The sequence below is a fragment of the Streptomyces sp. CBMA291 genome, from assembly GCF_014596525.1.
Classification (GTDB): Bacteria; Actinomycetota; Actinomycetes; order Streptomycetales; family Streptomycetaceae; genus Streptomyces.
The window spans coordinates 1-50,825 of record NZ_MSJP01000030.1; the positions used below are offsets into that span (position 1 = coordinate 1).

Genomic DNA, 50,825 nt, shown 5'->3' on the forward strand with positions numbered 1-50,825 from the left:
GTCGCCGCGCTCGCCCCGGTCACGGCGGCCGCGGCCCTCGGCGCCGTCCGCGGCGGCCTCGGCCTTGGCGTCGGTGCCCGTCTCGGCCTTGGCCTCGGTGCGGGACTCGGTCTTCACGGTCTGCGGGGCCTCGGCCTTGCCCTCGGCCTCCGGCGAACCGGCGGGGGCGGTGGCGCGGCGGCGACGGCGCTCGCCCGCGGGCTGCTCGTCGCCCGAGGACTCGCGAGAGGCACCGCCGGCAGGCTGGCCCGGGATGTCGATCTGCTGCTGGGCGGGGGCCTTCTCGGCCTTCTCCTGCTGGGGCGCGGCGCTCTCGGCCGCGGCCTCGGCCGTACGGGTCTTGGCGGTGGTGCGGCGCTTCGGCTTGGTCTCGGCCGCGTCGGCGGTCTTGGCGGGCGCGGCGGCACCGCCACCGGCCTGGGCCTCCTTGATGACCTCGATCAGCTGGCTCTTGCGCATCCGCGCGGTGCCCCTGATGCCGAGGCCGGACGCGACCTGCTGCAACTCGGCCAGGACCATGCCGTCGAGGCCGGTGCCGGAGCGGCGGCGCCGTGCGGTGCCGCCGGTGGCAGCACCTGCGGCGGGCGCGGGGGTGTCGACACTGCTGTCGGCAGTCACGCCCATCAGATCGGTGGTGTCGCTCACGAAGGGTCCTTCCCTGGAGCGGGCGTCGGCCATCTGGCTCGGCGACCGGTTGTGCTGTCCGGCAGCGGTCCCGTGTTCGGTGGACCGTGTCCGGGGCGGTGCTTCCGCCGGGTACGGCGGAAGAGAGAACGTGCTGTGGGTCCGGCCCGAGCGCCCCCTGCTCGGCCCTCACTCGAAAAGAAGAGAGCGAGGGGTGTCGTGCCGGTTCCGGAGCGTGCTCAAAACTGCTCAGGCAGGCTGCTCAGGCAGTTGAGGAGGCTTCCGGAAGAAAGGGTGGTCCCTGATGGGGACACTCCGCACCGCTCCACAAGGAGGTCGGGTGCGGACTTGAGGTTAACACTACCGGCTCCAACAAATATTCCCCCTCTCCGTCACCGGCAATCTCCCGGCCGGACGCCGCACGTGCGCCCGGCCGTCAAGACAGGACCTAGGGCGCCAGCGGCAGGACGCTCGCGCCGGGGGCGTCGAGGTCGAGCCGGTTCGCGGCCCAGCCCTCGCCCGCCAGCCGGGCGACCTTGTCGGCCGTGCCGTGCTCGGCCAGCGCGAGGACCGTGGGGCCCGCGCCGGAGATGACCGCGGGGACGCCGTCCGCGCGCAGCCGGTTGACCAGGGCGACGCTCTCGGGCATCGCGGGGGCCCGGTACTCCTGATGCAGCCGGTCCTCGGTGGCCGCGAGCAGCAGCTCCGGGCGGCGGGTCAGGGCCTCGACGAGGAGGGCGGCGCGTCCGGCGTTGGCGGCGGCGTCGACGTGCGGGACGGTGCGGGGCAGCAGGCCGCGGGCGGTCTCGGTCAGGACCGGCTTCCCGGGGACGAAGACCACCGGAACGATGGAATCCGAGGGGTCCATCCTGATGGCGCGGGCGGCGCCGGACTCGGTCCAGGCCAGGGTGAAGCCGCCGAGCAGACAGGCGGCGACGTTGTCGGGGTGGCCCTCTATCTCGGTGGCCAGCTCCAGGAGGGCGGCGTCGTCGAGCCGGGTGTCCCCGCCTATGGTCACGGCGCGGGCGGCGACGATTCCGGCGCAGATGGCGGCGGAGGAGGAGCCGAGGCCGCGGCCGTGCGGGATGCGGTTGGCGCAGACGACCTCCAGGCCGCGCGGCTGTCCGCCGAGCAGGTCGAAGGCGGTGCGCAGGGAGCGTACGAGCAGGTGGCTCTCGTCGCGCGGGAGCGTCTCCGCGCCCTCGCCCGCGATGTCGATGTGCAGCCCGGAGTCGGCGACACGGACGACGACGTCGTCGTAGAGGCCAAGCGACAGTCCGAAGGCGTCGAAGCCCGGACCGAGATTGGCGCTGGTGGCGGGGACGCGCACCCGGACGGGGGCTGCGCGGAACGCGGGACCGGCCATCTCTCGATGACTCTCCTTGATTGCGACAACGGGTTGTTCTGGCACAGCGGGTACGTCGGTGGAAGTACTCGGGGAACCCGGGGGCCGTTTCGGCCACGAAGGCGACAACGGCAACGACACCGCGCATATGCGTCGGGGCGGGTTCGGTACAGCCTATCGAAGGAAGGTTCCGCCGCGACATAGGGCGCACAGGAGGCGCACGATGCGTGTCGCGCGCCAACCTGTGCGCCAATGTACGTTCCTGATCGGGTTTCGATCAGGCGTTTCCCTCCCGTGGGAGGGACGGGATCAGGCCAGGCCGAGGCGTTCGGCGGCGGCGGCCGCGTCCACCGGGACGGTGACCGGCTGCGGCGCTCCGGCGACGGCCCAGTCGGGGTCCTTCAGGCCGTTGCCCGTGACGGTGCAGACGATCCGCTGACCAGGGTCGACCTTGCCCTGCTCGGCGGCCTTCAGCAGACCGGCGACCGAGGCGGCCGAGGCGGGCTCGACGAAGACGCCCTCCTGAGCGGCCAACAGGCGGTAGGCGCGCAGGATCTCACGGTCCGTCACCTCGTCGATGAAGCCGCCCGACTCGTCGCGCGCGGCGATCGCGTAGTCCCACGAGGCCGGGTTGCCGATGCGGATCGCGGTGGCGATCGTCGAGGGGTCCTTGACGACCTCGCCGCGGACCAGCGGGGCGGAGCCGGAGGCCTGGAAGCCCCACATGCGCGGGAGGCGGGTGGAGAGGCCGTCCGCGGCGTACTCGCGGTACCCCTTCCAGTACGCCGTGATGTTGCCGGCGTTGCCCACGGGCAGGACGTGGATGTCGGGGGCGTCGCCGAGCATGTCCACGATCTCGAAGGCGGCGGTCTTCTGGCCCTCGATCCGGACCGGGTTGACCGAATTGACCAGCGCCACCGGGTAGTTCTCGGACAGGTTGCGGGCCAGCGTCAGGCAGTCGTCGAAGTTGCCGTCGACCTGGAGGATCTTCGCGCCGTGCACGAGGGCCTGGCCCATCTTGCCCAGCGCGATCTTGCCCTGCGGGACCAGGACGGCCGAGACCATCCCGGCCCGTACCGCGTAGGCGGCGGCGGAGGCGGAGGTGTTGCCGGTGGAGGCGCAGATGACGGCCTGCGCGCCCTCCTCCTTGGCCTTGGTGATGGCCATGGTCATGCCCCGGTCCTTGAAGGAGCCGGTGGGGTTGGCGCCCTCGACCTTGAGGTGCACCTCGCAGCCCGTGCGCTCGGAGAGGACCTGAGCGGGGACGAGCGGCGTACCGCCCTCACGGAGCGTGACGACCGGCGTCGCGTCCGTGACCGGAAGGCGGTCCCGGTACTCCTCGATGATGCCGCGCCACTGGTGGGTGCCCTTGTGGGTCATGGGTCCTTACTCCCCTTCAACACGCATGATGCTGGCGACACCGCGTACGGTGTCGAGCTTGCGCAGCGCCTCGACGGTCCCGGAGAGGGCGGCGTCGGGCGCGCGGTGGGTGACGACGACGAGCGAGGCGTCGCCGCCGCCGTCCTGGCGTCCTTGCTGGCGGACCGTGTCGATCGACACGCCGTGCTCGGCGAAGACCGTCGCGACCTGGGCGAGGACGCCCGGCTTGTCGGCCACGTCGAGGCTGATGTGGTACCGCGTCACGACCTCGCCCATGGAGCTCACGGGCAGCTGGGTGTACGCGGACTCTCCGGGGCCTGTGGCCTCGTTGAGCTTGTTGCGGCACACGGCGACGAGGTCGCCGAGGACGGCCGAGGCCGTCGGGGCGCCACCGGCGCCGGGGCCGTAGAACATGAGCCGCCCGGCGGCCTCCGCCTCGACGAAGACCGCGTTGTATGCCTCGCGGACGGAGGCGAGCGGGTGACTGAGCGGGATCATCGCGGGGTGCACGCGCGCGGTGACGGAGCCGCCGTCGGACGCCCGCTCGCAGATGGCGAGCAGCTTGATGGTGCAGCCCATCCGCTTGGCGGAGGCGAAGTCGGCGGAGGTGACCTCGGTCATGCCCTCGCGGTAGACGTCGTCGAGGCGGACCCGGGTGTGGAAGGCGATCCCGGCGAGGATGGCGGCCTTGGCGGCGGCGTCGAAGCCCTCGACGTCGGCGGTCGGGTCGGCTTCGGCGTACCCGAGGGCGGTGGCCTCGTCGAGCGCCTCGGAGTAGCCGGCGCCGGAGGTGTCCATCTTGTCGAGGATGAAGTTGGTGGTGCCGTTGACGATGCCCATCACCCGGTTGATCTTGTCGCCCGCGAGGGACTCGCGCAGCGGGCGGATCAGCGGGATGGCTCCGGCGACGGCCGCCTCGTAGTAGAGGTCCTGGCCGTGCTTCTGGGCGGCGGCGTAGAGCGTCGCGCCGTCCTGGGCGAGCAGCGCCTTGTTCGCCGAGACGACGGAGGCGCCGTGCTCGAAGGCGGTGGTGATGAGGGTGCGGGCGGGCTCGATCCCGCCGATGACCTCGATGACGACGTCGATGTCGCCGCGTTTCACCAGGGCCGTGGCGTCGGTGGTGATCAGCTCGGCGGGGACGCCGCCGCGGACCTTGTCGGGCCGGCGGACGGCCACGCCGGCGAGCTCGACCGGCGCGCCGATGCGCGCGGCGAGGTCGTCGGCGTGCGTCGTCATGATGCGCGCCACCTCTGAGCCGACCACTCCACAGCCCAGCAGCGCCACCTTCAGCGGACGCGTACGCATCATCCGACCTCTTTCTCGTCCTGCTTCGTATTTCTCGACCGTAGGTCCATGTCCGCCTTGGCGGGCGATTCGCTACGGTTCTCCACGGTGGAACCAGTCTCACTCACCGGACGAGGGTTTCCGCCCTCGGTCCGGATCCTGAGACATCTATTTCATCACCTGATCATTTCATCATCCGACGTCGAGACGCAGGAGATCTTCCTCCGTCTCACGCCGTACGACGACCCTCGCTTCACCGTCCTTCACGGCGACCACGGGGGGCCGGAGCGCGTGGTTGTAGTTGCTGGCCATGGAGCGGCAGTACGCCCCGGTGGCCGGGACCGCGAGCAGATCGCCGGGCGCCAGGTCGACGGGGAGGAAGGCGTCCCGTACGACGATGTCACCGCTCTCGCAGTGCTTGCCGACCACCCGGGAGAGCATCGGCTCCGCCGCGCTGGCCCGCGAGACGAGCGCCACGCTGTACTCGGCGTCGTACAGGGCCGTACGAATATTGTCCGACATTCCGCCGTCGACGCTCACATACGTCCGCAGCCCTTCGAGGGGCTTGATCGTGCCGACCCGGTAGAGGGTGAAGGCGGTCGGGCCGACGATCGCCCGGCCGGGCTCGACGGAGATCCGGGGGGCGCGCAGCCCCGCCGCCTCGCACTCCCGCGTGACGATCTCGCCGAGCGCCTTCGCGATCTCGTGCGGCTCGCGCGGGTCGTCCTCGGAGGTGTACGCGATGCCGAGGCCACCGCCCAGGTCGATCTCGGGCAGTTCCACGCCGTGCTCGTCGCGGACCTCGGCGAGCAGCTGTACGACCCGGCGGGCGGAGACCTCGAAACCGGCCATGTCGAAGATCTGCGAACCGATGTGCGAGTGGATACCGGTCAGTTCGAGCCCGTCGAGCTTCAGGGCCCGGCGCACCGCCTCGGCCGCCTGTCCCCCGGCCAGCGCGATGCCGAACTTCTGGTCCTCGTGCGCGGTCGCGATGAACTCGTGCGTGTGCGCCTCGACGCCCACGGTGACCCGGATCTGCACCCGCTGGCGCTTGCCGAGGGACTGCGCGACATGGGCGACGCGCACGATCTCCTGGAAGGAGTCGAGGACGATGCGCCCCACCCCGGCCTCGACGGCCGTGCGGATCTCCGCCTCGCTCTTGTTGTTGCCGTGGAAGGCGATCCGCTCGGCCGGCATCCCGGCGGAGAGGGCGGTGGACAGCTCCCCGCCCGAGCACACGTCGAGGTTGAGCCCCTCCTCGTGCAGCCAGCGGACGACCGCCCGGGAGAGGAACGCCTTCCCGGCGTAGTACACGTCGGCTTCCGTGCCGAAGGCCTCGGCCCAGGCGCGGCAGCGGGCCCGGAAGTCGGTCTCGTCGAGGAAGTAGGCGGGGGTCCCGAACTCCTCGGCGAGGTCGGTCACGCGCAGACCGCCGACGGTGACGACCCCGTGCTCGTCCCGGGCGACCGTCCGGGACCACACCTTGGGGTCGAGGGCGTTGAGGTCGGCGGGCGGCGCCGCGTAGTGGCCCTCGGGGAGGACGTCGGCGTGACGGGGGCCTGCGGGGTGGGCGGAACGGCTCATGTCTGCTCTTTCAGATCCGGTCGGGTGCGCTGATGCCGAGCACGGAGAGGCCACCGGCGAGCACCGTCCCGGCGGCTTCGGCGAGCGCGAGCCGGGAGCGGTGGGCGGCCGAGGGTTTCTCGTCGCCGAGCGGCAGGACGGTGTGCTGGAACCCGAGCAGCGCGTCGGCGACGGCTTCCAGCTGCCGGGCGACCCGGTCGGGGGCGCGGTGCCGGGCGGCGGCGGCGAGCACGAGGGGATGGTCGCCGAGGAGCCGGAGGAGCGGGACGGCGTCCGGGAGGGCGTCCCGGAGGGGCTCCTCGTACAGAGGGGTGAAGCCGAGCTGCCCGCCGTTGACGAGCAGCCGCCGGGTCCTGGAGTACGCGTACTGGACCCGGAAGAGGCCGTTGCGCTCGTGCCGGGCGAGGAGCGGGGGCCCGTCGAGCGGCCGGTCCTGGGGCGCGGCGCGGAGCAGGGCCCAGCGGGCGGCGTCGCTCCCGAGGGCGCCTTCCGCGTACGCGCCGGGCATCACATGGATCCGTTCGGTGCCGCCGTACCCGGCGTCGGCCCCCTGCCCGGCGAGCAGCCGGACGACGGTCCCGGTGACGAGCGCGGCACGCGGCTCGACGGGCTCGGCGAAGCGGACGGCGGTCCCGGCGAGGGCGGTGCCGGTGCCGTACGCGGTCCCGGCGTCCCGGATCGCACGGACGAGGTCGGCGGCGGTGTCGGTGTCGCGCCGAAGGCTGAAGTTCAGAAAGCCGGGCCCGGTGATCTCGACGCCCCGGACGCCGGGTGCCCGGAGAAGGCGCTCCTTGAGGATTCCGGCGACGTCGAGGGCGGTGCGCCCGGCGGGCCTGGCGAGGGCGAGGGCGACATTGCTCGCGTACTCCCCCACGCCTCCGGGCCGGGCCCGCTCGACCTTGACCCGAGGGGGTACGTCGACCCGCAGCGCACCGTCGTCGACCGCGCTGCGCACGGCGTGCAGCACGGTGAGGGAGAGGTCCGCGGGGGTCACGGGTCAAGCCTAGGGGAGGAGGGGGGTCGGAACGCGAACCGGTTTCGCCATGCGGGCACTACGGGGAGGGAAGGACACCCCGGGAGCATGGATTGTGCGGTTTTCGGGGATGCCGGGCGTTACGTCCCTGGGGGCTCCGGACGGAGCGCTCCACCCGTTCGTCGACCGCGACGGGGTCCTCTCCGCCGTCGGCCCCACCTGCACCGGCGCCCCCGGGCCGGTCGCGCCGCTCGCGGTGCATCAACTGCCGGACGACCCGGACGAGCTCCACGGGCTCGAAGGGCTTGGCGAGAAAGGCATCGCCCCCGGAAGCCTCGCGCTCCCCGCAGGCGCTGATGATCGCGACGGGCAGATGACGCGTACGGGGATCGGCACGAAGCCGCTCGACGGTCGCGGGCCCGTCGAGACGGGGCATGACGACATCGAGGGTGACGACGTCGGGACGGACCTGGTGCACGACGTCCAGGCACTCGGCACCATCGGCCGCGGTCACGACCTCGAACCCCTCAAGTTCGAGATTGACCCTGATCAACTGCCGGATCACCTTGTTGTCATCGACAACGAGCACCCGACCGAACACGCCTGACACACGACGAGAGTAGGCCGCTCCGGGCGACCGCGTCCGGGTTTTGCCCACTTCCGCCCCGTGCGGGGGACCCGCCCCCTGGTGACGCCCCGGAAATACCTGTTCACAGCCACTCCTCAGGAGCTGGTAGGGTTCTATCCGTCGCCGAGAAACACGGCGAACGCCCCCGTAGCTCAGGGGATAGAGCAACGGCCTCCGGAGCCGTGTGCGCAGGTTCGAATCCTGCCGGGGGCACTTCGCAGGAAGTGCCACACAGACCCCGTGATCAGCGGAAACGCTGAACGCGGGGTCTTGTTGTATGTGCGGGTATCCCCTTCGCCGCCAGCTCCGCGCGAACCCAGACGCCGCCCCCGGTGGGGCATCAAGGCGGCCTCTTCGAGTGACGGCCGCCGTTCGCGATCCCAGGGCGAGCGCGGCGCACGAAACGATCTTCCACAGCGGTTCGGCATCCGCGTCGAAGGCGGCGGTCAGCACGTATCCCACGAACGTGCCCCACGGCTCGGAGAGGGCACCACGTCGCAGCCACCTCGATGGAGAGGTCGACCAAATGCTCACAAGCATGGACATTTAAGGGTGGATTCACTTCCGGCGCCTCCAACTCCACAGCCACATCTACCCGAACAGGTATTCCCATTCCATAATTACTACGATATGATCTTCGGCACCCAACTTCGGTTGGGCCCGACCCTCTTCCAGTCACACAGACTCGCTGAGGGGCGGCCCACTGCACCCTCCCTCAAGGGAGGCCGAGTGAAAGAAGAGTCGTGCCGCAGACCGGATACATCTACGTTCCCGCCCCGTCGGGGAAGCACCTCGAGATCGGGCTCGACGCCGGCCTGTGGGGCTGGCGCACCAGCGCGCTCGACCGGGCCGACTCCAGGCAGATCATCCGGAACCTCGTTCAAGGCGACTTCCTCGTCTTTGGGCACCGAGGCCCCAACAGCAGGGTGGCTCCGGGCGGATGGGCCGACGCCGCACTCCAGCGCGTGATCGTCGCGCAGATCACCCGTCCGCTGTTCGAGGCGACGAACTACGTGTGGCCGGGTGACACCTACCCCGAGCGCATTGGATTCGACGTCCTCAGCGAGGAGGAGAACGTCACCGGTCCGAGCCTCGGCGCCGACGCCATGGAGGCCTTGCGCCTCTCCGCGAACAAGCAGGGCACCGCTGTCGTCTTCCAGGGCTCCGGAACACTCGTCAACCTCGCGGCCGAACCCCTCTCCACGCAGGACGGTTCGGGACTCGGCGACGTGAGTCACGACGGCGACACGAGCGCGGTGGCTCAGGTGCTCGTACGCCGCGAGCAGCAGAAGCTCCGCAGAGCCCTCATCGGGGCCCGCGCGACCCTCACGTGCGCCTTCTGCGGCCGTACGCTGCCCAGTCGACTCATCCGCGCGGCGCATATAAAGCGTCGCAGCGAGGCGAGTCGGCAGGAGCGTCTCAACCTGAACAACGTCCTGCCTGCCTGCCTGATGGGCTGCGACGAGTTGTTCGAGCATGGGTACATATACGTGGGAGCCGACGGCACTGTCGCCGCGAGTCCTCACAGCTCAGCGACCAGCGACCTCCGGCGAATAGCCGACGGCATAGCCGGCCGGACAGTCTCCGACTTCGCACACCGCGCGGACTTCTTCCGTTGGCACCGAGAACGAACCGCCGGTATCAGCGCATAACGGTCGCTCGCACGAGCAGCACGCCCCGCACCCCGGCTCGACGTTGACACCCCACGCCTATCCCGGTGCAGCGCCATGCGTTCATACGTATCCGGTGCCGACGGGGCGGTCCCCATGACTTACAGAACGCCTGGCCGTCCCACGACGGCCGGGGCGAGACCGAAGGAGTCCACACTCCAGTGGCGCCCTCCAAACCGACCCCTACCGAGCCCGCGCCGACGAGTGCCGACGCGGAGCACCGCATGGCGTTGCCCGCCGCCCACTACGGCCGGCTCCCCAAGCTTCACGTCTACATCGACGAGACCGGTGATCGCGGGTTCAGCACCGCGAGCCGCGCCCGGTCGCCCTTCTTCGCCATGACCGCCCTGATCGTCCCGCAGGAAGACGAGTGGAACGTCAAGATCACCGCTGGGGGGCTCAGGGCCTACGTGCACGGCGCTCAGCCACAGCAGGCCGTCAAACCCATCCACTGGGTTGATCATTTCAGGCCGAAGCGGCCCGAGCGCCGGGAGCACGCGGCACGAACCCTCGCGATGATGCCGAACGCGAAGGTCGTTCATGTCATCGCCCACAAGGACACCGTCAACAGCGACGACGGCATGCGGAAGGACCAGGGCCTCTTCTACAACTACACGGCGCGCCTCCTTCTGGAGCGGGTGGCCTACACCGCGAAGCACTGGCCTGGCGGCGAGCGGCTCGCTCTCGTCCGTCTCGGCCTGGTCAAGCACATGGACCACGCGGCGGCCGAGGCGGCTCTGAATGGCATGCGCCAGGACAGCGACTCATCGCTGTGGGGCGTCCCCTGGCAGCACATCTCGTGGCCACCCACATGGGAGGGAACGCAGCGCGACGGAATCCAGCTCGCGGACCTTCACGCCGGACTCCTCAACACGGCGCTCAGTGGAGACCCTGCCGACTCCCGGTGTGCACAGAACCTGCTGCTCTGCAGCCACCAGCTTCGTAGAAGCGCCACAGGCAAGCTGCTCGGCTACGGAGTGAAAATCATCGGAAACGCCGATTTCGTGACCACTCGATGCTGGTGGGGTGAGTGGCAGGGGCAGTAGAGCCCGTAAACGCGAAGAACCCCAAGGGGACTCCCGGGGGCTACAACCACCTCAAGGGTGGAAGGATCCAGTTCCCTGGTTCAAGCCCTGCTCCCGGCAGCCCCTGAGGGGTTCTTGCTTGCCATCCAAGACTAACCGAGATGCAACCTCGCATCCAGCGGTAGGCGTATAACGCTCGCTCTTCCACCCAAGCGGTCTCATGTCAGGCTGTGCTCATTGAATCGCTGACGGGGATGCCGTCCACCTCGCCGAACGTGCCTGGCTGGTGATGGCACAGAGTCGTCCGCTATCGAGCTTGGTCATCGCGTGTACGGCATTCGTCGATGGGGTCGACAGTCCGGGGCCGCGGGAGAAGCTGGTGGCCGACCTATACGGGCTCACCTGAGAGATCTTCCGGGGTGAGGCGGTCATGGGCTCGTGTCGTAAGACGAGTTCCACACGGTGGCCGTCGTGTTCCTCCGCTTCCTCCGCGCGCTTCTCGCCGATCCGAGCGCGCCGCCCGAAGTTCGGCCGGCGTCCCGAGATCGTCAGGGGCGGTCGTCGTCCGCGGGAGGTTTGAGGGTTACGCCGAGCGGGACTACGTGCCGTACGTATTCCTCGAAGTCGTGCGCGTCGTCCCTTCGCGTGAGGTCCGTCAAGGGGGCCGAGCGGCCATACCAGCCGGTCGTCGACGAAGGGGAACGCCCAGGGGGTCCCGGGGGGGGGCGCGCAGTCGCGCCGTGCCGTGCGGGGGAAGGCGGAGGGCGCTGGGGGGATGGCCAGCACGGCGGTCGGGCGGTCTTCGCCCGGGGGGGGCAGCACCAGTCTGGTCGGCTCCTCCACCGGCCACTCGCTGCCCGGCAGGATCAGATGCAGTCCGCGGGTGAGACCCGGGTCGCTGGGGACCCTCGCGGCCGACGGCGAGCCCGTCGCGTACTCGATGTCCACGGTGCCGCCCTCCACCGGGGCGGATTCCGGGAGGATCACATCCGTTTCGACCGGCCACCTCTTCTTCCGGGCACGCGCCCGCGCCGTCCTGCGCGCCGAAGAGGCTCAGGCCGAGCGCGGCCGTCAGAAGGAGAGCGGCGCTCGCGGGGACCCGTATCCGCCGCCGGAGGGGGACGCGCGGGATCTCGTCCTCGCGCGGGATCCCGTCCCCCGACGCCCTGCCCGTCGGCCTCCCCGTATCCGGAAGGGGCGTTGACCAGCAGGTTTCCCGGCAGGACCGGGGGCAGGGAAACTGCTTGGACCTGGCAGGGCCCGTCATCCTCGGCGTGGCAGGAAGGGCTCTAGTCGCTCGGCCCCTCTCCTCCCGTGTGTTTCCGGTCAGGTTCACTCGACAGCGGGGTGGATCGTTCGTTTCCGGGACTCTTGAGGGCGGCGGCCGACACAATGCGCGCATGGACGAGGACTGGAAGCAACGGCTGGACGCCGCACGGGCGGGGCTTGTGCAGAGGGAGGACCCGGTCGCCTGGGTGACGGAGGTCGATGCCGCCGAGGCCGCGGTGAAGTACCCGGGGCTCAGTGTGCGCGGCGCGCTGTTCGGAGTGGCGGCGCAGGAGCCGGGCGAGCCGTGGCGGATCGTCCTGCCGGTCCGGACAGGGATGCCGCAGGAGACGCGGGACAGCCTCCAGTCGCACTTCTTCTTCCGGGCCAAGGACGAGACGGACGTTCCCGCCGAGCGGCGCGCGCTGATGGCCGCAGTGGACGTCCTGACCCGGGAGCGCGTCAACGACCTCGACGTCCTCGGCGTGCGGTACCGGGTGATCCGGGGCGACGAGTTCGCGCGCTCCAACGACAGCGGGCTCGAACCGCCCCGCCCCACCGACCCCGAGCCGGTCTTCCGCGTGTGGGAACGGCAGCCCGTGTCCCGCCGCTGTCCGGACACGGGGCTGGTGCTCGATCCGGATCAGACGCGGGGACCGATGGCCGAGGCGCTGCGGTTCGGGATGCGGGACTTCCACTACACGGGGAAGCGGTACCCGTCCGGGGTCCGGGACGATTCGCGGAAGGCGATCCAGACCCATCCGGACATCGCGCTGCTGCCGGTCACCTACGGCATCGTCGAGCGCGAGGACGACGTGTGGCTGCCGCGCAGCGGGCTCGAACCGACCCCGCACGACGCGCGCCGGGGGCTGTACGACGATCTGACCGACCTCTGGGGCCGTATCTACGAGTGGGACGACGACAAGCGGGAGCGGTACCGGCGGGCCGGTGAGCTGTTCCGGGCCGCCGGCAGCTCCGACGAGGCCACGGTCGACGGGCGGGTGTTCCGCATCTGCCGGGTCGAGCGGATGGTCCGGTTCGGTCCCGACGGGCCGGAAGGGCCCCGTCATTCGGACGTCGACGAGTACGACCCGACGACGATGCATCCCCGTATGGACGACGACGGAACCCTGCACTACGACTGAGCCGGGCCGACGGGCCGACAGGGCGGGGTCGTTCGGGGCGGGGCGGGGTGGGGCGGGAATCGACGGGGCGCCCTTGCGGCGACCGCCGGGGAATGCCGGGTGTCCGGTGTTCCCCGGCGGTTTCTTCGTCTCAGGCCAGCGCCATGGCTGCGCGTCCAGACCCCGTGCGGCCTGCACCTCTCAAGCCGTACGGCTGCGCGGCGGCGCCTTCTTCGGCGCGGATTTCTTCGTCGTGGCTCGCTTCGTCGTGGCCTTCTTCGGCGTGGCCTTCTTCGGCGTGGCTTTCGCCGTGGACCTCTTCGTCGTCGCCTTCGCCGCCGGTTTCGTGCCCGGTTTCGTGCCCGGCTTCGTGCCCGGCTTCGTGCCCGGCTTCGCCGCCGTCGGCTGCTTCTTCGCCGCGTCCGGCTCCTCCGGCGTCCCGCGTGGCTTCAGTTCCGTCACCACCGCGTCCTCGCCGCGCGCCTCCTTCGCCGCCCGTACGCTCCTTTCGAGCGCCGCCATCAGGTCGATGACCTGACCGCCCTTCTCCTCCCCCGCCTCCGGCGCCGCGACCTCCTCGCCGCCCTCCGCCTTCGCCGCGATCATCTCCTCCACGGCCGCCCGGTAGTCGTCGTGCAGGCTGTGGATGTCGACCTCCCCCAGGGTGTCCATCAGGGCGTCCGCCAAGTCGAGTTCGGTGTCCCGCACACGGACCGGGGTCTCCGGGGCCACTCCCTCGGGGGCGCGGATCTCGTCCGGCCAGAGCAGTCCGTGCATGGCGATGACGTCGCCGACCACCCGGAGCATCCCCAGCCGCTCCCGTCCCCTGAGCGCGAACTTCGCCACGGCCACCTTGTCGCTTCGTTTGAGCGCCTCACGGAGCAGGGTGTACGGCTTGGCGGCGGGGACCCCGTTCGCCGAGAGGTAGTACGCCGCGTCCATCTGGAGCGGATCGATCTCCCCGGCGGGGACGAACGACACGATCTCGATCGTCCTCGCCGTGGGCAGCGGCAGCGCGGCCAGGTCCTCCTCGGTGACCGGGATCATGCTCCCGTCGGCCTCCTCGTACGCCCGGCCGATCTCCGCCGCGCCGACCTCCTCGCCGTCCAGCTCGCACACCTTCCGGTAGCGGATGCGTCCGCCGTCCTCCTTGTGGATCTGGCGGAAGGAGACGGAGTGGTTCTCGGTGGCGTTCACCAGCTTGATCGGGATGCTGACCAGGCCGAAGGATATGGCGCCGTTCCAGATCGATCGCACGGTTCTTCCTCCCGGTCCTGCCCACCCGCACTCCGGACAAAAGATATGAATGGTGTGAATCGTGGGATTCTCATCGTATGACGCCGATCACGGAGGTGGCGGGGCGGCGACTGGCGCTCAGCAACCTGGACAAGGTGATCCACCCGGCCACCGGCACCACCAAGGGCGAGCTGCTCCACTACTACGCCACCGCCGGAGCCGTACTCCTGCCGCATCTGCGCGATCGTCCGGTCTCGTTCCTGCGCTATCCGGACGGTCCCGACGGGCAGCTGTTCTTCAGCAAGAATCCGCCGCCGGGCACACCCTCCTGGGTGAGGACCGCCCCCGTGCCCCGCTCCGAGGACCCCGGGGCCCGGCAGGTGGTGGTCGAGGATCTGGCCTCGTTGATGTGGGCGGCGAACCTGGTCGTCGAGTTCCACACCCCCCAGTGGCGAGCCGCCTCCCCCGCCGTCGCCGACCGGCTCGTCCTCGATCTGGACCCGGGGCCGCCCGCGACGGTCGTCGAGTGCTGCCGGGTCGCGCTCCACCTGCGGGAACGGCTCGCCCAGGACGGTCTTGAGGCCTTCCCGAAGACCTCGGGCTCCAAGGGGCTGCACCTGCTGGTGCCCGTGGTGCCGACGCCCTCGGCGCGGGTCTCCGCCTACGCCCGGCGGCTGGCCGTCGAGGCGGAGGCGGCGCTGCCGGGGCTCGTCGTGCACCGGATGGCGCGGGCGCTGCGGGCGGGGAAGGTCTTCGTCGACCACAGCCAGAACGCCGCCGCCAAGACCACCGCCACCCCCTACACCCTGCGGGCCAGAGCCCTGCCCACCGTCTCGGCCCCCGTCACCTGGGAGGAGGTCGAGAGCTGCGCCGACCCCACCGCCCTCACCCTCCTCATGGGTGACATCACCCCTCGCCTGGAGCGGTACGGGGAACTGCTGGCCCCACTCTTCACACCCGAGCGGGCGGGGAGCGTGCCATGAGGGGACGGGGCGGGGTGACCGTGAGGGAGCGGGGCGGGGTGACCGTGAGCGGGCGGAGTGGAGTGGCCGTGCGCGGACGGTCTGGAGTGGCCGTGCGCGGGCGGAGTGGAGTGGCCGTGCGGCAGCGGATCCGGGTGGCCGTGAGGGGTGGGGCCGGGTGGGCCGCCCGCGAGGAGGGGCCTTCCCTCGCCGGTGGCCTCCCGTGAAGGGGGCCGTCGAGCCCGGTGGGCCCGTGCCGACCCCGCCCGTCGACGTCATGCGTCCCCGGCCCGCCGACGCACTCCCCGCGCAGTCCGAGCCGCCCCATGACCTCCAGTACTCGCTCAAGCTCGACGGGTTCCGCGCGCTGGCCTTCGTCCTCGGGGACGGGAAGACCGTCCTTCAGTCGCGTTCCCGCCGGAACCTCGCCCCCGAGTTCCCCGGCATCGCCGCGTATCTGGGGTCGCGGCTGCCGCCCGGCATCGTCCTCGACGGCGAACTTTGCGCGTACCGGGAAGGTCGGCTGAGCTTCACCGATCTGCTGCGGTCGCCCGCCGAGCGGGAGAGGGAGGGCGTGCCCGTCTCGTACATCGCCTTCGATCTGCTGGCCGTGCCCGGCCGGGACATCCGGGGGCTGCCGCTGCGCGACCGCTGGGAGCTGCTCGGCGCCGCCCTGCGCGAGACCGGACCGCCGCTCCAGCGGGTCCTGGCCACGCGCGACGAGCCGACCGCCCGCGACTGGTTCCGCGACCTACGGGGAACCGGCGTCGAGGGGATCGTCGCGAAGCGGCTCGACTCCGTCTACCGGGCGGGGCCCACCTGGGCCTGGCGCAAGATCCGGTACGCCGACACCTCCGACGGGGCGCTGCTCGCCCTCATCGGCCCGCCCGACCGGCCCAAGGCCCTGGTCGTACGGCTCTCCGACGGGCATACGGTGACCACCTCGCCCCGGCTGACCCCGGCCCAGGCCCACGAGGTGGGCGCGCTGGTGGCCGACCGCGCGGGTCCGCCCACGGTGGACCCCGAACACGGCCCCGTCCACCGGATCGACCCACCGGTCCGGGTCGAAGTCCGCCGCCGGGAGGGGCGCCGCCGGGAGGACGTCGCGGCGTTCGTGCGGGTTCGGGGGGAGGAGTGAGGGGGGGAGGGCGGGATGGGTGAGGGGGGGATGGGTGAGGGGGGGGATGGGTGAGGGCCCAGGTATCCCGAAAGCCCCCGCCGCAAGCCCCCGCCCGCACCGTAAGAGCCGGCGGGCAGAGGGGCGCCCGGGGTTCCAGGGGCCCGGATGCCCCTTCAGCCTCTCCTTCGGCGCAAACCGGCCCGGATATCGTTCCAGCCACTCCGTGGTCACTCGCGCGGGAAAGAACGGCGCGCCGCCTGGCCTGAGCGGCGCTCCCATGCCAGGGAAACCCGCGTCTTCGCGCGCAGGTCCTGACGCCGCAGGCCCCTCCGCCCGCTGCCGCTCCCTCCCCGCCCCGGTGGTCCGCAAGCCGGACCCCGTCGAAGGCACCCCCCGGCGGCCGACTGACGGTCCCCCATCTCCGCGCGTGGTCCAGTGGGGGCGCGTACGGCCGACGGACGGCGCGGGAAGGCGCTCCCCGCGCCCCGGCGCGTACCCCGGGGGCATGACCGCCCGGGTGGGGGCCGGACGTCGTTCCCGCACATCATCGCGACGGTCCCTCGCGCCTCGCGCCCCCGGAGCGACCCTCGGAGGAGCGGGTGCCGTCCCGCTCCGCGGGCTCCGGGGCCCTCCGGCTGTCCCGTACGGGACACCCCCGACCGGGCCCGGACGGCGGCGGGGCCGTACGGCCGGAAAACGGGACGGCCGGCCTCCGATCCGGCCCCTCGCGGCCCTGTCACCCCCCTTGACCAGCCCTCGCCCGACGCCCGAAGGGCGGCCACGGAGCGCGACGGCCGCACTTCGGAACGTACATGGCGCAAAGAGAGCGCAACTCGGGCGCCCGGCGGAGAGGGTGCCGTTTGTAAGGCCTTGCTGTCGGTCACTTGGTGCACACTTGCTGCCTGGTACAGCGCTCATGGGGAAGGCGGCCTGGCAATGCTGACGGGGATCGAGGAGGTCGACTGGGCCTCGTTGGGGCACGCGTACGGCCCCGCGGACGATGTGCCGGAGCTGCTCCGCGGACTCGCGTCCGCCGATCCCGCCGAGCGCGAGACCGCCCTCGACGGCATGTACGGCTCCGTGCACCACCAGGGCGACGTGTACGACTCCACCCTCGCCTGCATCCCCTTCCTCCTCGAACTCGTCGCGGACGCCGGGGTCCAGGACCGGGGCTGCATCGTCGAGTTGCTGACCAGCATCGGCGGGATCGAACTCGACGACGACGAGGAGCTGGACGAACTCGACCCGGACGACGAGGAGTTCATCCCCGCCGCCAACTATGCGATGGCCGCCGCCGCCATCGCCGCGGGCGCCGACGTCTTCCTCGGCCTCGCCTCCGACCTCGACCCGGAGGTCCGGCTCGCCGCGCCCTGCGCGCTCGCCTCGCTGCACCCCGAGCCTTCCCGCGTCCTTTCCCTGCTCCGGGAGCGGCTCACCGTCGAGCAGGACACGGAGGTACGGCTCGCGCTGGTCGCCGCCGTCGGGCGGATCGCCCTGCGCCACGCGTCGCTGCGCGCCGAGACCGTCGACTGGCTCGGCTGGCTGGCCCGCGCGGCCCACGACCCCGGGCTGCGGCTCGCGGCCCTGACCCAGCGGGCGCGGTGCGCGCCCGGCGACATCCCGGACGACGTGGTCCCGTGGGTGACGGGGCTCCTGGAGGAGATCCGCACCAGCGTCAGACAGGAACCCCCTCCCGGCGCCGAGCGGGCGGCGGCCCCGACGCTCATCGGGCAGGTCCGCGAGCTTCTGGAGGAGCACGCGGCCGGCCGGCCCGCGCCGTGGACGGAGGAGCTGCTCCGGACCCTGCACGCGGCGCTCGACGACCGGGTCGACGACCGGGTCGCCCTGATCCTCGCGCAACTGCGCAGCCCGGACTGGGGGCAGCGCTCGGACGCGATCTGGCTGTGCGGCGGGTTGATACGCGCGTGGCGGGGTCAGTACGAGGAGGTCGTCCGGCTCGTCGGCGAGCAGCTCCACGATCCCGAGCCCCGCCTCAGGGAAGCCGCCACCACCTTCCTTGAGCGCCTGTTCGAACTGGGCGCCCCCGCCACCGACGCCCTCGCCGCCCGCCTGACGACACCCCCGGGCGGCACGCCACACCGCCCCGGCCCCGCGCCGCAGGCCGGGCCCCCTCCGATCGACGCCACCGGCATCGGCACAGCCGTCGGCACCGGCGCAGGCGCTGGCACCGCCGCCGCCGACACCGACCACCTTCCGGCCGACGGCACCAACCCGACCAGCCCCCACCCCGCTCCCGCTCCCGCCCCCACTCCCACTCCCACCGACGAAACCGCCGGCACCGCCAACACCGACCCCCAGCCCTCCCCCCTGGGCTCACTCAGCCCACTCGGCTCACTCGACCCACTCGGCTCCCTCGACTCCGCCCGTCTCCTCCCCGCGCTCCCCGGTCCCGGTGGTCCCCCGCTCGTGGATTCCCGTGACGGCTCCGGGCCGGAGGCCGGTGGGCGGGTCGGTGGCGGGGCGAGCGCCTTCGTCGGGCGGTCGGGGCGGGACGGCGCGCTGCTCGCGCTGGCCCGCGCCGGGGACCCCCGGGCCGTACCGCTGCTCGCCCGTGCCCTGGAGGAGCGCGAGGTGCGGCGGGAGTTGCTGTACGCGATGGACGCCCTGGGGCCCTCGGCCGCGATGCTCGCGCCCCCGTTGCGCCGCCGTCTCGCCGAGGTCGACCTCGACGAGCGGCTCTACGACAGGGCGGCGCCGCTGCTGTACGCGCTCGCGGCGGTACGGGGCTCCCAGGCCGTTCCCGAGGTGCTGCGGGTGCTGTGCGGGGCGCCCGAGAACCGGCGCGACTGGGTGCGGGAGGCCGCCCTGCGCACCCTTGCGGCCTTCGGCCCGGCGGCCCGGGAGGCCTTACCGGACATACGGCGGCTGCTCGACGCGGACTCCGCAGCCGTCGCCGCGATGGCGGCCCGTGCCCTGTGGGCGGTCGAGGGCGACCCGAGCGAGGTCCTGCCCGCCCTCGAACGGTGGCTCGCGCCCGGCGCCCCGGGGGCGGACCGGTGCGCGGCGGCGCAGACGCTCGGCGAGATCGGCCCGGCGGCGGCCGGGGCGGCGGCGGCCCTCGGGCCCGGCCTCGCCTCGCGGGACCTGTGGGTCAGGGTCCGGTGCGCGGCGGCCCTGTGGCGGGTGTCGGGGAACACGGCGGAGACCCTGCCGGTACTGCTCGCGGCCTGGGACGAGAACCGGCACACCCGGGTCGCCGTGGCGGAGTGCCTGGCGGAGATGGGCCCGGCGGCGCGGGACGCGCAACTGGTGCTCCTCACCGAGCTGACCCGGCGCCGCCGCCACAACTCCCGTGAGGGCGCCTCCGGCAGCCATGACCTCCACCAGGACGAGAAGCTCCTGACACTGTGCCGCGCGGCCCTGGCGAGGATGGAGCGGGACGGGTTCTGAGGGAACGGGTTCCGTGGGCCGCACCCCGAGAGGGTGGGTCCCGGGGGCGTACCCGGAGAAGGCGGGTCCCGGGGGCCGTACCCCGAGAAGGCGGGTTTCGAGGGGCCGGTTCCGGGAGGACAGCCCCTGACGGACGGGCCCCCAGGGGACGTCCCCCAAGCGGGGCGCATCCCGGTGGGCCCGGTTCGTGGCGGGGCCCGCTTCCCGCCTCAGTCCGCCCCACGGCACACCGCCTCGCAAAAGGGACATACCGCACGGCTCTTGCTACGTTGCGGCCATGACCGCACCGCGCACGGACGCTCCCCCGCCCGGGGTACGCGTCCCGAAGCGCCGGGGCGTGGAACTCTCCCTGCTCGTCTGCGCCGTCCTCATCTGCGTGTACGGCTACGCCGAGGTCGGTCTCGCCCGGAGCGGCGCCGTGCCGCCGGACGCCCTCCGGTACGGCGCCGGGCTCGGGCTGCTCTCGCTCGTCGCACATCTCGCGGTCCGCTTCCGCGCCCCGTACGCCGATCCCCTGCTGCTGCCCATCGCGGTCCTGCTCAACGGGCTCGGTCTGGTGCTGATCTACCGTCTCGACCTGGAGACCCCCGGCGACCACGCCGCCGCCACCCAACTGGTCTGGTCGACGCTCGGGGTGGCGCTCTTCATCGTGGTCGTCCTGCTGCTGCGCGACCACCGCACCCTCCAGGGGTACGCGTACGTGTCGGTGGCCGCCGCGCTCGCCCTGATGATCCTGCCGATCTTCTTCCCGGCGGTGAACGGCGCCAGGATCTGGATCAGGATCGACGGTCACTCCTTCCAGCCGGGCGAGTTCGCCAAGATCCTGCTCGCCGTCTTCTTCGCCTCCTACCTCGCCGCGAACCGGCACGCGCTCGCGTACACCGGCCGCAGGATCTGGAAGTTCCAGTTCCCCACCTGGCGGGTGCTCGGGCCGCTGGTGGCGATCTGGCTGCTGAGCGTCGGCGTTCTCGTCCTCGAACGGGACCTCGGCACCTCGCTGCTCTTCTTCGGCCTCTTCGTCGTCCTGCTGTACGTGGCGACCGGCCGGAGCGGCTGGATCGCGGTCGGGCTGCTGCTCGCCTCGGCGGGCGCCTTCCTCGTCGGCTCGCTCGAACCCCACGTCCACAGCAGGGTGCAGGACTGGCTCGACCCCTTCGCCTCCATCCGGGCCGGTCAGGGCCCCGGGCAGCTCGCGCAATCGCTGTTCGCCTTCGCCGCCGGGGGAATGCTCGGCGCCGGGCTCGGGCTCGGGCACTCCATCCTCATCGGCTTCGCCGTCAAGTCCGACTTCATCCTCGCCACCGCGGGCGAGGAACTGGGGCTCGCCGGACTGACCGCGCTCTTCCTGCTGTACGCGCTGTTCGTCGCCCGGGGCTACCGCGCCGGGCTCTCCCTGCGCGACCCGTTCGGACGGCTCCTCGCCATCGGGCTCGCCTCGATCGTCGCCCTCCAGGTCTTCGTCATCGCGGGCGGGGTGACCGGGCTGATCCCGCTGACCGGCATGGCCATGCCGTTCCTGGCGCAGGGCGGTTCGTCCGTGGTCACCAACTGGGTGATCGTGGCGCTCCTCGTCCGGGTCAGCGACTCGGCCCGCGCGCCCCGCCCCGGTCCCGCGGACACGGGCGCGTCGGCGCCCGTCAAGGAAGGCGCCTCGTGATCCGCTACGCCCGGCGCGCCGCCGCCTTCTGCCTCCTCCTGCTCGTGGCGCTGCTCGTCAACTCCGCCCGGGTGATGGTCTTCGAGGCCGACTCCCTCGACGACAACCCGGCCAACCGCCGGATCGCCATCACCCGGTACGCGCAGCCGCGCGGCGAGATCGTCGTGGACGGCAGGCCGGTGACCGCCTCCCGGGACAGCCGCCAGCAGCTCCGCTGGGAACGGACCTACCCCCAGGGCCCGTTGTACGCGCCCGTCACCGGGTACTCCTCGCAGACGTACGGCACGAGCCTGCTCGAACACGCCGAGGACGCCGTCCTGTCCGGCACCGATCCGATGCTGGCGCCGCTGCCGCTCTGGAACGAGCTGACCCGGAGCCGTCAGCCCGGCGGAGACGTGGTGACGACGATCCGCGCCCCGATGCAGGAGGCCGCCTTCCGGGGGCTCGACGGGAAACGGGGCGCGGTCGTGGCCGTCGAGCCGTCCAGCGGGCGTCTCCTCGCCCTCGTCTCCTCCCCCTCGTACGATCCCGGCGTCCTCTCCGGCACGGGCAAGGGCGTCGAGGACGCCTGGCGGCGGCTCAACGCCGCAGCCGGGCAGCCGATGCTGAACCGGGCGCTGCGGCAGACGTATCCGCCGGGCTCCACGTTCAAGATCGTGACGGCCGCGGCTGCGCTCGACGCGGGCGTGGTCCGGGACGTGGACGCGCCCACCGACACCCCCGATCCCTTCGTGCTGCCCGGCACCCGGCAGGTGCTGCCCAACGAGGCGAAGGGGTGCGCGGACGCGTCCCTCGCCGCCGCGATCCAGTGGTCCTGCAACACGGTCCTCGCCGGTCTCGGGGTGAAGGTGGGCCTGACCGGGATGGTCGACGCGGTGGAACGGTTCGGCTTCAACGACACGGGGCTCCAGGTGCCGTCCTGGGTCGCCGCCTCCCACTTCGACCGGGAGATGAGCCCCGATCAGCTGGCCCTCTCCTCGATCGGGCAGTTCGACACGACGGCGACGCCGCTCCAGATGGCCCTGGTGGCGGCGGCCGTCGCCAACGACGGGGAGATCGCGGAGCCGTATCTCGTCGAGCGCACCACCACCTCCGGGGGCCGGACGGTCCGGCGGGCGGGCGGGCACGGCTACCGGCAGGCGATGAGCCCCGCGACGGCACTGCGGCTCCGGGAGCTGATGGTGCGGGCCGTCGAGGAGGGCACGGGCACGAACGCGGCGATCCCCGGCGCCCGGGTCGGCGGCAAGACGGGCACCGCGCAACACGGTCTCGGCAACACCGGCACTCCGTACGCCTGGTTCATCGCCTGGGCGCAGGACGAGCAAGAGGCCCGCCCGGCGGTCGCGGTCGCGGTGGTCGTCGAGGACGCGGAAGCCTCCCGTACGGACATCAGCGGGGGCGGCAGCGCGGCCCCGATCGCGAAGGCGGTGATGGAGGAGGCGCTACGACTGGAGACGGAGGGACGGGGGTGAGGCGGGCGGGGCAGGAGGGCGAGCGGCACGGGGGTGAGCGGCGGGGAGGCCACTCTCCGCCTCACCCGGACGCCCCCAACCTCACCCGGCCACTCCCCTCCTCGCCCGGCCGCTCCCCCGCCCGCCCCCGCCGGACGGCTACTCCCTCTCGCCCTCCGCGATCGCCTCCGCGACCTCCGTCACCCGGGCCTGTTCCTCGGCGGCGAAGCGCTCCGCGTCGAGGCGGTCGGCGATCTCCTCGTCCTGGGTCATCAGCAGGTCCAGGTTCGAGTCGCCGAGGTCGAAGACGCCCATGTCCACATAGGCCTTCTGGAGGCGTTCGCCCCACAGCCCGATGTCCTTGACGCAGGGCACGATCCGGCTGAACAGGAGCTTGCGGAAGAGCCGGAGGAACTCGGTGCGCTCGCTCAGCTCCCCCGCCTCCTTCTTCGGGATGCCGAAGTTCTCCAGGACCTCGACCCCGCGCAGCCGGTCGCGCATCAGATGGCAGCCCTCGATGACGAACTCCTCGCGCTCACGGCGTTCGGCGTCGGTGAGCTGCTTGTAGTAGTCGCGCAGGGCCATCCGCCCGAAGGCCACGTGCCGGGCCTCGTCCTGCATCACGTAGGTGAGGATCTGCTTCGGCAGCGGCTTGTCGGTGGTGTCGCGGATCATGCCGAAGGCGGCGAGCGCGAGGCCCTCGATGAGGACCTGCATGCCGAGGTAGGGCATGTCCCAGCGGGAGTCGCGCAGGGTGTCGTCGAGGAGTCCGCGCAGGTCGTCGTTGATCGGATAGAGCATGCCGATCTTCTCCTGGAGGAAGCGGCCGTAGATCTCGGCGTGCCGGGCCTCGTCCATGGTCTGGGTCGCGGAGTAGAACTTGGCGTCCAGGTCGGGCACGGACTCGACGATCCGGGCGGCGCAGATCATCGCGCCCTGCTCGCCGTGGAGGAACTGGCTGAACTGCCAGGAGGTGTAGTGCCGGCGCAGGTCGCCCTTGTCCGCCTCGGTCATCTTCGCCCAGTGGCGGGTGCCGTGGAGGGCGAGGAACTCGTCGGGGGTGCCGAGCGGGTCGTACGGGTCGACTTCCAGGTCCCAGTCGATACGGGTGGCACCGTCCCACTGCTTGTCCTTGCCCTTCCGGTAGAGGGCGAGGAGGCGCTCGCGGCCGTCGTCGTACTCCCAGGAGAAGCGGGCGGCGCCGGTGGCGGGGACCTGCCAGCCGGGGGCTTCGGGGGCCGTGGTGTAGAGGTCGCGCGTGGACACTGGCGTCTCCTTCGGGGGCTCGTGCCGTTCCCGTGGTGCGGTTCCGCGGCCAGGCTCACACGGTGGTAGACGGATCGTCAACAAGGCGCGCACAGGGGATTGACGGCTTTGCTGACGAGGAGTCTCATAAGGGGTGACCCCCGGTAACCGATCACGGCGAGCCCAGCGAGGTGCCCCGACGATGACCCCTTTCACCGAGCCCGACTTCAGTCTCCTCCGGGACGCCCTGGGGCCGCTGCGCGACCGTGAGCAGGTCGCCGAGCGCCTCCTCGAATCCTCCCGCAAGCACTCCTACGACCCGGACGTCGAGCTGGACTGGGACGCGCCCTTCGAGCAGGGGCTCTGGTTCTGGCCGCCCGAGCTGGTCTCCCTCTACGACACCCCGCTGTGGCGCCGGATGTCCGAGGAGCAGCGGATCGAACTCTCCCGCCACGAGGCCGCCTCGCTCGCCTCGCTCGGCATCTGGTTCGAGATCATCCTGATGCAGCTGCTCGTCCGGCACATCTACGACAAGCCGCCGACCAGCCACCATGTGCGGTACGCCCTGACGGAGATCGCCGACGAGTGCCGGCACTCGATGATGTTCGCCCGGCTGATCCGGACGACCGGCACGCCCGCGTACCCGGTCCCGGCCCTCCATCACAACCTCGCCCGGTTCCTCAAGAGCGTGTCGACCACCCCGGGCTCCTTCGCCTCGACCCTGCTCGGCGAGGAGATCCTGGACTGGATGCAGCGGCTGACCTTCACCGACGAGCGGGTGCAGCCCCTCGTCCGGGGCGTGACCCGCATCCACGTGGTCGAGGAGGCACGGCACGTGCGGTACGCGAGGGAGGAGCTGCGCCGCCAGATGGTGACGGCTCCGCGCTGGGAGCAGGAACTCACCCGCCTCGGCTCGGGCCAGGCGGCCCGGGTCTTCTCCGCCTGCTTCGTCAACCCCCGGGTGTACGACGCGGTGGGCCTCGACCGGCGGGAGGCCATGGCGCAGGTACGGGCGAGCGGACACCGGACGGAGATCATGCGCACCGGGGCGAAGCGCCTGACGGACTTCTTCGACGACATCGGCGTCCTGCGCGGCCCCGGCCGCCGCCTCTGGAAGTCCTCGGGGCTGCTGGGCTGAGGGGGACGGGACGGATGCCGGCCGGCGACGGGAAGCGGGCGGTCCCGGTCGGCAACGGCAGGCAGGTGACCCCGACCGGCAACGGGAAGCGGGCGGTCCCGACCGGTGATGGGAAACAGTCGGTCCCGACCGGCAACGGCAAGCAGGTGGCCCCGACCCGCAACGGCAAGCAGTCGGTCCCGACCGGTGACGGGAAACGGGCGCCAGGACCGCCGGGCGTCGCCGGAGAGCCGTCGGCATCGGGGCGGCCCGGCGCCGACGGGAAGCAAGCGGCACCAGGACGGCCGGGCCTCACCGGCAAGCAGTCGGTTCCGGCCCGCCCGCGTGGTCGTGGCGGCTTCCGGCCGGACCGGTCGCCCCCTTCCGCCGTTACGCTGCGGGGCATGACGAGTGCCGCCACTCCCGCGTACCGCAGGCTCAGCGTCGAGGAGCGGCGCGGACAGCTGCTCGACGCCGCCCAAGGGCTCTTCGCGCACCGGGCCCCCGAGGACGTGTCACTCGACGACGTCGCCGAGGCCGCCGGGGTCTCGCGGCCCCTCGTCTACCGCTACTTCCCCGGCGGCAAGCAGCAGCTGTACGAGGCCGCCCTGCGCTCCTCCGCCGACGCCCTGAACCGCTGCTTCGCCGAACCGGCCGCCGGACCGCCCACCCAGCGGCTCTGCCGGGTGCTCGACCGCTATCTGGACTTCGTCGACGGTCACGACGCCGGGTTCAGCGCCCTGCTGCGGGGCGGGAGTGTCGTCGAGACCTCGCGCACCAGCGCGATCGTCGACGAGGTCCGGCGGGCCGCCGCCGCGCAGATCCTCGTCCATCTGGGGGTGGAGCGGCCGGGCCCCCGGCTCTCCCTCCTGGTCAGGGCATGGCTCGCGGCCGTGGAGGCGGCCTCGCTGATCTGGCTCGACGAGGAGCGGCGGTCACCGGCCGGGGAGCTGCGGGACTGGCTGGTCGACCAGCTTCTCGCGCTGCTCACGGCGACGGCGGCCCGCGACGGGGAGACGGCGGGGGTCCTCGGGCGGCTCCTCGCGCAGGAGACGCCCGAGGGCCCGGTGGCGCGGCTCGCGCGCCGGGTGATGCCGGTGATCGGCGGGGCGGCCCACCTGCTCTGAGCCGCCCGGGGTCCGGGCGGGGAGACTGGAGGGGTGAGAAGCGAGAACACCCCTTTCCGCGGCGGCCCCCTCGACGGCCGGGTCCTGCCGATCCTGCTCGGCGCGACCGGCCACCCGCCGAAGTGGTACGAGGTCCCGGTCCCGGCGCACGACGGCAGGCCGCCGACGGTGTACGCGTACCGGCGCGAGCCCGCGGGCCACACCAGGCGGCTCGGGCTCCAGCGGGGCTGGGTGTACGTGTACGCCCCCGACGGCCGCGAGCGGCGGGAGGTGCGCTGGCCCTGGTCGAAGCCGAGGACGGCGGACCCGGCGGGGAGGGAGAGCGCTGACCCGAACGGGTGAGGGGACCAGACGCGCCCCTTTTCGTGCGGTAATCAGAAGAATTGACAGGTCATCATCCCGGTGGAGGTGATGACGTGTCACGACGACTCCTGCGCACGGTCTGTACGGGGGCGCTGGCCGCGGCGACGGCCCTGACGGGGGCCGCCGCGGCGCACCCCGCGCCCGAACCCCCGGCCGACTCCATCGAACGCCCCGACACCGCCGAGGCCTTCGCACCCCCCACGCCACCGGAGACCCTGGAATCCCACGAGTTCCCGGAGGCACCGGGGCCCGTGGAGCCCCCGGGACCAGCGGAGCCGCCGGGGCCCGTGGAACCCTCGGGACCCTCGGGACCCTCGGGACCCATGGAGCCCCCGGAGCCCCCGGAGCCCCCGGCGACCGAGGCGTCCCCCACCGGATCCCTCCCCACCTCCCCGGACACCCCTCCCGCCCCGGATTCCACCGACCCCACCGACTCCCCTGGCTCCCTCGACTCCCTCGACTCCCCGGAAAACGCCCCGGCCTCCGCCTCGGGCGGTGACGACGCCGCCGCGCTTCCGGCGTCCGGGGGCGGGTCCCTCTCCGGCCTCCTCACCCGGATGCGGACGCTCTACCAGCAGGCCGAGGAGGCCACCGAGCGGTTCAACGCCGCCGAGGAGGCCCTGAAGGTGCAGACCGCCGACACCCGGAAGGTCGCCGCCCGGCTCGTCGCCGCCCGGACCGCCCTCACCCAGGGGCGCGCGGCGGCCGGGCGGATCGCCCGGGACCAGTACCAGGGCAGGTCGGAGTTCTCCTCGTATCTGCGGCTGCTGCTCGCGGCCGACCCGCAGGCGGCCCTGGACCAGGGGCATCTGATGGCCCGTGCGTCACGGGCGCGGGCCACCGCCGTCTCCCGGCTCACGGGGGCCGAGCGGCGCGCGACGGCCCTGGCGGACGCCTCCCGCAAGGCCCTGGAGCGGCAGCGGAGCCTCGCGGCGACCCAGCGGACCCGGCGGGACGAGGTGCGGACCCGGCTCACGGAGGTGGAGAAGCTCCTCGCGGGCCTCTCGCCCGAGCGCCTGGCCCGGCTCACCGACCTGGAACGCACGCAGACGGCGGGCGCGCAGCGGGACCTGCTCGGCACCGGTGTCCTGGAGGGGCACCGCAACCCGACCCGGGCCGGTGCGGCGGCGCTGCGGTACGCCGTACGGCAGATCGGCAAGCCGTACGAGTGGGGGGCGGAGGGCCCGGACACGTACGACTGCTCGGGTCTCACCCAGCAGGCGTGGGCGGCGGCGGGCCGGGAGCTGCCCCGGACCAGTCAGGAGCAGTGGGCGGAGCTGCCCCGGGTGTCGCTCGCGGAGCTGCGGCCGGGCGATCTGGTGGTCTACTTCCCGGGCGCGACGCATGTGGCGATCTATCTGGGCGAGGGCCTGGTGGTGCAGGCGCCGAGGCCGGGCACGCGGGTGAAGGTCTCCCCGATCGCGGCGAACCCGCTGCTCGGGGCGGTCCGCCCGGACGAGGAGGGGGAGCCGCTCGCGGAGTACACGCCGCCGGACCTTCCGGAGGGCTCGCGGGAGGGCGGGGACGAGGGGTACGACGCCCCCTGAGGGCCTCGCGGGAGAGGGGAGGGACCGGGGACCGGCCCACGGGAGTGCGAGGCCGGTCCCCGGTGGTTCGCGGGGGTCAGTTCGGCGCGATGGACGCCAGATAGGCCGCCGTCTTCTCCGGCTCGTAGAAGAAGTTCTCGAAGTCGGCCGGGTCGTTGAAGCCGTTGGCGAAGCGGTCGGCGATCGGCTGGAGGACGTTCCCCGCGCCGAGGAGGTTCAGGACGTGCTCCGGCGGCGGGGCGAGCATCGCATTGGTCCACTTGGTGACGTGCCGGGCCGTCTCCCAGTAGCGGTCGAAGGTGGCGCGCATCCACTCCTCGTCGAAGGGGCGCTCGCCGTGTTCGACGATGGCCGCGAGGTAGGCGGCGGCGCACTTCGAGGCCGAGTTGGAGCCCTGTCCCGTGACCGGGTCGTTGGCGACGACGACATCGGCGACGCCCAGGACGAGACCGCCGCCGGGCAGCCTGCCGACCGGGTTGCGGACGGTCGGCGCGTAGCGGCCCGCCAGGGTGCCGCCCGCGTCGGTCAGTTCGACCCGGGTCGCCCGCGCGTACTCCCAGGGCAGGAAGGTCTCCATCAGCTCCAGCGTCAGCGCCAGGTGCTTCGAGGGGTCCTTGACGCCCTGGAAGGCGTCGACGGGTCCGCCGGGCACGCCCTCCCAGAAGAGGATGTCGGCGCGTCCGCTCGTCGTCAGCGTCGGCATCACGAAGAGTTCGCCGACGCCCGGCACCACGTTGCAGCGGACGGCGTCGAACTCCGGGTGCTCGGGGCGGGGCCCGAGGCCGTGGACGTACGCCACCGAGAGCGCGCGCTGCGGTTCGGCGTACGGGGAGCGGGCGGCGTCCCGGCCGAACATGGAGACCAGTTCGCCCTTGCCCGCCGCCACGAGCACCAGGTCGTAGCCTCGGGAGAAGTAGTCGAGGTCGCCGACGGCCGCGCCGTGGATGACGAGCTGTCCGCCGCGCCGGGCGAAGACCTCCATCCAGCCGGCCATCTTCACCCGCTGGTCGACGGATTGCGCGTAGCCGTCGAGCCTTCCGACCCAGTCGACAAGGCGCGAGGAGTCCGGCCCGGCGACCGAGACGCCGAGCCCTTCGATGCGGGGGGCCTGGGACTCCCAGAAGTCGATGCCGAGGTCCCGCTCGTGCTGGAGCGCCGTGTGGAACATGCACTGGGTGGACATCACCCGGCCGGTCCGGATCTCGTCCGCCGTACGGTTGGACATGAGGGTGATCTCGTACCCCCGCGACTGGAGTCCGAGGGCGAGCTGCAAGCCTGACTGGCCTGCGCCGACTATGAGTATCTTCCGCATGGGGGCTCCTGGCGTGACGGTGGCGCCACCTGGCGGCGGCTATTCGGGAGTGGCGTCGAGAGCGTGCGCGACCATCGCGAGCAGGCACTCCACGACGCTGTACCGCTTGCGCGCGTCCATGATCACCACCGGTACGTGCGCGGGCACGGTCAGGGCCTCCCGGACGTCCTCGGCGTCGTAGTGTGCGGTCCCCTCGAAGTGGTTGACCGCCACGATGTACGGCAGCGCGCAGCTCTCGAAGTAGTCGAGGGCGGGGAAGCAGTCCGTGAGCCTTCGCGTGTCGGCCAGCACGATCGCGCCGATCGCGCCCCGCACCAGGTCGTCCCACATGAACCAGAAGCGCTGCTGCCCCGGCGTGCCGAACACGTACAGGACGAGGTCGTTGTCGAGCGTGATCCGGCCGAAGTCCATCGCCACCGTGGTGGTGAGCTTGTCCGGGGTGGCGCTGAGGTCGTCGGTCTCCTCGCTCGCCCGGGTCATCAGGGCCTCGGTCTGGAGCGGGGTGATCTCGGAGACCGCGCGGACGAAGGTGGTCTTGCCGACGCCGAAACCGCCCGCCACGACGATCTTCGTCGCGATCGGGGCGCGGCTGTGGTCGAGCTGCCAGTCCTGCGCGCCGTCCTCGGGGTCGGGGAAGGCGGCGGTCCGGCCCGGCACCGTGCCCGGCTGGGCGGGGACGCCCGGCGCCGTGAAACCGGGGACGGAGGAGACGGCGGTGGCGTCAGAGACGACGGAGTCCACTCAACACCCTTTCGAGGAGCGCGCGGTCGGGCTGCCCGGTGCCGTGACCGGTCCCGTACACACGGATCTTTCCCTGGTCGGCCAGGTCGCTGAGCAGCACCCGGACGACTCCCAACGGCATCTTCAGGAGCGCCGAGATCTCCGCGACCGTCCGCATCCGGCGGCAGATTTCGACAATAGCCCGCATTTCCGGCATCAGCCCCCGGGCCACCGGTCCGCCGTCGGTCAGGACCTTGCGCACGGCGGGGGCTTCCAGCGCCGCCACGAAGGTCTCGACGAGCAGGACGTGACCGAAGCGGGTACGCCCTCCGGTGAGCGAGTACGGGCGGACGCGCGCGGGGCGCCGTCCGTCTCCGCGTACCGGCAGCCGGGGGGCGTGGGACGCGGTCGTCATTGGGCGCTCTCCATCGATTTACGCAGCTCGCTGCGGACTTCGGGGGTGAGTACGTGTCCGGCGCGGCCCACGAAGAGCGCCATGTGGTACGCGATGACGCTCATGTCGCAGTCGGGTTCGGCGTGCACGCCGAGCAGCGAGCCGTCGCTGATCGACATCACGAACACGCTGCCCTGGTCCATGGCGACCATGGTCTGCTTGACCACTCCGGCGTCCATCAGCCGTGCGGCGCCGACGGTGAGGCTGCCGATGCCCGAGACGATGGTGGCCAGGTCGGCGCTGGACCCGCGCGGCCCTCCGGGACGGCCGGCGTCAACGGCGGCCGGGATGTGCTGGGTGACCGGGTCGGACGAGAGCAGCATCAGTCCGTCGGAGGAGACCACGGCGACCGAGCGGACCCCGGGCACCTCCTCCACCAGGTTGCCCAGCAGCCATTGCAGGTTGCGGGCTTCCGTGCTCAGTCCGTACGTTCCCGTCGCGGTCAACTGCGTGCCTCCTCGACTGTGTCCCCCGTCGTCTCCTCCGTACGGGCAGTCCTTATGGCGTCCGTACGTGCCGTGTCCAGCTCCGCTTCCACATCGCGGCGGCCCGCTTCGGCCCCCTGGTGGAATCCGCCCAGACGGCGGCGGAGCGTCTCCGGGTCGACACCACCCTTTCGGGGGGTCGTCGCGGGGCCGGCCTGCCGCACCACCTGGGGGGTGCGCTTGGGCAGGCCCTTGCCCGTGATCCGTTCCCAGTGGGCGGGCCTCGGGCCGGGCAGCTCCGGCTCGGGAGCGGGCCCGGCGGGGGCGGGCCCTGCGGGGGCTTGGGGCTCCGACCGCGACGGCTCCGGGTGCGGGGTCTCCGCGTGCCGGGGCTCCGCGTGCGGGGCGGGGTCCGCGCCCGCGTCACGGGCGCGCTCGTGGGCGTCCGGCTCCGGCGGCGGGGCGGGCAGCCGCACCTGGAGCGTGGTCTCGGAGACGGACTCGACGGGCGGGGCGGGGGTCTGGGGGGCGGGCGCCGCTTCCGGAACGGGCGCGGACTCCTGCCGGGGGGCGGGCACGGACACGGGCGCGGGCGCCTGCCCGGGGGCGGATGCCTGCCCGGGGGCGGATGCCTGCCCGGGGGCGGCCGTCCGCTCCGGCCGGGGGGCGGGCGCCTGCTCCGTCGCGTACGCCTTGTCCGTCGCGTACGGCGGCTCGGGCTCGTACGGCAGCTCGGGCTCGGGCTCGTACGGCTGTCCCGGTTCCGGCTCGTGTGAGGTCTCCGCCGCGTACGGCAGCCCCGGCTCCGGCTCGTACGCGGGCTCCGGCTTGGGCGGCTGTTCGGCCTCGTAGGCGCGCTCGGCTTCGGGCATCTGCTCCGGGAGGGTCCCCTCGGCCGTCTTCGCCGCCAGGAACGCGCGCTCGGCCGCCTCCACGAGCGGGTCCCCCGAGCCGGACGGCAGGCCGTCCGGGTCGGTCCCGGCGGCCGGGAGCGGGGGCGTGACGGCCGCACCCGGCACGGGCTCGGTCTCCGGGACCGTCGGGGCATCGGGCAGCAGCGGCGGTGGCAGGACCACGACGGCGGCCGTGCCGCCCGGCTGCTGCGGCCGCAGCTCGACGCGGACGCCGTGGCGGGCGGCGAGCAGGGCGATCACGCGCATGCCCAGGCCCTCGCCCTCGAAGGCGGCCGGGTCGGCATCGGCCAGGCGCGCGTTCAGCTCGGCGAACCGGGCGTTCGTCATGCCGATGCCCGAGTCCTGCACGGAGAGCATGACCTCGCCGGTCTCCAGGAGCCAGCCGGAGAGCCGGACCTCGGCGTCGGGCGGCGAGAAGGAGGTGGCGTTCTCCAGGAGTTCGGCGACCAGATGGCTCAGGTCGTCGGCGGCGAAGCCCGCGATCTGGGCGTGCGGCGGGAGGGAGTGGATGCCCACCCGCTCGTACCGCTCGATCTCGCTGACGGCGGCGCGCAGCACGTCGACGAGCGGGACCGGGCCCGCGTGTCCGTGGCCGTGCTCGTGCCCGGCGAGGACCAGCAGGTTCTCGCTGTGGCGGCGCATGACGGTCGCCATGTGGTCGAGCTTGAAGAGGGTCGCGAGGCGGTCCGGGTCCTGCTCGCGCTCCTCCAGCTTCTCGATGACGCCGAGCTGCCGCTCCACGAGCCCGAGGCTGCGCAGCGAGAGGTTGACGAAGGTGTGGTGGACGGTGTCCCTGAGGCCTTCGAGTTCGGCGGTGAGCAGGGCGACCTGGCCCTGGAGTTCGGCCCGCTGGGTGGCCAGCTCGGTGCCGAGGGTGCTCCTGGCCTCGGCGAGGTCGGCCTCTCCCGTGCCGAGCCGCTCGGTGAGCGCCTCGTTCCGCGCGGCGAGGCCGGTCAGCGTGCCGTGCAGGGTGTTGAGCGAGCGGACGACCCGGGCGAACTCGTCGTTGCGGCCGGTGAAGCGGACCGGCTCCTCGGCCCCCGGGGCGGGCGAGTCGGCGAGCCGGGCGGCGCCGATACGGAGCGCGGCGAGCGGCCGGGTGAGGCTGCGGGCCACGAAGGTGGAGACGCCGACGGCGACGAGCAGACAGCCGCCGAGGAAGGCGACGCGCAGTTCGAGCCCGGTGACGTCGTCGTCGCGGAGCGCGGCGAGCCGCTCGACGCGCTCGACGGCGAGGGCGGATTCGACACCGCGCATCTGCTCGATACGGGCGGAGAGGGCGGCTTCGAGCGCGCGGGGGTCGGTGCCGCGCTCGGCCTCCGTCAGCCTGGGCTGATCGGTGAGGGAGGTCAGGGAACGCTCGGCGTTCTTGACGTCGGGCCCGGTCACGGTGGCGGCGAAGGAATCGCGCGCGGTGGCGCCCGCCGCCTGGTCGAAGTCGCCGAGGGCGGCCAGCTCGCGGACCCGGGTCTGCTGGGCGGCGGCGGTGAGGGCGTCGCGGGCCCGGTCGGCCTCGGCGGCGCCCGGGGGGACCTCGGGGACGTAGGTGCCGGTCTCGGGGTCGTAGCGGACCTCGCCGGTCGGCTCGGGCTGCGGTACGGAGAGGGCGGCGAGGAGCAGGCCCCGGGTGGCGGAGGCCTGCTCGACGGCGCGGCCGAGGGCGGCGGGGGCGCGGGTGGCCTCGGTGAGCGCGGTGTCGTCGGCGCGGGCCGGGGTCTGGTCGGCCAGCTCGTCGGCGAGGGCCTGGAGCTTGCCGATGACCTCGGTGTAGGCCCGGTGCGCTTCGAGGGCGGTGCCCTTGCCGCCGAGGGCGCCTCGGCGGATGGAGGGGACTCCGGCGAGGTCGCGGCGGAGTTCGGCGGGGGCGGCGGGACGGATCTCGTCGATCTGCCGGTCGACGCGGGTGGAGCCCGCCGGGGTGACCTGGCGCTTGTGCCGGGCGTCTCCGCGCTGGTTGTCCCGGCCGGCGGCGATGTAGGCGACGACCTCGTCGCGTTCGTCGGCGAGGGAGTGCGCCAGGGTGACGGCCTGCCGGTCCAGCTCGGCGAGGGTGACCAGGCTCTGGGCGTCGTTGAGCTGGGTGGAGGCCGCGAGGAGCGCGGGGGCTCCGGCGACGATGACGGTGGCACCCACGAGGGCGACGCCCGCGACCAGCCGGTTGCGGACGTGCTTGGGCCGCCCGGCGGGGGGCGCCGGGGCCGTGCCGTCCGGGGTGGGTGCCGCACCGGGGTTCCGGCTCCGCGTGCCGTTCTTGCTCCCAGGCCGCTTCATCTGCACCGGTGCTCGCATTCTTGACTCGTCCGCCCACAAAAGCAGAGGTGACGACCGGTCACGTGGAGCGCCTCCACCCCTGGTACGGCTCCTGACCATTCCAGCGCTTCTGGGAAGGAGGCGCGCATCGGCCGCTCCGCCACCCGAACGAGTGAACAACACTCATGAGTTGGCGAACAACTTCCCGGGAAGGGCGGGACGGGGCCCGACGGTGCGCCGGTTGGATCTTACGGGCGGCCTTTGGCAGGATGCCCGCCCGCAGTCCGGCCGGGGGCTCCTTCCCTTGTCCGGGCCGGGTTCCGGCCGTTTGGTACAGGCCTTTTCCGGTCATTTGCAGGTCCGGTGAAGGAGTGCGGCGGGGCGGGCACACTGGACGTCATGCGCAGCGACGTCGCCTCCCTTCCCGGCAGCCCCGAACGCCCCAACGAGGACTGGGTGGCCACCGCCCTGCCCGCCTCGGGGCGTGGGGGAACCGTCATCCTCCTCGACGGCGTCACACCACCTTCGGGTGATGACGGTTGTGTGCACACCGTGCCATGGTTCACGGCCCGCCTCGGTGGCGCTTTGACCGAACTGTCCGCTTCCTGCCCGGACATGCCCCTGTCCGAGATCCTTTCGCGGGCCATCCGGCGCACCGCGGACGCCCATCGGGACACCTGTGACCTTTCTCACGTACGCACTCCCCAGGCAACCGTGGTGCTCGCACGGTGGGACGACTCCTCCGTCGAGTACCTCGTCCTCTCCGACTCCGTCCTCCTCCTGGAAGCCTCCGACGGGACGGTGCGGGCGGTGCTCGACGACCGGCTCGACCGGGTGCCGGACGAGATCCTGCGGTCCCACGCGGCGACGGACCGGCTGCGGAACCAGGAGGGCGGGTTCTTCACGGCGGCGGCCGATCCGGCGGTCGCGGCGCGGGCGGTGACCGGCACGACCCCGCGCGCGGGGCTGCGCTCGCTGGCCGCGCTCACGGACGGGGCGAGCCGCTGGGTGGACCTGTTCGGCGCGGGCGACTGGACGAAGTGCGTCGGCGTCCTGCGCGAGGAGGGGACCCTCGGACTGCTCCACCGCGTGCGCGCCCTGGAGACGGCGGACGCACTCACCGGCGGCCCCCGCCGCTGGAAGCGCCACGACGACGCCACGGCGGCGCTGGTGGAGTTCGGGGGGTGAGGGGGCGCCTCGGGGTGAGGGGGTGGGTGCCTCGGGGTGCGTGGAGGGTGCGAGGTGAGGGCGTGGGGTCCGGGTGGGCCTCAGGGCTGGCACGGAGTGCCTAGGGGGAGGCTCGGGGTACCGGGAGGGCGGTCGCCGGAGAGGCGGGGCGCGGGGAGGAGCGGGCACCGGAAGGGTCGGGGCGGTCGCCGCAGGAGCGGGGCGCTGGAAGGTGCGGGCGGCGGAAGGGGGCGGTCGCCACGGGAGCGGGGCGCCGGAAGGGTCGAGGCGCGGAGGGAACGGTCGCCGGAAGGGTCGGGGCGACCGCCGCAGGAGCCGGGCGCCGGAAGGGTCAGGGCGCGGGAGGGGCGGTCGCCGCAGGAGCAGACAGGCGTCCCGGGCGAGCGCCCCGGGGTCCGCACCCTGACGAGCGTCCAGGAAGGCGGCTCCGGCCTGCGCGCCCCCAGGCGAGCCCCTACGGCATCCCCTTGCGGCAAGCTCCTCGACCGCGCCCCCGGCCGCGCGCCCTCACCCCTCCGAGCGGACGTTGAAGTGGTTCAGGAGGCGGGCCAGTTCGGCGACCTCGACGCGGTCCCAGTCGGCCAGCTGGTGGACGTACCGCTCGCGCCGGGCGTCCCGTACGCGCCGGAAGCGGGCGCGGCCCTCCTCCGTCAGGCGGACGAGCGAGGCGCGCCCGTCGGCGGGGTCGGGGTCGCGGGCGACGAGCCCGAGGTCCTCCAGGGCGCGCAGCTGCCGGCTCATGGTCGCCTTGCCGACGCCGAAGTACCCGGCGAGTTCGGTGGCCCGCTGGGGACCGGCGCCGTCGAGCCGTACGAAGAGGCCGTAGGCGGCGGGTTCGAGGTCGGGATGGACCTCGCGGGCCATCTCGATGGACTGGGCGCGGGCGCGCCGGAGGAACACGGCGAGTTCGCGTTCAAGCGCGAGGAACTCGCGGTCGACCGGAGCGGGCACGACTGCCCGCCCTTCGCTTCCCGTACCGCTTCCGTGCACGTCAGCACCTCCCACGCGTTCCACCGCGAGCCGTCGGCCGCTTTCGGGCCGCTGAAAGTTTCCTGGGGCCGAGGCCATCGCCGCAGCTCCCCCAGTATTTCGCAGGAGTAGACCAACGGCGGCCCCCCGATCCCTTCCCCGGGCTTTTCTACGTGCGTAGAGTCTGACGCGTTGTCGATGTTGGCATGTCCACACCATACGACGGCCGGCATCTCCCCCCACCAGACTTTCGGAGGCACGCGATGCGTGTGCACGGATCCGGAACGACCCTCGCCGGCGCCGCCCTCGCGGCACTGGCCCTCCTCCTCCCCCTCGCCGGACCCGCCGGCGCCGCGCCGGACGCGGGCGAGCGGGCCATGCCCCCGCGCGGCTCCGCCACCATGGGCATGGGCGTCCTGAAGCACGACGGGCGCGGTCCGCTCGACGGGGGCATATCCACCCTGGCCGCCCAGACGGAAGGGGTCGACGTCTCCAGCCACAACGGCAACGTGGCCTGGTCCACCCTCTGGAACAGCGGCGTCAGGTGGGCCTACGTCAAGGCGACGGAGGGCACCTACTACAAGAACACCTCCTTCGCCCAGCAGTACAACGGCTCGTACGACGTCGGGATGATCCGAGGCACGTACCACTTCGCCACCCCGGACAGCACGACCGGAGCGGCGCAGGCGGACTACTTCGTGAACAACGGCGGCGGCTGGTCGAAGGACGGCAGGACCCTTCCGGGCGTGCTCGACATCGAGTGGAACCCGTACGGCGACACCTGCTACGGCAAGTCCCAGGCCGGAATGGTCGCCTGGATACGCGACTTCGTCACCCGGTACAAGGCCAGGACCGGGCGGGACGCCGTCATCTACACGGCGACCAGCTGGTGGACCCAGTGCACCGGCAACTCGTCCGCCTTCTCCGCCACCAACCCGCTGTGGATCGCGCGGTACGCCTCCACGGTCGGCGAACTCCCGGCGGGCTGGCTCTACTACACGATGTGGCAGTACACCTCCTCCGGCCCGACGGTCGGCGACCACGACTCCTTCAACGGCGACTACTCGCGGGTGCAGGCGCTGGCCAACGGCTGACGCGCACCCGTCGGCACCGGCCTCCGGACGCGGGGGCACCCCACGGGCGGGCGGTCTCCGGGCGCGGGATCGCCCCACCGGGCGGGCTCCGGACGCGGTGGCACCCCATGGGTGGGTCGCCACCGGACGCGGCGACTCCCCACGGGCGGGCGCCTTCCGGACGCGGCGGCTCCCCACGCGGGGACGGGTTCCGGACCCGGCGGCGCCCAAGGCGGCGGTCTCGGGGCGCGGCGGCGTCCGGAGACCGCTTCGGGCTTTTTCCGCCCGACCTCTTGCTCATTGGTATGGACCAATGCGACTCTCTATCGCGATCGCCCGGGATTCAACTTCCGGCTACTCCCCACGCGTTGCCCCGCCTTTTCCTCCCCCCACGAGAAGAGCACCCGCATGCCGTCCTACCGCCGTGCCGCCACCGGCGTCGCCGCACTGTCCGCCGCCACCGCCCTCGTCGGCCTCACCCCCACCTCCGCCGCCGCGCACGGGGCCGTCTTCAACCCGGTCAGCCGAGTCGCCGCCTGCTACGCCGAGGGCCCCGAGACCCCCAAGTCCCAGGTGTGCAAGGACCTCGTCGCCGACTCCGGCACCCAGCCGCTCTACGACTGGAACGAAGTCAACATCGCCAACGCGGCCGGTCAGCACCAGGCGCTCATCCCGGACGGCAAGCTCTGCTCGGCCAACCGCGAGAAGTACCGGGCCCTCGACTGGGCGCGGATGGACTGGCCGGCCACCTCGGTCGCCAAGGGTCCCTTCGACTTCAAGGTCCGGGTCACCGCCGCCCACGCGGGCACCATGACCGTCTACATCACCCGGCCCGGCTTCGACCCCACCAAGCCGCTGAAGTGGTCGGACCTGGACGCGACCCCCGTCGCCGTCTACAACACCACCCGCACCGCCACCGACGGCTACTACAACTTCACCGGCGACCTCCCGGCCCGCAACGGGCGCCACATCGTCTACAAGGTGTGGCAGCGCAACGACAGCCCCGAGGCCTTCTACAGCTGCTCGGACGTCGACTTCGGCGGCGGCACCACCGTCCCGCCCGTGAAGGCGCAGGCCCCCACCGAGGCGAAGATCGCGGCGGGCGCCACCCTGTCCACCGTCAGCCACGCGGGCCACGGCGGCGACGAGCAGGCCCCGGCGCTCTCCGCCGAGGCCGCGGGCACCCCGTCCTCTCCGCTGCTCCCGGCCCTCGCGGGCGCCGGTGCCCTCGCCGCCTTCGCCGGAGGCAGCCTGCTCCTGAGCCGTCGCCGGAACGCCTCGGCCGCCTGAGGAACCGCCGGGCCGTGAAGGCCCCCGGTCCACCGGGTCCACCGGCTCCCCCACAGGTCTGGTCGGACCCGGGGGAACCGGTCCCTCCGCCCGCCTCCTGATGACGATCAGGGGGCGGGCGCCCCGACCGGGAAGAGGGCGGCGAGGCGGGGTAGCGCCACCCCCTCCGGACGAGACCTCCGCCGCTCGCCGTCCTCTTCCCACCCTTCCCCCGGGCCGCCCGGCACCTCCCCGTCCTCGGGCGCCTCCCAGCCCTCGGGGTCCTCGCGCCGTCCCCACTCCCCGGCCGCCACGGCCGCGTCCTCGGCCTCCTCCACGGCGTCGAGGAACGCCTCCCCGTCGTCCCCCTCCTCGCCGGTCAGCTCGTTGAACGCGTCCTCCGCCGCGTAGTCCAACTCCTCCCACTCGGGCCACTCGTCGTCCGCCCAGGTCTCCACGTGCCGCCCCGCGAGCGCCCGTATCCCCGGCAGCTCCGCGAGCGCGTCCGGATCGGCGAGAACCGCCCCGTACACCCCGCTTCCCTGGGCGACCAGCCAGAGTGTGAAGTAGTGGAAGCCGTCGTCGCCGCAGAAGCCGCCCTCGATCCGGTTGGCCGCCCTCCACAGCTCCCTGGTGTGCGCCTTCTCGCACGCCCGCTCAAGGCGTGTCTGGAACTCCGCGCTCTCGGTGGCCGGCCGCCGCAGCAGCCGCCCGGTCAGCCACTCCAGCCGCTCGTCCCGGTCGCCGGGTCGGCGGCTCAACTCGTCGATGAGAGCCCAGAAGGCATCGTCGTTCATGCCTTCGAGCATCGCACCCGCCACTGACAACGGGACACGGCGAAGCGGGGTGTTCCGTACGGAACACCCCGCCTGCCGCTCGCTGTTCACGCCACCGGCACGCCCGCGACGCCGGGGACACCCCGCCGACACACCGGCGCCGCCCGGCCCCGCCGGTATGCCCGGGTCACCGGGGGCACCCCGTCCCCCTCCCCGTCCCCGTCCCCGGGGTTACGCCGCCACGCCCACCGGCACCTCGGCCGGGGCCAGGGCGATCTCCAGGACCTGCCGGACGTCCGTCACCGGGTGGACCTCCAGCTTCTCCAGGATCTCGGCCGGGACGTCGTCCAGGTCGGCCTCGTTCCGCTTGGGGATCACGACGGTGGTGATGCCCGCCCGGTGCGCCGCCAGCAGCTTCTGCTTCACCCCGCCGATCGGGAGCACCCGGCCGGTGAGGGAGACCTCGCCGGTCATGGCCACGTCCGTGCGGACGAGCCGCCCGCTCAGCAGGGAGGCCAGCGCCGTCGTCATGGTGACGCCCGCGCTCGGACCGTCCTTCGGCACCGCGCCCGCCGGGAAGTGGATGTGCACGCCCCGGTCCTTCAGGCCGGTCACGGGCAGCTCCAGCTCGGCGCCGTGCGAACGGAGGAAGGAGAGCGCGATCTGCGCCGACTCCTTCATCACGTCGCCCAGCTGCCCCGTGAGGGTCAGCCCGGCGGCGCCCGTCTCCGGATCGGCGAGGGACGCCTCCACGAAGAGCACGTCACCCCCCGCGCCGGTCACGGCGAGCCCGGTGGCGACACCCGGCACGGCCGTCCTGCGCTCCGCCGGGTCCTGCGCCGACTCGGGCACGTGGTGCGGCCGTCCGATGAGCGCCCGCAGATCCTCCGGGGTGACCGTGAACGGCAGCTCCCGGTCGCCCAGTTCGTGCTGGGCCGCGATCTTGCGGAGCAGCCGGGAGACGGCCCGCTCCAGGGTGCGGACACCGGCCTCCCGGGTGTACTCGCCGGCCAGCTTGCGCAGGCTCGTCTCCTCCAGGACGACCTCGCCGGGTTCGAGCCCGGCGCGCTCCAGCTGCCGGGGCAGCAGGTGGTCCCGGGCGATGACGACCTTCTCGTCCTCCGTGTAGCCGTCGAGCCTGACCAGCTCCATCCGGTCGAGCAGGGCCTCCGGGATGGCCTCCAGGACGTTGGCCGTCGCCAGGAAGACGACGTCGGAGAGGTCGAGTTCGACCTCCAGGTAGTGGTCGCGGAAGGTGTGGTTCTGCGCCGGGTCGAGGACTTCGAGCAGGGCCGCCGCCGGGTCGCCCCGGAAGTCGGAGCCGACCTTGTCGATCTCGTCGAGCAGGACCACCGGGTTCATGGACCCGGCCTCCTTGATCGCCCGCACGATACGGCCGGGCAGGGCGCCGACGTAGGTGCGGCGGTGGCCCCGGATCTCGGCCTCGTCCCGTACGCCGCCGAGGGCGACCCGGACGAACTCGCGGCCCATCGCGTGCGCGACGGACTCGCCGAGGGAGGTCTTGCCGACGCCGGGCGGGCCGACGAGGGCGAGGACGGCTCCGCCGCGCCGCCCGCCGACGACGCCGAGCCCCCGCTCGGCGCGCCGCTTGCGCACCGCCAGGTACTCGGTGATCCGCTCCTTCACGTCGTCGAGGCCCGCGTGCTCGGCGTCGAGGACGGCGCGGGCCCCCCGGATGTCGTACCGGTCCTCGGTCCGCTCGTTCCACGGCAGTTCGAGGACGGTGTCCAGCCAGGTGCGGATCCAGGAGCCCTCCGGGGACTGGTCGCTGGACCGCTCCAGCTTCTCGACCTCCTTGAGGGCTGCGTCGCGGACCTTCCCTGGCAGGTCGGCGGCCTCCACGCGGGCGCGGTAGTCGTCGGACTCCAGGCCCTCGGCCTCGCCGTTGAGGTCGCGCAACTCCTTGCGGACGGCTTCGAGCTGACGGCGGAGGAGGAACTCACGCTGCTGCTTGTCGACGCCTTCCTGCACGTCCTTGGCGATGGTCTCGGCGACGTCCTGCTCGGCGAGGTGCTCGCGGAGCTGGGCGGTGGCGAGCCGCAGCCGGGCGACCGGGTCGGCGGTCTCCAGGAGGGCGACCTTCTGCTCGACGGTGAGGAAGGGCGAGTAGCCGGAGTTGTCGGCGAGGGCGCCGACGCCGTCGATCTGCTGGACGCGGTCGACGACCTGCCAGGCGCCGCGCTTCTTGAGCCAGCTGGTGACCAGCGCCTTGTACTCCTTGACCAGGTCGGCGACCTGGCCGGGAAGCGGGTCGGGCAGGGCCTCCTCGACGGTCGAGCCCTCGACCCAGAGCGCGGCCCCCGGTCCGGTGGTCCCGGCACCGATGCGGACCCGGCCGATGCCCCGGATCAGCGCTCCGGGGTCGCCGTCGGAGAGCCGCCCGACCTGCTCGACGATGCCCAGGACACCGGTCCCCGCGTAGGTCCCGTCGACCCGGGGCACGAGCAGCACCCTGGGCTTGCCCTCCCCGGTCCGGGCGGCGGCCTGAGCGGCCTCGACGGCGGCCCGCACCTCGTTGTCGGAGAGATCGAGCGGCACCACCATCCCGGGCAGCACGACCTCGTCGTCGAGCGGCAGCACAGGCAGAGTGAGCGGCACGGACGGCTTGGACTCAGAAGCCATGATCTCCCCTTCGGCAGTCAAGTTGAGCTACATGGGCTCAATGCTTGTGAGCGGGGGAATGTTCCCGGGGAGTTGTTCGCTCTGAGCGATCATCGCGGAGGTGTCCTTTGACGTGGATCTCTTCGTTTTGCAGCTTCATCCTTCGTATGGTCGTTCGCTTTGCGGAGTGACCTTTCGTCCCCGGCTCGGGTTAGCGAGTCGTGGCAGGTTCGTTAGGGGTACTGCCGGGGTGGTACCTCCGGGCCGCCGACGGAGGGGTTCGAGGTCGCGTACGCCGACCGGTACGGGTCTGAGTTCCGTCGCACGCTGGTGGGCGCCTGGACAGTGCGGTTCGAGGATGTCGCGCCGGTACGCGCGTTCAAGTCGTACAGAGGCCAACGGCATCTGCCGGGCTTGTGATGGTCGTCCACGGTGGGCAGGCACATTGGATACGAGTCCTGGCTGGAGCGTGATCATGTGATGCTGCTGGACTTCGACCTGTCGGTGGTGGGGATCTCGTCTCAGCCGTTCTGGCTGTTCTGGCGGTCCGACGCGGGCAAGGGCATCTCGCATGCGCCGGACTACTTCGCCCGCCGCGAGGACGGCACGGCGGTGGTGGTCGACTGCCGTCCGGCGGATCGGCGTAACCCCCGGGACGTGGTGAAGTTCGAGGCGACGCAGGCAGCCTGCGCCCAGGTGGGATGAAAGTTCCGACTGGTGGGGGCGCCGGATGTGATCGTGGTGCGCAATGTGCGCTGGTTGGCGGGCTACCGCCACCCCCGGCACCGGTTGGAACCTGTGGCCTCCGATCTGCTGACGGTGTTCGCCGAGCCACATCCAGTGATGGGCGGGGCCTCTACGGTGGGGGACCCGATCAGGGTGCTTCCGGCCTGATCGGAGCTGACTGCGGATCGAGCAGCCCACTCGCCGACCCGATAGTGCGCAAGTCGACGTACAGGGCCAGATCGCCGAATTCGGAAGCTTCGGAACCCAAGCAGCTGAGGGCATGCGTCTTCCCGGTGCCACGTCGACCGTAGTTCACCTGGTGGTCAACCGTGTTGATCACATCGACCACCCCCGAGTCAACGAAGGTTTCGTGGAGCTGCGGGCCTTCCTGCTTCTCCGCCCGCTTCGGGATCTGGTTGAAGGCACGGTTCAGTGGCGAGAGAGCTGGCATGAGGGGAAGGTTGGACGCATCGGCGACGAGAGTGGTGCGTTCGAACTACGTCCTCAACTTGCCACTGTGTCGCGTCGACTTCCCGGTCGACATCGTTCACGGCGAGGAGGAGGCCCCCGGGCTAAGGGCTGGGGTTACGGGCCCCGCTCTCTCAGCCCAGAACGCGTGCGTGGCGCAGCGGAGACGCTCATCGCTACGCCGCTCGATGCCCTTGTTGAGGGCGCTCGTCCGGCAGAACTCGCCAAGGCCGAAACCCACCCCACCTTTGCCGGGGAGCGTGGCGAGTCGCTCGACGACGTGACCAGCCACTACCCAGGCGTCGGATCCGTGCACAAACCGGGCCGAGGCGGGTCGCTCAGAGCCAGGAGACCCAGGGGTCGTCGCACGGTTCGGGCTCTTCAGAGTGGAGCATGCAGCGAATACAGCGCAGAAGTCCCGGTTCACCGTTTCCGGCGGCGGCGTACATCCACGGCAGGGCGTCCATGGCGTGCGCGCGTTCGTCTGTGGCGAAGGTATCGATGGTCTGGTGGAGGTCCTCGGGGGCGGGCTCATCCGTGAGGCAGAGCCAGCCGATTGCCGCGGCCAGGCGGACTTCGGGGGCCTCTGCTCGGTCTTGCCACCGCTCACGGAACCACGAGACGGCCGGCGGCTGTACGTGAGCTCGGGTGGTCTCGGCGACGGCGAGGAGCAGGGCGGCGCGGACCATGGCGTCATGCTCGGTGGCGAACCTGGCGGCAAGGGCGGTTCGGACCACAAGGTCGGGGTCGGCGGCGGTGGCCAGGGCATAGGCGGCGTCAATGCGGATGGTGGGCTCGGAGTCGTTGAGAAGCGGCAGGAGTACGGGTGTTTCGGCAGTGATCGCGGCTCGGGCGGCGGCCACCGACCAGCCTGCCGGGTAGCCCGTCACCTCGACGCCGTAGTCGTCGTAGTCGTCGGGGGCGTGGTGCCGAGGATCGTTGCGATGGAGAAGGAGTTCATCGCGGGAGGCGACGCCATGGTGCCGGGCGCGGGCCGGGCGGGAGAGCACGGCAAGGGCGGCGGCACGGTGAGGGTGGTGGGCATCGGCGGCGATGGGGATCAGGAACGGTACGGCGAGGGCAGCGGCGGCCCGGCTGTCGTTGGCGCACAGACCGCCCAGCGCATCCGCCGCATGGCGAGCGGAGTGCCCGCCGGTGCGCAGCAGATGAACGGCTGCCCGAGCATCGTCACCGTGGGGGAAGTTCCCCCATGGGACGGCGTCGAGGAGCAACCCGCGTTGGGCACCGGACGGGATGCCAGCCACCACCGCCCGCACATCGAATGCGCCTCCCGCGAACGGGGCCAGATCCGCTCCGTCCACCAGCGCCCGGCACATCGCGAACGTCGGATCGGTCCGCCAATCCCTCACACCGCACCCCCACCATCGAATCTCGGGAGACTCGATCATGCCGTGCCCGACCGCCCGCCGACCGACGGCCGGACGTCCAAGGGCACGCCCCGACACACCACGAACTGCCAAGGACCCCCGCCCCTTCTGCGGTGCCCAATCAGCCGCAGGGCGTCGCCGGGGCCCGTTCCCCGAGCCACTGTTCGGCGTCCCAGGCGTGGAACCGTTCCACCTCGGTGAATCCCAGCCTCGCCGCGAGGCGCGTCGAGGCGGTGTTGGCGGTCCGGGTGGTGAGCACCACCGGCTCGCCGGGAAGGACGGAGGCGAACCAGTCGAGCGCCGCCGCGCACGCCTCGCGCGCGTAGCCGTGTCCCCAGGCTCCCGGCAGGAACAGGTAGCCGAGTTCGGCCTTGCCCTCGGCCGCCGGACGGCAGGGCCCGGTCGCCGCGCCGAGCAGGACCCTGCCGATCATCGCCCCGTCGAGTGCGACGACGAAGCTCCCGGGACGCCGTCCGGGCACCTCGGGCAGCTCGCGCTCCAGCGTCTCGCGCGGGTGCGGTCCGCCGAGATACGTGTGCACCTCCGGCGACGCCAGCAGTTCGACGAAGGCCGCACGGTCCCCCGCCTCCGGCTCGCGCAGCACGAGCCGCTCGGTCCTGATCGGGGCGGGGGGCCAGACGCCGGGTCCGAAGTCGGTCATGCCCGCCACCCCACCAGCGGAGCGGGCGCGGCACAAGACGTGTGAAGCGATCAAGCCGTCGGCCCGCCGCTCCCGGCCGACGGCTCGCCTGATGGAATCCCCCGCATGACCGACTGGACGAAGCTCAGCCACGCCTACGGCTCCGCCGAGGACATCCCCGGCCTGCTGGAACGGATCGCCTCCGGTCGGGAGCCGGGGCTCTGGACCGATCTGTGGTCCGCGCTCTGCCATCAGGGCAGCGTCTACCCGGCCAGTTTCGCGGCGCTGCCCCGGCTCGCCGATCTGACCGAGAGCGAGGATCGGGCACAGGCCGTGAACGCCCTGAACCTGGCCGGGGCCATCATGGCGGGCGCCGAGCAGCCGGGCACCGCCGAAGACGTCCGCGCCCGGCACGCGGCGACCGTCGCCCGCCTGCTGGCCTCGGTGAACCGTCACCTCAGGACGGCGACCGGCCCCACGGAGTACATCGAGCTCCTGGAGTCCATGCTCGGATTCGAGGGCGTGCCCGGATGGAGCGAGAACCTGTCCTGGGGGATCGTGAACGAGGAGTACGAGATCTCCTGCCCCGGCTGCGGGACCGACCTCTACATCGTCCTCGGCGAAGCCGGGTTCTTCTGTACGAGCACGGAATACGCCCTGCCGGACGACACCGCGGACGCCACGGGCACCGCGGACCCCGCCGGGACCCGGCCGCTCCGCCCTGCGGTCCCCACCGATCCGCACGGCATCGGAGGGCGTCTCCACGCCCTCGCGACCGCCGATGGCCGCCACGAGATCGCACACGTGCTCACCCATGTCTTCGGCGACGCGACCTGCCCGGACTGCTCGGCCGACTTCACCGTCGCCGACCGGGTCGGCGCCGACTGAGGCCGCCGTCCGGCCGCGCCCGCCCGAGCGCCGGCACACACCCGCCGCACCGGGAAACCCGCGCGTACACCTGCGCCCGGTGCCCGCGAGCGGGCATGCTCGGGGGATGACGCGAGGCGTACGGGGAAGACGACGGGGCACCCTGCTGCTGGCCGGGATCCTGGGCATCGGCGTGAGCGGCTGCGGGGCGGAGGCGTTCCCGTCGCCCGACCCGCCCGCATCGTCGTCCGCCTCGCCCGAGGCCACCCCATCCTCATCCTCATCCGCCCCACCCTCGCCCTCATCCGGCCCGCCCTCCTCGTCACCCGGCCCGGCCTCGTCCTCATCCGGCCCGCCCGCGTCCGAGACCGTTCCCGGCACCGTTCCCACCACCGGCTCCGGCGCCCCCGCCACCGATCCGCAGCCGGGCGAGGTCCTCGTCGAGGTGCTCGCCAGTGGCGGTTTCGCGGGCGTCCGCAACCGGCTCGTCGTCCACCACGACGGCAGCTGGAGCACCGGCAGGCCCGGCGAACCGCCCGCCCGCACCGGTCGGCAGACCCCCGCCGAGACCGCCGAGCTGCGCGCGGCCCTGGAGGACCCCGCGTACGCGCAAGTCCCCGACCAGCCCACCGGCCGCCCCATCGCCGACGGCTTCCGGTACGAGGTGACCTACCGCGACCGGCTGGTCGTCGCGGCCGACGGGGAGCGCCCGCCCGCGCTCCAACGGGTCTTCGACGCCCTCCCGGAAGGCGGCCCGCCGACCGGCCGTTGAGGTCCCGGCCCTGGCCGGGTGTGCGCGTGCGCCGGAGCGTGCCCCCGAAGGCGCGCGCCGGGGCGTGAGCGGTGGCAGTCCGCGCCCCGCCTCCCTCCCCTCCCCGCGTCCAGAATGGCCGAAACTCCCCGTCGAGAACCCGCCACCCCTCCCCCGTAAACACGTTTGTCCCGTCGGCGGCAGCCCCGTAAGGATGGTGCGGGAGTGACCGCCGAGTCGTGAACGGAGAGAACGCCCGTGTCCGAACCCCTGACCCTCGACCGTCGTGAAGGACCGCACGGAGAGGTCGTGCTGCGCCGCCGTGACGAACACTTCGAGATCATCGCCAACGGGACCTTCCTGATGGACACCTCCGACGGGCGTTCGGAGCGGCTGCTCGTCGACGCGGCGCGGGCGGCGCTGCCCGAGGAGGCGCGGCCCGGTGCCGCCGTGCTGGTCGGCGGGCTCGGCGTCGGCTTCTCCCTCGCGCACGCCGCCGCCGAGCCCTCCTGGGGCCGGATCGCGGTGATCGAACGGGAGGAGGCGATCATCGACTGGCACCGGCAGGGCCCGCTCGCCGCGATCTCCGGCGCCGCGCTCGCCGATCCCCGGACCGTGATCCTCCACACGGACCTCGTGGAGTACCTGCGCACCTCCCCCGACACCTACGACGCGCTGTGTCTGGACATCGACAACGGGCCGGACTGGACGGTCACCGAGGACAACGAATCCCTGTACGCGGCCGACGGGTTGGCGTCGTGCGCGGCACGGCTGAAACCCGGCGGTGTGCTCGCCGTATGGTCGGCTCGGCCCTCGGTCGATTTCGAAGAGTCCTTGCGAAATGCCGGTTTCAGCGGGGTACGGACGGAAGAGATCCCCGTTGCCCGGGGCGTCCCCGACGCCGTCCATCTCGCGGTCCGTCCCGGGTAGCTCCTGGATAGCCGGGACACCGCCGGTACCTCTAGGCTGCTGCACCGACATCGGCGACACGAGGCGGGGCAATGGAGCAGACACACACCACTCACCACGGTGCGGCGGCCACTCCCGGGGCCCAGCGGCGCGTCCTCGTGGTCGAGGACGACGCCACGATCGTGGAAGCGATCTCGGCCCGGCTGCGCGCCGAGGGTTTCCTCGTGCAGACCGCGACCGACGGCCCCGCGGCCGTCGAGGCGGCCGAGGCATGGCAGCCGGACCTGATGGTCCTCGACGTGATGCTGCCCGGATTCGACGGTCTCGAAGTGTGCCGCCGGGTCCAGGCCCAGCGGCCCGTCCCGGTCCTCATGCTGACCGCCCGGGACGACGAGACGGACATGCTGGTCGGTCTCGGCGTCGGCGCGGACGACTACATGACGAAGCCGTTCTCGATGCGCGAGCTGGCCGCCCGGGTGCACGTCCTGCTGCGCCGGGTGGAGCGGGCGGCGCTCGCGGCGGTCACCCCGCGCAGCGGCATCCTGCGCCTGGGCGAGCTGGAGATCGACCACGCGCAGCGCAGGGTGCGGGTGCGCGCCGAGGACGTCCATCTGACACCCACCGAGTTCGACCTGCTGGTCTGCCTGGCGAGCACCCCCCGCGCGGTGCTCTCCCGTGAGCAGCTCCTCGCCGAGGTGTGGGACTGGGCGGACGCCTCGGGCACCCGGACCGTGGACAGCCACATCAAGGCGCTGCGCCGGAAGATCGGAGCCGAGCGCATCCGTACGGTCCACGGGGTCGGGTACGCGCTGGAGACCCCCGCACCGTGAGCCGGCGCGAGCCCGGGGACCCACGGAAGCGGCCACGCCCGGGGACGGGAGACACGGCCGGAAGCCCGGGGACGGGTGCCACCGGGACCGGCGGTGCCTCTGGGACGGGCGGTGCCTCTGGGACGGGCGGCGAGCCCGGGACCGGCGGTGCCACCGGGACGGGCAGCACCCCTGGGACCGGCAGTGCGCCTGGGACGGATGGTGCCACCGGGACGGGCAGCACCCCTGGGACCGGCGGCGAGCCCGGGACGGGCACGTCCGGAGCCGTGAGCCCCGGCGCGGGAGGAACCGGCGCGGGAAGAACCGACGCGAGAGGGTCCGGCGCGAGAGGGCCCGGCGCGGTCAGCCCCGGGACGAGCGGATCCAGCACGGCCGGACCCGGCCCCGGACCCGCCACGCACCGCCCCGCACCACCCCGCCACGCCCCACACCACCCCGCACCACCCCGCCCCGCCGCCCGCCGCCCCGCTCGCGAGCCCCGTGCCGGAGCCCCCCGGCGGCGCCGGATCGTCATCTCGATCAAGACGAAGCTGGGCGCGCTGGTCGTCGGGGCGGTGCTTCTGACCTCGGCCCTCGCGCTCGTGGCGATCCGTACGTCCACCGAGTTCCGCTACATCACGGTCTTCGCGATGATCGCGACCCTGCTGATCACCCAGTTCGTGGCGCAGTCCCTGACGGCTCCGCTGGACGAGATGACCACAGTGGCGGGGACGATCTCGCGCGGGGACTTCAGCCGCCGGGTGCGCGGCGCGGACCGGCGGGACGAGCTGGGCGACCTCGCGTCGACGATCAACCGCATGGCGGACGACCTGGAGGCGGTCGACCGGCACCGCAAGGAGCTGGTCGCCAATGTGTCGCACGAGCTGCGGACCCCGATCGCCGCGCTCAGGGCCGTACTGGAGAACGTCGTGGACGGGGTGTCCGAGGCGGATCCGGAGACGATGCGGTCGGCGCTCAAACAGACCGAGCGGCTGGGCCGGCTGGTGGAGACGCTGCTCGACCTGTCCCGTCTCGACAACGGTGTCGTGGCCCTGCGGGTGCGCCGCTTCGAGGTCTGGCCCTATCTGTCGGGCGTGCTGCGGGAGGCGAACCTGGCCGCCTCGCAGCGCGGTCTGTCGTCCACCTCGGGCCTGCACAACCGGACCGACGTGCATCTGCACCTGGACGTGTCGCCGCCCGAGCTGGCGGCGAGCGCGGACGTGGAGCGGCTGCACCAGGTGATGGCGAACCTGATCGACAACGCGGTGAAGCACTCGCCGCCGCACGGCCGGGTCACGGTCCGGGCCCGGCGCGGCCCGTTCCCCGACTCGCTTGAGCTGGAGGTCGAGGACGAGGGGCCCGGCATCCCGGAGTCGGAGCGGCACCGGGTCTTCGAGCGGTTCAACCGGGGTTCCGCGCCGCGCCGCCGGGGTCCGGGGAGCGACGGCGGCACGGGTCTGGGGCTCGCGATCGCCCGCTGGGCGGTGGATCTGCACGGCGGCGGGATCGGCGTGGCCGAATCGTCACGGGGCTGCCGGATCAGAGTCACTCTTCCAGGAAGCTTTCCGCCACCGGATTGACGTAGGGTTCGAACCGGAAGAGCACGTTCTGCGTGCAGGTGAGCAGGGGTACGTCCGAAGGCGGACGTGCCTCCGGTTTTCCGTACCCGGAAACCGGGGGAACCACGCTTGTTTCCCGCCATTCGCGACCCCGAAACACCTCGTCAAGTGTGACATGCGCGACGTTGGAGCGCCTGGCCTGCACCTCTCGGCCGGACAGGCGTAGCCTTTATTTCCGCTGTCCATCACCTTGTGAAGCGGAAGAGGGCGGTTGCCGCCGTGTCGTCTCAGTCCCCCAGTAACCCGAGCTCCCCGACCGACCAAGACGGGCAGGGTAAGAACCCTGCGACCGCCTTCGGTGCCAATGAGTGGCTCGTCGACGAGATCTACCAGCAGTACCTCCAGGACCCGAATTCGGTCGATCGTGCCTGGTGGGACTTCTTCGCCGACTACAAGCCGGGCTCGTCGGAGACTCCGACCGCCCCGGCCTCCACCACCCAGAGCGCCTCCACCACGCAGAGCGCCCCCGCCGCGCCGCAGACGGGCCCCGCACAGGCCGCGCCTGCCGCTCCGGCGGCCGCTCCGGCCCCCGCGCCC

General features: G+C 72.5%; 42 protein-coding genes and 1 tRNA gene. 23 read left to right on the top strand and 20 right to left on the bottom strand.

Annotated elements, in window-relative coordinates; genetic code table 11:
- From BU197_RS08180 to BU197_RS08210, 7 genes are all read right to left on the bottom strand, one after another.
- Positions 1 to 645 (bottom strand): Rho termination factor N-terminal domain-containing protein (locus BU197_RS08180; RefSeq protein WP_317453380.1); only part of this gene is annotated, 645 nt, incomplete at its 3' end.
- Between the two features lie 427 nt (positions 646 to 1,072).
- Positions 1,073 to 1,990 (bottom strand): homoserine kinase, encoded by a 918-nt coding sequence (gene thrB, locus BU197_RS08185; protein ID WP_188267559.1) that lies wholly within the window; start codon positions 1,988 to 1,990, stop codon positions 1,073 to 1,075.
- A gap of 288 nt (positions 1,991 to 2,278) precedes the next feature.
- The gene (thrC, locus tag BU197_RS08190; protein WP_188267560.1) at positions 2,279 to 3,349 is read right to left on the bottom strand and encodes a threonine synthase; all 1,071 of its coding nucleotides are present in this window, start codon (positions 3,347 to 3,349) and stop codon (positions 2,279 to 2,281) included.
- A gap of 6 nt (positions 3,350 to 3,355) precedes the next feature.
- Positions 3,356 to 4,654 (bottom strand): homoserine dehydrogenase, encoded by a 1,299-nt coding sequence (locus BU197_RS08195; protein ID WP_188267594.1) that lies wholly within the window; start codon positions 4,652 to 4,654, stop codon positions 3,356 to 3,358.
- Between the two features lie 171 nt (positions 4,655 to 4,825).
- Positions 4,826 to 6,217 (bottom strand): diaminopimelate decarboxylase, encoded by a 1,392-nt coding sequence (lysA, locus tag BU197_RS08200; protein WP_188267561.1) that lies wholly within the window; start codon positions 6,215 to 6,217, stop codon positions 4,826 to 4,828.
- 10 nt (positions 6,218 to 6,227) lie between these two features.
- Positions 6,228 to 7,211 (bottom strand): ArgS-related anticodon-binding protein NrtL, encoded by a 984-nt coding sequence (gene nrtL / locus BU197_RS08205; protein WP_188267562.1) that lies wholly within the window; start codon positions 7,209 to 7,211, stop codon positions 6,228 to 6,230.
- A gap of 58 nt (positions 7,212 to 7,269) precedes the next feature.
- On the bottom strand, positions 7,270 to 7,800 hold the full coding sequence (locus tag BU197_RS08210; protein WP_317452152.1) for a response regulator: 531 nt from the start codon (positions 7,798 to 7,800) through the stop codon (positions 7,270 to 7,272).
- A 159-nt stretch (positions 7,801 to 7,959) separates the two neighbouring features.
- On the opposite strand from BU197_RS08210, the gene BU197_RS08215 reads away from it, so the two are divergent.
- The 4 genes from BU197_RS08215 (at position 7,960) to BU197_RS08230 (ending at position 12,924) form a co-directional block, all read left to right on the top strand.
- Positions 7,960 to 8,031 (top strand) — tRNA-Arg (locus tag BU197_RS08215).
- A 530-nt stretch (positions 8,032 to 8,561) separates the two neighbouring features.
- Complete coding sequence (locus BU197_RS08220; RefSeq protein WP_188267564.1) at positions 8,562 to 9,470, top strand: hypothetical protein; 909 nt, start codon at positions 8,562 to 8,564, stop codon at positions 9,468 to 9,470.
- Positions 9,471 to 9,712: 242 nt separating this feature from the next.
- A complete protein-coding gene (locus tag BU197_RS08225) occupies positions 9,713 to 10,534 on the top strand; it encodes a DUF3800 domain-containing protein (protein ID WP_188267565.1) in 822 nt (273 codons plus the stop codon).
- A gap of 1,379 nt (positions 10,535 to 11,913) precedes the next feature.
- Positions 11,914 to 12,924: a DUF5954 family protein gene (locus tag BU197_RS08230; protein ID WP_188267566.1), complete on the top strand. Its 1,011-nt coding sequence runs from the start codon at positions 11,914 to 11,916 to the stop codon at positions 12,922 to 12,924.
- Positions 12,925 to 13,104: 180 nt separating this feature from the next.
- On the opposite strand, the gene BU197_RS08235 is transcribed toward BU197_RS08230, so the two are convergent.
- Positions 13,105 to 14,160: a Ku protein gene (locus BU197_RS08235; RefSeq protein ID WP_188267567.1), complete on the bottom strand. Its 1,056-nt coding sequence runs from the start codon at positions 14,158 to 14,160 to the stop codon at positions 13,105 to 13,107.
- Positions 14,161 to 14,237: 77 nt separating this feature from the next.
- Here BU197_RS08235 and ligD point away from each other — a divergent pair, with 77 nt between their 5' ends.
- The 5 genes from ligD to BU197_RS08260 all read left to right on the top strand — a co-directional run bounded on the left by ligD (position 14,238) and on the right by BU197_RS08260 (position 22,761).
- Complete coding sequence (ligD, locus tag BU197_RS08240; RefSeq protein WP_188267568.1) at positions 14,238 to 15,122, top strand: non-homologous end-joining DNA ligase; 885 nt, start codon at positions 14,238 to 14,240, stop codon at positions 15,120 to 15,122.
- A 232-nt stretch (positions 15,123 to 15,354) separates the two neighbouring features.
- Positions 15,355 to 16,239 (top strand): DNA ligase, encoded by an 885-nt coding sequence (locus tag BU197_RS08245; RefSeq protein ID WP_317452151.1) that lies wholly within the window; start codon positions 15,355 to 15,357, stop codon positions 16,237 to 16,239.
- Between the two features lie 918 nt (positions 16,240 to 17,157).
- Positions 17,158 to 19,632 carry a HEAT repeat domain-containing protein gene (locus tag BU197_RS08250; RefSeq protein ID WP_188267569.1) on the top strand — a complete coding sequence of 825 codons (2,475 nt, stop codon included), beginning with the start codon at positions 17,158 to 17,160 and terminating at the stop codon, positions 19,630 to 19,632.
- Positions 19,633 to 19,909: 277 nt separating this feature from the next.
- The gene (locus BU197_RS08255; RefSeq protein WP_188267570.1) at positions 19,910 to 21,289 is read left to right on the top strand and encodes an FtsW/RodA/SpoVE family cell cycle protein; all 1,380 of its coding nucleotides are present in this window, start codon (positions 19,910 to 19,912) and stop codon (positions 21,287 to 21,289) included.
- Positions 21,286 to 22,761, top strand: a complete 1,476-nt coding sequence (locus tag BU197_RS08260) for a penicillin-binding transpeptidase domain-containing protein (RefSeq protein WP_188267571.1) — start codon at positions 21,286 to 21,288, stop codon at positions 22,759 to 22,761. Before BU197_RS08255 ends, BU197_RS08260 begins: the two co-directional genes overlap by 4 nt.
- A 138-nt stretch (positions 22,762 to 22,899) precedes the next feature.
- Here BU197_RS08260 and BU197_RS08265 read toward each other — a convergent pair whose 3' ends face one another.
- On the bottom strand, positions 22,900 to 24,006 hold the full coding sequence (locus BU197_RS08265; protein ID WP_188267572.1) for a ferritin-like domain-containing protein: 1,107 nt from the start codon (positions 24,004 to 24,006) through the stop codon (positions 22,900 to 22,902).
- Between the two features lie 181 nt (positions 24,007 to 24,187).
- On the opposite strand from BU197_RS08265, the gene BU197_RS08270 reads away from it, so the two are divergent.
- The 4 genes from BU197_RS08270 to BU197_RS08290 all read left to right on the top strand — a co-directional run bounded on the left by BU197_RS08270 (position 24,188) and on the right by BU197_RS08290 (position 28,139).
- A complete protein-coding gene (locus tag BU197_RS08270; RefSeq protein ID WP_188267573.1) occupies positions 24,188 to 25,123 on the top strand; it encodes an AurF N-oxygenase family protein in 936 nt (311 codons plus the stop codon).
- Between the two features lie 383 nt (positions 25,124 to 25,506).
- Positions 25,507 to 26,229, top strand: coding sequence for a TetR/AcrR family transcriptional regulator (locus BU197_RS08275; RefSeq protein ID WP_188267574.1), 723 nt, complete (start codon positions 25,507 to 25,509; stop codon positions 26,227 to 26,229).
- Between the two features lie 33 nt (positions 26,230 to 26,262).
- Positions 26,263 to 26,571, top strand: coding sequence for a hypothetical protein (locus BU197_RS08280; protein WP_188267575.1), 309 nt, complete (start codon positions 26,263 to 26,265; stop codon positions 26,569 to 26,571).
- Between the two features lie 74 nt (positions 26,572 to 26,645).
- On the top strand, positions 26,646 to 28,139 hold the full coding sequence (locus tag BU197_RS08290) for a C40 family peptidase (protein WP_317452150.1): 1,494 nt from the start codon (positions 26,646 to 26,648) through the stop codon (positions 28,137 to 28,139).
- A gap of 76 nt (positions 28,140 to 28,215) precedes the next feature.
- On the opposite strand, the gene BU197_RS08295 is transcribed toward BU197_RS08290, so the two are convergent.
- Genes BU197_RS08295 through BU197_RS08315 form a run of 5 tightly spaced genes read right to left on the bottom strand, consistent with a single transcriptional unit; the run spans position 28,216 to position 34,253 of the window.
- Positions 28,216 to 29,451 carry a styrene monooxygenase/indole monooxygenase family protein gene (locus BU197_RS08295; protein ID WP_188267576.1) on the bottom strand — a complete coding sequence of 412 codons (1,236 nt, stop codon included), beginning with the start codon at positions 29,449 to 29,451 and terminating at the stop codon, positions 28,216 to 28,218.
- A 39-nt stretch (positions 29,452 to 29,490) separates the two neighbouring features.
- Positions 29,491 to 30,192, bottom strand: coding sequence for an ATP/GTP-binding protein (locus BU197_RS08300; protein ID WP_188267577.1), 702 nt, complete (start codon positions 30,190 to 30,192; stop codon positions 29,491 to 29,493).
- Positions 30,173 to 30,586, bottom strand: coding sequence for a DUF742 domain-containing protein (locus BU197_RS08305; protein WP_188267578.1), 414 nt, complete (start codon positions 30,584 to 30,586; stop codon positions 30,173 to 30,175). The genes BU197_RS08300 and BU197_RS08305 overlap by 20 nt, the downstream gene beginning before the upstream one ends.
- Complete coding sequence (locus tag BU197_RS08310; protein ID WP_188267579.1) at positions 30,583 to 31,071, bottom strand: roadblock/LC7 domain-containing protein; 489 nt, start codon at positions 31,069 to 31,071, stop codon at positions 30,583 to 30,585. Before BU197_RS08310 ends, BU197_RS08305 begins: the two co-directional genes overlap by 4 nt.
- Entirely contained in the window at positions 31,068 to 34,253 is a 3,186-nt protein-coding gene (locus BU197_RS08315; RefSeq protein WP_188267580.1) for a nitrate- and nitrite sensing domain-containing protein, read from the bottom strand. Before BU197_RS08315 ends, BU197_RS08310 begins: the two co-directional genes overlap by 4 nt.
- A 360-nt stretch (positions 34,254 to 34,613) precedes the next feature.
- Between BU197_RS08315 and BU197_RS08320 the strand changes: the two genes are divergently transcribed.
- Entirely contained in the window at positions 34,614 to 35,402 is a 789-nt protein-coding gene (locus BU197_RS08320) for a hypothetical protein (protein ID WP_188267581.1), read from the top strand.
- 507 nt (positions 35,403 to 35,909) lie between these two features.
- Here BU197_RS08320 and BU197_RS08325 read toward each other — a convergent pair.
- Complete coding sequence (locus BU197_RS08325) at positions 35,910 to 36,392, bottom strand: MarR family winged helix-turn-helix transcriptional regulator (protein WP_188267582.1); 483 nt, start codon at positions 36,390 to 36,392, stop codon at positions 35,910 to 35,912.
- Between the two features lie 242 nt (positions 36,393 to 36,634).
- Between BU197_RS08325 and BU197_RS08330 the strand changes: the two genes are divergently transcribed.
- Both BU197_RS08330 and BU197_RS08335 read left to right on the top strand, forming a co-directional pair.
- On the top strand, positions 36,635 to 37,465 hold the full coding sequence (locus tag BU197_RS08330; protein ID WP_188267583.1) for a lysozyme: 831 nt from the start codon (positions 36,635 to 36,637) through the stop codon (positions 37,463 to 37,465).
- A 387-nt stretch (positions 37,466 to 37,852) separates the two neighbouring features.
- Complete coding sequence (locus BU197_RS08335; protein WP_188267584.1) at positions 37,853 to 38,734, top strand: lytic polysaccharide monooxygenase; 882 nt, start codon at positions 37,853 to 37,855, stop codon at positions 38,732 to 38,734.
- 107 nt (positions 38,735 to 38,841) lie between these two features.
- On the opposite strand, the gene BU197_RS08340 is transcribed toward BU197_RS08335, so the two are convergent.
- Both BU197_RS08340 and lon read right to left on the bottom strand, forming a co-directional pair.
- Complete coding sequence (locus BU197_RS08340; protein ID WP_223183898.1) at positions 38,842 to 39,510, bottom strand: DUF4240 domain-containing protein; 669 nt, start codon at positions 39,508 to 39,510, stop codon at positions 38,842 to 38,844.
- A 210-nt stretch (positions 39,511 to 39,720) separates the two neighbouring features.
- Complete coding sequence (gene lon, locus BU197_RS08345) at positions 39,721 to 42,132, bottom strand: endopeptidase La (RefSeq protein WP_188267586.1); 2,412 nt, start codon at positions 42,130 to 42,132, stop codon at positions 39,721 to 39,723.
- A gap of 411 nt (positions 42,133 to 42,543) precedes the next feature.
- Between lon and BU197_RS30325 the strand changes: the two genes are divergently transcribed.
- Positions 42,544 to 42,816 (top strand): TnsA-like heteromeric transposase endonuclease subunit, encoded by a 273-nt coding sequence (locus BU197_RS30325; protein ID WP_317452314.1) that lies wholly within the window; start codon positions 42,544 to 42,546, stop codon positions 42,814 to 42,816.
- 169 nt (positions 42,817 to 42,985) lie between these two features.
- Here BU197_RS30325 and BU197_RS08355 read toward each other — a convergent pair whose 3' ends face one another.
- The 3 genes from BU197_RS08355 to BU197_RS08365 form a co-directional block, all read right to left on the bottom strand.
- A complete protein-coding gene (locus tag BU197_RS08355) occupies positions 42,986 to 43,288 on the bottom strand; it encodes a hypothetical protein (RefSeq protein WP_188267587.1) in 303 nt (100 codons plus the stop codon).
- Between the two features lie 355 nt (positions 43,289 to 43,643).
- Positions 43,644 to 44,714, bottom strand: a complete 1,071-nt coding sequence (locus BU197_RS08360) for a HEAT repeat domain-containing protein (protein ID WP_188267588.1) — start codon at positions 44,712 to 44,714, stop codon at positions 43,644 to 43,646.
- 100 nt (positions 44,715 to 44,814) lie between these two features.
- Positions 44,815 to 45,354, bottom strand: a complete 540-nt coding sequence (locus BU197_RS08365; protein WP_188267589.1) for a GNAT family N-acetyltransferase — start codon at positions 45,352 to 45,354, stop codon at positions 44,815 to 44,817.
- Positions 45,355 to 45,459: 105 nt separating this feature from the next.
- Here BU197_RS08365 and BU197_RS08370 point away from each other — a divergent pair, with 105 nt between their 5' ends.
- From BU197_RS08370 to BU197_RS08395, 6 genes are all read left to right on the top strand, one after another.
- The gene (locus tag BU197_RS08370) at positions 45,460 to 46,221 is read left to right on the top strand and encodes a hypothetical protein (RefSeq protein ID WP_188267590.1); all 762 of its coding nucleotides are present in this window, start codon (positions 45,460 to 45,462) and stop codon (positions 46,219 to 46,221) included.
- Positions 46,222 to 46,327: 106 nt separating this feature from the next.
- The gene (locus tag BU197_RS08375; RefSeq protein ID WP_188267591.1) at positions 46,328 to 46,972 is read left to right on the top strand and encodes a hypothetical protein; all 645 of its coding nucleotides are present in this window, start codon (positions 46,328 to 46,330) and stop codon (positions 46,970 to 46,972) included.
- Positions 46,973 to 47,209: 237 nt separating this feature from the next.
- Positions 47,210 to 47,881 (top strand): spermidine synthase, encoded by a 672-nt coding sequence (locus BU197_RS08380; protein ID WP_188267592.1) that lies wholly within the window; start codon positions 47,210 to 47,212, stop codon positions 47,879 to 47,881.
- Positions 47,882 to 47,952: 71 nt separating this feature from the next.
- Positions 47,953 to 48,690 carry a response regulator transcription factor gene (locus BU197_RS08385; protein WP_086831438.1) on the top strand — a complete coding sequence of 246 codons (738 nt, stop codon included), beginning with the start codon at positions 47,953 to 47,955 and terminating at the stop codon, positions 48,688 to 48,690.
- A 506-nt stretch (positions 48,691 to 49,196) separates the two neighbouring features.
- Positions 49,197 to 50,249 (top strand): sensor histidine kinase, encoded by a 1,053-nt coding sequence (locus BU197_RS08390; RefSeq protein WP_188267597.1) that lies wholly within the window; start codon positions 49,197 to 49,199, stop codon positions 50,247 to 50,249.
- Positions 50,250 to 50,507: 258 nt separating this feature from the next.
- Positions 50,508 to 50,825 (top strand): 2-oxoglutarate dehydrogenase E1 subunit family protein (locus BU197_RS08395; RefSeq protein ID WP_188267593.1); only part of this gene is annotated, 318 nt, incomplete at its 3' end.

What these genes read in the sequence shown, in the direction of transcription:
- BU197_RS08270 (WP_188267573.1), top strand. Translation starts at nt 24,188, where the DNA reads ATGACCCCTTTCACCGAGCCCGACTTCAGTCTCCTCCGGGACGCCCTG.
- BU197_RS08295 (WP_188267576.1), bottom strand. Translation starts at nt 29,451, where the DNA reads ATGCGGAAGATACTCATAGTCGGCGCAGGCCAGTCAGGCTTGCAGCTC.
- BU197_RS08330 (WP_188267583.1), top strand. Translation starts at nt 36,635, where the DNA reads ATGCGTGTGCACGGATCCGGAACGACCCTCGCCGGCGCCGCCCTCGCG.
- BU197_RS08275 (WP_188267574.1), top strand. Translation starts at nt 25,507, where the DNA reads ATGACGAGTGCCGCCACTCCCGCGTACCGCAGGCTCAGCGTCGAGGAG.
- BU197_RS08315 (WP_188267580.1), bottom strand. Translation starts at nt 34,253, where the DNA reads ATGCGAGCACCGGTGCAGATGAAGCGGCCTGGGAGCAAGAACGGCACG.
- thrC (WP_188267560.1), bottom strand. Translation starts at nt 3,349, where the DNA reads ATGACCCACAAGGGCACCCACCAGTGGCGCGGCATCATCGAGGAGTAC.
- BU197_RS08360 (WP_188267588.1), bottom strand. Translation starts at nt 44,714, where the DNA reads ATGATCGAGTCTCCCGAGATTCGATGGTGGGGGTGCGGTGTGAGGGAT.
- BU197_RS08230 (WP_188267566.1), top strand. Translation starts at nt 11,914, where the DNA reads ATGGACGAGGACTGGAAGCAACGGCTGGACGCCGCACGGGCGGGGCTT.
- BU197_RS08365 (WP_188267589.1), bottom strand. Translation starts at nt 45,354, where the DNA reads ATGACCGACTTCGGACCCGGCGTCTGGCCCCCCGCCCCGATCAGGACC.
- BU197_RS08355 (WP_188267587.1), bottom strand. Translation starts at nt 43,288, where the DNA reads ATGCCAGCTCTCTCGCCACTGAACCGTGCCTTCAACCAGATCCCGAAG.
- ligD (WP_188267568.1), top strand. Translation starts at nt 14,238, where the DNA reads ATGACGCCGATCACGGAGGTGGCGGGGCGGCGACTGGCGCTCAGCAAC.
- BU197_RS08195 (WP_188267594.1), bottom strand. Translation starts at nt 4,654, where the DNA reads ATGCGTACGCGTCCGCTGAAGGTGGCGCTGCTGGGCTGTGGAGTGGTC.
- BU197_RS08250 (WP_188267569.1), top strand. Translation starts at nt 17,158, where the DNA reads ATGCTGACGGGGATCGAGGAGGTCGACTGGGCCTCGTTGGGGCACGCG.
- BU197_RS08320 (WP_188267581.1), top strand. Translation starts at nt 34,614, where the DNA reads ATGCGCAGCGACGTCGCCTCCCTTCCCGGCAGCCCCGAACGCCCCAAC.
- BU197_RS08305 (WP_188267578.1), bottom strand. Translation starts at nt 30,586, where the DNA reads ATGACGACCGCGTCCCACGCCCCCCGGCTGCCGGTACGCGGAGACGGA.
- BU197_RS08335 (WP_188267584.1), top strand. Translation starts at nt 37,853, where the DNA reads ATGCCGTCCTACCGCCGTGCCGCCACCGGCGTCGCCGCACTGTCCGCC.
- BU197_RS08385 (WP_086831438.1), top strand. Translation starts at nt 47,953, where the DNA reads ATGGAGCAGACACACACCACTCACCACGGTGCGGCGGCCACTCCCGGG.
- lon (WP_188267586.1), bottom strand. Translation starts at nt 42,132, where the DNA reads ATGGCTTCTGAGTCCAAGCCGTCCGTGCCGCTCACTCTGCCTGTGCTG.
- BU197_RS08370 (WP_188267590.1), top strand. Translation starts at nt 45,460, where the DNA reads ATGACCGACTGGACGAAGCTCAGCCACGCCTACGGCTCCGCCGAGGAC.
- thrB (WP_188267559.1), bottom strand. Translation starts at nt 1,990, where the DNA reads ATGGCCGGTCCCGCGTTCCGCGCAGCCCCCGTCCGGGTGCGCGTCCCC.
- BU197_RS08340 (WP_223183898.1), bottom strand. Translation starts at nt 39,510, where the DNA reads ATGAACGACGATGCCTTCTGGGCTCTCATCGACGAGTTGAGCCGCCGA.
- lysA (WP_188267561.1), bottom strand. Translation starts at nt 6,217, where the DNA reads ATGAGCCGTTCCGCCCACCCCGCAGGCCCCCGTCACGCCGACGTCCTC.
- BU197_RS08255 (WP_188267570.1), top strand. Translation starts at nt 19,910, where the DNA reads ATGACCGCACCGCGCACGGACGCTCCCCCGCCCGGGGTACGCGTCCCG.
- BU197_RS08375 (WP_188267591.1), top strand. Translation starts at nt 46,328, where the DNA reads ATGACGCGAGGCGTACGGGGAAGACGACGGGGCACCCTGCTGCTGGCC.
- BU197_RS08225 (WP_188267565.1), top strand. Translation starts at nt 9,713, where the DNA reads ATGGCGTTGCCCGCCGCCCACTACGGCCGGCTCCCCAAGCTTCACGTC.